General features: G+C 74.3%; 45 protein-coding genes, 1 pseudogene and 2 riboswitches (2 of these 48 cut by a window edge). Of the genes and pseudogenes, 22 read left to right on the plus strand and 24 right to left on the minus strand.

Annotated elements, in window-relative coordinates:
• The 5 genes in view from QSK20_RS10220 to QSK20_RS10240 are tightly spaced (each overlapping or abutting the next) and all read right to left on the minus strand, a layout consistent with a single transcriptional unit that may run on beyond the window.
• Positions 1-3,673, minus strand: partial view of a non-ribosomal peptide synthetase gene (locus QSK20_RS10220; protein ID WP_285788350.1) — the 5' portion only. The gene continues 116 nt to the left of window position 1, outside the view; only the first 3,673 of its 3,789 coding nucleotides appear in the window; its start codon is at positions 3,671-3,673; its stop codon lies off the left edge, out of view.
• Positions 3,670-4,767 (minus strand): HAD-IIIC family phosphatase, encoded by a 1,098-nt coding sequence (locus QSK20_RS10225; RefSeq protein WP_285788351.1) that lies wholly within the window; start codon positions 4,765-4,767, stop codon positions 3,670-3,672. Before QSK20_RS10225 ends, QSK20_RS10220 begins: the two co-directional genes overlap by 4 nt.
• Complete coding sequence (locus QSK20_RS10230; RefSeq protein ID WP_285788352.1) at positions 4,764-5,765, minus strand: hypothetical protein; 1,002 nt, start codon at positions 5,763-5,765, stop codon at positions 4,764-4,766. The genes QSK20_RS10225 and QSK20_RS10230 overlap by 4 nt, the downstream gene beginning before the upstream one ends.
• Positions 5,765-6,928, minus strand: a complete 1,164-nt coding sequence (locus tag QSK20_RS10235) for an acyl-CoA dehydrogenase family protein (RefSeq protein ID WP_285788353.1) — start codon at positions 6,926-6,928, stop codon at positions 5,765-5,767. Before QSK20_RS10235 ends, QSK20_RS10230 begins: the two co-directional genes overlap by 1 nt.
• The gene (locus tag QSK20_RS10240) at positions 6,925-7,212 is read right to left on the minus strand and encodes an acyl carrier protein (protein WP_186542617.1); all 288 of its coding nucleotides are present in this window, start codon (positions 7,210-7,212) and stop codon (positions 6,925-6,927) included. Before QSK20_RS10240 ends, QSK20_RS10235 begins: the two co-directional genes overlap by 4 nt.
• A gap of 529 nt (positions 7,213-7,741) precedes the next feature.
• On the opposite strand from QSK20_RS10240, the gene QSK20_RS10245 reads away from it, so the two are divergent.
• Genes QSK20_RS10245 through QSK20_RS10265 form a run of 5 tightly spaced genes read left to right on the plus strand, consistent with a single transcriptional unit; the run spans position 7,742 to position 11,958 of the window.
• A complete protein-coding gene (locus tag QSK20_RS10245) occupies positions 7,742-8,743 on the plus strand; it encodes an SAM-dependent methyltransferase (RefSeq protein WP_285788354.1) in 1,002 nt (333 codons plus the stop codon).
• A 1-nt stretch (position 8,744) separates the two neighbouring features.
• Positions 8,745-9,458, plus strand: a complete 714-nt coding sequence (locus tag QSK20_RS10250) for a 2-keto-4-pentenoate hydratase (RefSeq protein WP_285788355.1) — start codon at positions 8,745-8,747, stop codon at positions 9,456-9,458.
• Between the two features lie 16 nt (positions 9,459-9,474).
• Complete coding sequence (locus QSK20_RS10255) at positions 9,475-9,666, plus strand: tautomerase family protein (protein ID WP_352232286.1); 192 nt, start codon at positions 9,475-9,477, stop codon at positions 9,664-9,666.
• Positions 9,663-10,478: a thioesterase II family protein gene (locus QSK20_RS10260; protein WP_285788356.1), complete on the plus strand. Its 816-nt coding sequence runs from the start codon at positions 9,663-9,665 to the stop codon at positions 10,476-10,478. The genes QSK20_RS10255 and QSK20_RS10260 overlap by 4 nt, the downstream gene beginning before the upstream one ends.
• Before the next feature lie 40 nt (positions 10,479-10,518).
• Positions 10,519-11,958 carry an aldehyde dehydrogenase gene (locus tag QSK20_RS10265; protein ID WP_285788357.1) on the plus strand — a complete coding sequence of 480 codons (1,440 nt, stop codon included), beginning with the start codon at positions 10,519-10,521 and terminating at the stop codon, positions 11,956-11,958.
• Between the two features lie 199 nt (positions 11,959-12,157).
• On the opposite strand, the gene QSK20_RS10270 is transcribed toward QSK20_RS10265, so the two are convergent.
• The 6 genes from QSK20_RS10270 to QSK20_RS10295 form a co-directional block, all read right to left on the minus strand.
• Entirely contained in the window at positions 12,158-13,381 is a 1,224-nt protein-coding gene (locus tag QSK20_RS10270) for a hypothetical protein (protein WP_285788358.1), read from the minus strand.
• A gap of 82 nt (positions 13,382-13,463) precedes the next feature.
• The gene (locus tag QSK20_RS10275; RefSeq protein ID WP_285788359.1) at positions 13,464-14,135 is read right to left on the minus strand and encodes an ABC transporter ATP-binding protein; all 672 of its coding nucleotides are present in this window, start codon (positions 14,133-14,135) and stop codon (positions 13,464-13,466) included.
• On the minus strand, positions 14,132-15,151 hold the full coding sequence (locus QSK20_RS10280) for an ABC transporter ATP-binding protein (protein ID WP_285788360.1): 1,020 nt from the start codon (positions 15,149-15,151) through the stop codon (positions 14,132-14,134). Before QSK20_RS10280 ends, QSK20_RS10275 begins: the two co-directional genes overlap by 4 nt.
• Positions 15,148-16,041 carry an ABC transporter permease gene (locus tag QSK20_RS10285; protein ID WP_285788361.1) on the minus strand — a complete coding sequence of 298 codons (894 nt, stop codon included), beginning with the start codon at positions 16,039-16,041 and terminating at the stop codon, positions 15,148-15,150. The genes QSK20_RS10280 and QSK20_RS10285 overlap by 4 nt, the downstream gene beginning before the upstream one ends.
• Positions 16,034-17,059, minus strand: coding sequence for an ABC transporter permease (locus tag QSK20_RS10290; protein WP_285788362.1), 1,026 nt, complete (start codon positions 17,057-17,059; stop codon positions 16,034-16,036). The genes QSK20_RS10285 and QSK20_RS10290 overlap by 8 nt, the downstream gene beginning before the upstream one ends.
• Positions 17,056-18,639, minus strand: coding sequence for an ABC transporter substrate-binding protein (locus QSK20_RS10295; RefSeq protein WP_285788363.1), 1,584 nt, complete (start codon positions 18,637-18,639; stop codon positions 17,056-17,058). The genes QSK20_RS10290 and QSK20_RS10295 overlap by 4 nt, the downstream gene beginning before the upstream one ends.
• 221 nt (positions 18,640-18,860) lie before the next feature.
• A riboswitch (cobalamin riboswitch) is annotated at positions 18,861-19,030 on the plus strand.
• A gap of 30 nt (positions 19,031-19,060) precedes the next feature.
• On the opposite strand from QSK20_RS10295, the gene QSK20_RS10300 reads away from it, so the two are divergent.
• Genes QSK20_RS10300 through QSK20_RS10320 form a run of 5 tightly spaced genes read left to right on the plus strand, consistent with a single transcriptional unit; the run spans position 19,061 to position 22,449 of the window.
• Entirely contained in the window at positions 19,061-19,741 is a 681-nt protein-coding gene (locus QSK20_RS10300; protein ID WP_285788364.1) for an energy-coupling factor ABC transporter permease, read from the plus strand.
• Positions 19,738-20,055: an energy-coupling factor ABC transporter substrate-binding protein gene (locus QSK20_RS10305; RefSeq protein WP_285788365.1), complete on the plus strand. Its 318-nt coding sequence runs from the start codon at positions 19,738-19,740 to the stop codon at positions 20,053-20,055. Before QSK20_RS10300 ends, QSK20_RS10305 begins: the two co-directional genes overlap by 4 nt.
• A complete protein-coding gene (cbiQ, locus tag QSK20_RS10310) occupies positions 20,055-20,801 on the plus strand; it encodes a cobalt ECF transporter T component CbiQ (protein ID WP_285788366.1) in 747 nt (248 codons plus the stop codon). Before QSK20_RS10305 ends, cbiQ begins: the two co-directional genes overlap by 1 nt.
• Positions 20,802-20,818: 17 nt before the next feature.
• Positions 20,819-21,640 (plus strand): energy-coupling factor ABC transporter ATP-binding protein, encoded by an 822-nt coding sequence (locus QSK20_RS10315; RefSeq protein ID WP_285788409.1) that lies wholly within the window; start codon positions 20,819-20,821, stop codon positions 21,638-21,640.
• On the plus strand, positions 21,637-22,449 hold the full coding sequence (locus QSK20_RS10320; RefSeq protein WP_285788367.1) for a cobalt-precorrin-6A reductase: 813 nt from the start codon (positions 21,637-21,639) through the stop codon (positions 22,447-22,449). Before QSK20_RS10315 ends, QSK20_RS10320 begins: the two co-directional genes overlap by 4 nt.
• Positions 22,450-22,632: 183 nt before the next feature.
• On the opposite strand, the gene QSK20_RS10325 is transcribed toward QSK20_RS10320, so the two are convergent.
• Genes QSK20_RS10325 through QSK20_RS10335 form a run of 3 tightly spaced genes read right to left on the minus strand, consistent with a single transcriptional unit; the run spans position 22,633 to position 25,978 of the window.
• On the minus strand, positions 22,633-24,150 hold the full coding sequence (locus QSK20_RS10325; RefSeq protein WP_285788368.1) for a precorrin-2 C(20)-methyltransferase: 1,518 nt from the start codon (positions 24,148-24,150) through the stop codon (positions 22,633-22,635).
• 2 nt (positions 24,151-24,152) lie between these two features.
• On the minus strand, positions 24,153-24,782 hold the full coding sequence (locus tag QSK20_RS10330; RefSeq protein WP_285788369.1) for a precorrin-8X methylmutase: 630 nt from the start codon (positions 24,780-24,782) through the stop codon (positions 24,153-24,155).
• Positions 24,779-25,978 carry a ferredoxin-like domain-containing protein gene (locus QSK20_RS10335; RefSeq protein ID WP_285788370.1) on the minus strand — a complete coding sequence of 400 codons (1,200 nt, stop codon included), beginning with the start codon at positions 25,976-25,978 and terminating at the stop codon, positions 24,779-24,781. Before QSK20_RS10335 ends, QSK20_RS10330 begins: the two co-directional genes overlap by 4 nt.
• Positions 25,979-26,047: 69 nt before the next feature.
• A riboswitch (cobalamin riboswitch) is annotated at positions 26,048-26,125 on the plus strand.
• Between the two features lie 52 nt (positions 26,126-26,177).
• Between QSK20_RS10335 and cobN the strand changes: the two genes are divergently transcribed.
• Positions 26,178-29,828, plus strand: coding sequence for a cobaltochelatase subunit CobN (cobN, locus tag QSK20_RS10340; RefSeq protein WP_285788371.1), 3,651 nt, complete (start codon positions 26,178-26,180; stop codon positions 29,826-29,828).
• 76 nt (positions 29,829-29,904) lie between these two features.
• On the opposite strand, the gene QSK20_RS10345 is transcribed toward cobN, so the two are convergent.
• The 4 genes from QSK20_RS10345 to QSK20_RS10360 form a co-directional block, all read right to left on the minus strand.
• Positions 29,905-30,198: a hypothetical protein gene (locus tag QSK20_RS10345; RefSeq protein WP_285788372.1), complete on the minus strand. Its 294-nt coding sequence runs from the start codon at positions 30,196-30,198 to the stop codon at positions 29,905-29,907.
• 170 nt (positions 30,199-30,368) lie between these two features.
• Positions 30,369-30,665, minus strand: coding sequence for a hypothetical protein (locus tag QSK20_RS10350; protein WP_285788373.1), 297 nt, complete (start codon positions 30,663-30,665; stop codon positions 30,369-30,371).
• A gap of 91 nt (positions 30,666-30,756) precedes the next feature.
• Positions 30,757-31,986 (minus strand): ROK family transcriptional regulator, encoded by a 1,230-nt coding sequence (locus tag QSK20_RS10355; protein ID WP_285788374.1) that lies wholly within the window; start codon positions 31,984-31,986, stop codon positions 30,757-30,759.
• 193 nt (positions 31,987-32,179) lie between these two features.
• Positions 32,180-34,162: a lectin gene (locus QSK20_RS10360; RefSeq protein ID WP_285788375.1), complete on the minus strand. Its 1,983-nt coding sequence runs from the start codon at positions 34,160-34,162 to the stop codon at positions 32,180-32,182.
• A gap of 1,077 nt (positions 34,163-35,239) precedes the next feature.
• Between QSK20_RS10360 and QSK20_RS10365 the strand changes: the two genes are divergently transcribed.
• A complete protein-coding gene (locus QSK20_RS10365) occupies positions 35,240-36,469 on the plus strand; it encodes a DUF2786 domain-containing protein (RefSeq protein ID WP_285788376.1) in 1,230 nt (409 codons plus the stop codon).
• A gap of 24 nt (positions 36,470-36,493) precedes the next feature.
• Here QSK20_RS10365 and QSK20_RS10370 read toward each other — a convergent pair whose 3' ends face one another.
• The 3 genes from QSK20_RS10370 to QSK20_RS10380 all read right to left on the minus strand — a co-directional run bounded on the left by QSK20_RS10370 (position 36,494) and on the right by QSK20_RS10380 (position 39,677).
• The gene (locus QSK20_RS10370) at positions 36,494-38,083 is read right to left on the minus strand and encodes an MDR family MFS transporter (protein WP_285788377.1); all 1,590 of its coding nucleotides are present in this window, start codon (positions 38,081-38,083) and stop codon (positions 36,494-36,496) included.
• A 67-nt stretch (positions 38,084-38,150) separates the two neighbouring features.
• Positions 38,151-38,762, minus strand: coding sequence for an acyl-CoA-like ligand-binding transcription factor (locus QSK20_RS10375; protein WP_285788378.1), 612 nt, complete (start codon positions 38,760-38,762; stop codon positions 38,151-38,153).
• Between the two features lie 87 nt (positions 38,763-38,849).
• Positions 38,850-39,677 (minus strand): SAM-dependent methyltransferase, encoded by an 828-nt coding sequence (locus tag QSK20_RS10380; RefSeq protein WP_285788379.1) that lies wholly within the window; start codon positions 39,675-39,677, stop codon positions 38,850-38,852.
• 211 nt (positions 39,678-39,888) lie between these two features.
• Here QSK20_RS10380 and QSK20_RS10385 point away from each other — a divergent pair, with 211 nt between their 5' ends.
• The 4 genes from QSK20_RS10385 to QSK20_RS10400 are packed head-to-tail and all read left to right on the plus strand — an operon-like array spanning position 39,889 to position 47,294.
• Positions 39,889-42,771 (plus strand): DUF5691 domain-containing protein, encoded by a 2,883-nt coding sequence (locus QSK20_RS10385; RefSeq protein ID WP_285788380.1) that lies wholly within the window; start codon positions 39,889-39,891, stop codon positions 42,769-42,771.
• Positions 42,768-43,829, plus strand: a complete 1,062-nt coding sequence (locus QSK20_RS10390) for an ATP-binding protein (RefSeq protein WP_285788381.1) — start codon at positions 42,768-42,770, stop codon at positions 43,827-43,829. Before QSK20_RS10385 ends, QSK20_RS10390 begins: the two co-directional genes overlap by 4 nt.
• Positions 43,822-46,080, plus strand: coding sequence for a DUF5682 family protein (locus tag QSK20_RS10395; protein ID WP_285788382.1), 2,259 nt, complete (start codon positions 43,822-43,824; stop codon positions 46,078-46,080). The genes QSK20_RS10390 and QSK20_RS10395 overlap by 8 nt, the downstream gene beginning before the upstream one ends.
• Positions 46,077-47,294, plus strand: coding sequence for a VWA domain-containing protein (locus tag QSK20_RS10400; RefSeq protein WP_285788383.1), 1,218 nt, complete (start codon positions 46,077-46,079; stop codon positions 47,292-47,294). Before QSK20_RS10395 ends, QSK20_RS10400 begins: the two co-directional genes overlap by 4 nt.
• Before the next feature lie 354 nt (positions 47,295-47,648).
• On the opposite strand, the pseudogene QSK20_RS32100 reads toward QSK20_RS10400, so the two are convergent.
• Positions 47,649-48,281: pseudogene (locus QSK20_RS32100) on the minus strand (tryptophan 2,3-dioxygenase family protein); the annotation flags it as partial.
• A 1,486-nt stretch (positions 48,282-49,767) separates the two neighbouring features.
• A complete protein-coding gene (locus QSK20_RS10410; protein WP_285788384.1) occupies positions 49,768-50,181 on the minus strand; it encodes a type II toxin-antitoxin system Phd/YefM family antitoxin in 414 nt (137 codons plus the stop codon).
• Positions 50,182-50,299: 118 nt separating this feature from the next.
• On the opposite strand from QSK20_RS10410, the gene QSK20_RS10415 reads away from it, so the two are divergent.
• Entirely contained in the window at positions 50,300-51,874 is a 1,575-nt protein-coding gene (locus tag QSK20_RS10415) for an FMN-binding glutamate synthase family protein (RefSeq protein WP_285788385.1), read from the plus strand.
• Between the two features lie 63 nt (positions 51,875-51,937).
• On the opposite strand, the gene QSK20_RS10420 is transcribed toward QSK20_RS10415, so the two are convergent.
• The gene (locus QSK20_RS10420) at positions 51,938-53,368 is read right to left on the minus strand and encodes a M28 family peptidase (RefSeq protein ID WP_285788386.1); all 1,431 of its coding nucleotides are present in this window, start codon (positions 53,366-53,368) and stop codon (positions 51,938-51,940) included.
• Between the two features lie 168 nt (positions 53,369-53,536).
• Here QSK20_RS10420 and QSK20_RS10425 point away from each other — a divergent pair, with 168 nt between their 5' ends.
• The 5 genes from QSK20_RS10425 to recD2 form a co-directional block, all read left to right on the plus strand.
• Complete coding sequence (locus QSK20_RS10425; protein WP_285788387.1) at positions 53,537-54,364, plus strand: MEDS and STAS domain-containing protein; 828 nt, start codon at positions 53,537-53,539, stop codon at positions 54,362-54,364.
• Positions 54,361-55,323, plus strand: a complete 963-nt coding sequence (locus tag QSK20_RS10430; RefSeq protein ID WP_285788388.1) for an anti-sigma factor RsbA family regulatory protein — start codon at positions 54,361-54,363, stop codon at positions 55,321-55,323. Before QSK20_RS10425 ends, QSK20_RS10430 begins: the two co-directional genes overlap by 4 nt.
• A gap of 64 nt (positions 55,324-55,387) precedes the next feature.
• Positions 55,388-56,272 carry an ABC transporter substrate-binding protein gene (locus tag QSK20_RS10435; protein ID WP_285788389.1) on the plus strand — a complete coding sequence of 295 codons (885 nt, stop codon included), beginning with the start codon at positions 55,388-55,390 and terminating at the stop codon, positions 56,270-56,272.
• 82 nt (positions 56,273-56,354) lie between these two features.
• A complete protein-coding gene (locus tag QSK20_RS10440; RefSeq protein ID WP_285788390.1) occupies positions 56,355-56,777 on the plus strand; it encodes a hypothetical protein in 423 nt (140 codons plus the stop codon).
• Positions 56,778-56,844: 67 nt separating this feature from the next.
• Positions 56,845-57,671 carry the 5' portion of an SF1B family DNA helicase RecD2 gene (recD2, locus tag QSK20_RS10445; protein WP_285788391.1) on the plus strand. 1,405 nt of this gene lie beyond the right edge of the window, so only the first 827 of its 2,232 coding nucleotides appear in the window; it begins with the start codon at positions 56,845-56,847; its stop codon lies beyond the right edge, outside the window.

Raw genomic sequence — 57,671 nt, forward strand, 5'->3', positions numbered from 1 at the left:
CCGGGGCGGCGCCGGCCGGTTCCCCGGCGTCGACCAGGGCGGCGATCGTGGCGACCGTGGGGTCGAGCAGTACCTCCCGGACCGGCAGCTCGACGGCGAACCGGTCGCGGACCATGCCGACGAGCCGGGCCAGCAGCAGCGAGTGGCCGCCCAGCTCGAAGAAGTCGACGCGGGTGCCGACCTCGTCGACGCCGAGGAGATCGGCGCAGAGGGCGGCTACCTGTCGCTCGGTGGCGGTCGACGGGCGGTCGACGGGCCGGTCCCGGCCTACCGGCCGGGTGGGGACGCCCGCCAGCGCGGCAAAGTCGATCTTGCCGTTGGGGGTGAGCGGGGGGCGGTCCAGGACCGCGTACCGGACCGGGCAGACCGCCTGCGGCAGGGCACGGGCGGCGTGGGTCGCCACGGCCCGCAGGTCCGGGCTGGTCCCGGGCTCCCGGACCAGATAGGCGACGAGCCCCGCGCCCGGGCCGTCGGCGGCCACCGTGACCACCGCCCGACGCACCCCGGGGGCGGCGCCGAGCACCGCCTCGACCTCCTCCGGGTCCACCCGGATGCCACGCACCTTGACCTGTCGGTCGACCCGGCCGAGCAGCACCAGTTGACCGTCGGGCAGCATCCGTCCCCGGTCCCCCGTGCGGTACATCCGGCGGCCCGGCGCGGGGGCGTACGGGTCGGGCCGGAACCGGTCGGCGGTGTGGCCGGGCCGGCCCCGGTAGCCCTGGGCGACCCCCGCCCCGCCGATCCACACCTCGCCGGGCTGACCGAGCGGGACCGGCCGCAGCCGGTGGTCGAGCACGTAGACGGAGGTGTTGGGCATCGGCGGGCCGACCGGCCACCGGTACGCCGCCGCGCGTCCGGTCAGCTCGGGGCCGGTGGTCGGCAGCGCGCCGATGGTGGAGTCGACGGTCGCCTCGGTGACGCCGTAGGTGTTGACCACCTCGGTCCCGGGCGACAGCAGCCGCAGCAGCAGGTGGTGGTCGGCTGCGGTCCACGGCTCCACCCCGAGGGCGACCAGCCGCATGTCGGGCAGGGACGCGCCGAGGTCGAGCAGCGGACGCAGCACCGACGGGACGAACTCGGCGGTGGTGACCCGTTCCGCGCACAGCAGCTCGTGCAGGCGCACCGGATCGACGACGTCCTCGTCGGGGACGATCACGAGCCGGGCACCGGAGCAGAGCGCGCGGACCAGCTCCCCGCTGAACACGTCGAAGGCGGGGCCGGCGAGCTGGGCGACCGCCGTGTCGGGTCCGAGGCGGTAGCGGCGACGCCAGCCGAGGTGGGCGTTGACCAGTGCCCGGTGGCTGACCGCGGTGCCCTTCGGGGTGCCGGTCGACCCGGAGGTGAACAGCAGGTAGGCGGTGTTGTCCGGGCCGGTCCGGCCGGTCCGGGCCGGTGGCCGGTCCGGGCCGAGGCGCAGCAGCCGACGGCCGCCGTCCGACGTCCCGCCGGTGACGTCCTCGGGGCGCTCCACGCCGTCCCCGGCGGCGGCGTCTACGGCATCGGCGTCTTCGGCGTCGGCGGCAAGGCGGGCCGCCAGGTGGGCCCGGGTCAGCAGCAGCCGGGCGTCACCGTCGCGCAGCATGGTCCGCCACCGCCGCTGCGGGTGCCGGGGTTCGAGGAGCAGGTACGCTCCGCCGGCCTTCAGGACGGCCAGCAGGTCGACGACCAGGTCGGCGGAGCGCTCGGCGAGCACCCCCACGACGGTCTCCGGGCCGACCCCGGCGGCGCGCAGCCGCCCGGCCAGCTCCCCGGCCGCCCGGTCCAGCTCGGCGTAGGTCGTCCGGCGGCCCTTCTCGACCACCGCGACCGCGTCCGGGCGGGTCCGGGCGTGTGCCGCGACGAGTTCCTGCACGGTGCGCGACGGCACGGTCGACGCCGGCCCGTGGGCGACCGAGTCCCCGGCGCGGGAGGCGGCGAGGTCCCGGACCGGCCGGGCGGGGTCGGCCACCACCTGGGCGAGCAGGATGGTCAGGTCGTCGGCGAAACGCCGGGCCCAGGCCGCCGAGTACCGGTCGGCGCGGTACTCCAGGGCGGCCAGCAACGCCTCACCGTCGTCCTCCACGGTGAGGGTGAGGTCGAACTTGGCCTCCCGGCCGGGCGTCTCGAAGCGGTGCAGGCCCACCGCCCCGCCGTCGAGAGCCCGCACCTCGACGCCGGGCAGCGACAACTCGTCCGGAGGGAACGAGTGCAGGTCGAACATCACCTGGAACAGCGGGTTACGGTCGGGGTCGCGGACCGCGCCGGCGGACTCGATGACCGTGTTGAGCGGGGCGTCCTGGTGCTCCAGCGCGCCGAGCATCCGGCGGCGGCTCTGCGCGAGCAGGTCCCGGAACGTGGTGTCGGCCCCGAACCGGGCACGCAGCACGACGGTGTTGACGAACATCCCGATCAGCTGGTGGAACGCCGGGCGGGGCCGGTGGCTCAGCGGGGTGCCGAGCAGCAGGTCGTCCTGGCCGGTGCGGTGGTGCAGGACGGTCGCGTAGGCGGTGGCCAGGGCCACGAAGAGGGTGACCCCGGTGGTGCGGCACATCTTCCGCACCCCGGCGGCCAGGCCGGGTTCCACGGTGAACCGCAGGAGCGCTCCGGGGCCGTCCGGCCCGGGGTCACCCGGCAGGTCGCCGGGCACGTCGAGCACCGTCCGGGCGTCGGCGAGCTGGTCACGCCACCAGTCCAGGCGGATCCGGTGGTCCCGTCGCCAGGTGTCCTGCTGGAACTCGACGTAGTCCCGGTAGCCGGGCCCGGTGCCGGCGGGCGCGGGAGCGGACGCGCCGGTCGCCGTCCGGTAGCCGGTGCCGAGCGCCCGGAAGAGCAGGCCGAGCGACCAGCCGTCGAAGGCGATGTGGTGGGCGGCCAGCAGCAGGACGTGTTCGTCGGCGGCGGTGCGCAGCAGCCGGGCCCGCAGCAGCCGGCCGGCGGTGAGGTCGAACGGGGTGTCCCGTTCGTCGCGTACCGCCGCCTCGACCTCGGCGTCCGGGTCGCTGCCGGCGGACAGGTCGGTCACCGGCAGCGGAAAACGCCACGGGGCGACCGGCACCGCGCGGGGCACCCCGTCGGCGTCCAGCCGGTAGCTGGTCCGCAGGGGCTCGTGGCGCTCGACGAGAGTCTGGAACGCCGCGCGGAGGGCCTCGACGCGGAGGTGACCGCGCAGCCGGACCCCGCCGGAGAAGACGTACCGCGTGGAGTGCGGCTGGGACCAGGCCAGATACCACTGGGTCTGCTCGGCGTGCGACAGCGGACGGGTTGGCGGGGACGCCGACGACGACGGGGACGCGGCGGGTACGCCGTCGACCGGCGGTGCCGGGTCCGCTTCGGCGGACGGCACGTGGGCGGACGGCACGGGGGTCGACGGCACGTGGGCGGACGTCCCGGGGCCGTGCGGTCCCGGCGGGGCGGTGTCGTCGGTCGGACCGGCCGGGGCGGCGTCGCCGGACAGTTCGGCGGCGAGGGCGGCGACCAGGGTGTCGATCCGGTCGTGTTCGAGCAGCAGCCACGGTCGCACCGGGACGCCGAGGCCGGTCTCCAGTCGCGCCGCCACCCGCATCGCCCGCATGGAGTTGATGCCGAGGTCACGCAGCGAGCGATCGGCGGCGAGCTGGCCGGCGTCCGTCCGCAGCACCGCCGCCACCGCCGCGCGCACCCGGGCAGCCAGGTCGGTCGGGTCCGGGGCGCTCATCGGCGGCCCGCCGGTGGGGTCGCGTCGGCGGCCGGTGTCGACGCCGGGTCGTCACCGTCGACGATGCGGACGTGGGTCGGGGCCGGGGCGGGCGTGGCGGCCGGGTCGGCGGCGAGCAGCAGGACGCCGTCGCGCTCCCCCGCCGGGGCGAACCCGGCGAAGCGCAGGTTCACCAGCATGATCCGGTTGACGCTGGACGGGACGAACTCCGCGCACGGCCGACGCCCGGCCGCCCGGGCCCGGGCGACGACGTGGTGCAGCAGAGCGCTGCCGGCTCCCCGGGAGACCACCCGGCAGGACATCAGCAGCAGGGTGAGGACGTGGTCGTCGCCGGCCAGCTCGCTGACCGCCAACCCGATCGTACCGTACGAGCCGTACCGGTCGGTCAGCGCGGCCACCAGGATCTCGTGCCGGGGATCGGCGCACCGGGCCCGCAGCTGCTCCATCGAGTAGGTGCGCCCGGTGGTGTTGAGCTGGTGGGTGCGGACGGTCAGCTCCCGGGCCCGCTCCAGGTCCTCCTCGCGGGCCCGGCGCACGGTCATCACCAGGTCGAGCCCGGCGAGGAACTCGGCCCGGTGCGCGCCGGCGCGCTCCTCGTCGACGCGACGGCGCTGTTCGGCCTGGTACATGACCCGCCGTCGCAGCGACTCCCCGGTCAGTCGCTCCGGCACGAACTCCGGCCGCTCCGGCAGGTCGGCGGCTGCGCTGTCCGGGTAGCAGCGGACCATGGGCAGGGCGTCGGCCACCTCGTCGCGTTCGGACGGGTCGTTGTCGACGAAGGCGAACGAGTCCGGGTTCAGGTTGAGGGCGGCGGCGGTCCGGCTCACCGCGACGGACTTCGCGTCCCAGCCGACCTCGACGTGGACGAAGTAGTCCAGCAGTCCCAGCTCGCGCAGGTGCGCGACGGCACGGTCGTGGTCGCCGCGACTGGCGACGGCGTGCAGGATGCCCCGTCCGTCCAGCGTGCGCAGCGTGTCGACCACCTCCGTCCGGGCTCGGGGGGCGTCCCCTTCGAGCAGCACGCCGTCCCAGAGCGTGTCGTCGAGGTCCCAGACCACGCACTTGACTCCGACGGGCTCGGTCGCTCCGCTCACCGTGGTGCTCCTTCCTTCCGGTCGTCGGGCAGGTACTCGAACAGGGCGGAGCTCCAGGCGGCCACCGGGCTGCTGTTCATCACCAGCACCCGGTCCCCGGCGCACAGCTCCGGCGCCGCCCCGGCCAGGTTGAGCAGCACGTCGGCGGAGCCGAGGTGGCCGTACTCGCGCAGGTTGCGGACGCAGACCGGGAGCAGCTCGACGTCCAGTGCCTCCTGCCAGAAGGCGAACGCGCCGGTCGAGAGGTTCTGCATCACGTAGCGCACCTCGTCGGCCCGCAGCCCGTTGCGGGCCAGCAGCCCGGCGTTGAGGTCGGCCAGCCGGCGGCGGCTCTCCAGCGCCAGCCGGAACGAGTAGGTGTGCGGGTCGGCGCACTCCTCCTGCCAGCGGGACGCCGGGCGGTCGCGGTAGCGGATGCGGAACAGCTCGGCGTACTCGCCGTTGCTGGTCAGGACCTGGTCGACCAGCCGGAACCCACCACCCGGGTACGACGTGACCAGCGCGGCCAGGCCTCCGTCACCGAGCACGGTCATCGGTGGGCGGTACCGGGCCGGGGTGGCCGTCCGGGCGCCCATGGCGACCAGCCCGGTGCGCCAGCCGGGGTTGGCGGCGAAGAGTCCGGAGCAGACGGCCAGGGCGGCCGAGGAGGAGACGCAGCCCAGCTCGCCGACGCCGAGGGTGACGGCGTGGGTGGCGCCGACCAGCCGTTGCACCCGGGTGGCCTCGCTGGAGAGAAGGTGTTCGGGAGCGCGTCCCTGGACCAGCAGCAGCACGTCGACCTCGGCCGGGTCGGTGCCGGTCTCGGCGAGCGCGGCGGTGGCGGCGCCGGCGGCGAGCGCCACCTCGCCGAGGTCACCGGCGTCGCGGATCCGCTCGACCCCCAACCGGAGCACGGCGTTCCGCTGCGCGTCACCGGCGGTGGAGAGTTCGGGGAGTTCGGCGACGGGACACACGCGTTCGGGCAGGAACGTGGCGACCCGGCGGACGTGCAGCGGCATCACCCGGCCCCCCGTCCGGCCGTCGCGGTGGCCGCCCAGCGCCGGAACTCGGCGTCGCAGACGTGGTCCTGGCAGACCTCGTCGGAGCCCTCGATGATCTGCATGATCTTGGCGTCCCGGAAGAACCGCTCGGCGGGGTGGCCCGGTGCGCAACCGCGCGCGCCGAGCACCTGCACCGCGTCCCGGGTGACCCGCGCCGCCGCGCCGGCCGCGACGTACTTGGCCAGCATGGTCCGGTCCGGCCGGGGCCGGGTCTGCCGCCACCGCGCGGCGTCCTCGCAGACCAGCCGGGCGGAGGTGACCGCGGCGACCATGTCGGTGACCAGTCGCCGGACCAGTTGCCGGTCGGCGAGCACGCCGCTGCCGGTACGCCGGGAGACCGCGTGCCGGGCGCTGAGTTCCAGGCACGCCTCGGCCATGCCCACGCAGCCCCAGGCGACGCTGAACCGGCCGTGGTCCAGTGCGGCGGCCACCACGTGGGTCAGTCCGCTCCCGGCCCGGGCCAGCTGGTTGCCGGCCGGGACCACCACCCCGTCGAGCACGACGTCGGCCAGCATGGCGGCGCGCAGGCCGAGCTGCCCCCGGACCGGGTGGACGGTCAGGCCCGGGGTGTCCCGGGGCACGAGCACGGCGGTGGGACCGGCGTCGGAGACGCCCAGCACGAGGAAGACCCGCGCCAGCTCGCCGAAGGTCACCCAGAGCTTCCGACCGGTGATCCGCAGGCCGCCCGGGGTGTGGTCGATCCGGGTCCGGACGGCCGCCAGGTCGCTGCCCGAGGTGTCCTCGGTGGCAGCGAGCGCGGCGAGGACCGTGCCGTCGGCGAGCCGGGGCAGCCAGGTGTCGCGTTGGGACGCGTCGCCGCGCCGGGCGACCACGTCGGCCACCATGGACTGCACGGTGACGAGGCTGCGCAGCGAACTGCACACCGCGCCGATCCCGGCGCAGAGCCGGCCGAAGGTCATCGCGTCCAGTTCGGTGCCGCCGTGGGCGACCGGGACGGCGGCACCGAGCCAGCCGCTGCGGCGGACCGCGTCGAGGACGTCGGTGGGCAGCCGGCCGGCCCGGTCCCACTCCCCCGCCTCCGGTCCGTACCGCTGGCCGAACTCGGCCAGCCCCGGCACGGCTTCGGCACGGACGGGGGCGGTCCGGACACCGGCGGTCACGGACGGGACTCCGGGGCGTCGGCGCGGCTCCGCCGCTTGGCGTCGACCAGGTCGGTCATGCTGGCGATGCTGCGGAAGTTGGCCAGGTCCAGGTCCTCGATTTCGAGGACGATGGCGAAGGTGCGTTCGATGAACGTCACCAGTTCGAGGGCGAACAGGGAGTTCACGTAACCCAGGGTGAAGATGTCGTCCGTACGACCGAGGCTCCGGTCGCCGAATTCCGTTTCCAGGTAGTCACGGATGACCGGCTCCGGGTCGTGCTGACCGGCGACTTGCTCGTCCAATTCGAGTGACAAGGTAGTCCCCAAACACGCGAGGCGACAATTAAGGCTGACCCCCTCCATTGGTACACGCAGATTCGGCACGAAAACAGCATTGACTTTCACCTAACCCACTGGTACGATTCCGTAACACATTGATATTCACCTTTACTGAATGGTCTGTTGAACTTTCGTTAAGCCACCCCGCCACTCCCTGCCCCGGCGAGCCCGGACCATCGTCGCCCGGACAACCTATATCCCCTATTACCAGCACAAATCCCCCGCGGCGGCCGATCATGCAGCGGGGGTTTGTCGTGCCGGTCGCCGCCCGGCGCCCTCCCTCGAATTGCACTGCCTCCTCACTTCCGCGCACCGCGCCAGCCGCCCGGACAGCCAGCCGTGGACACCGGGCGGGTTTAATGGGATCCGACGCGGCGTTCAGTGGCACGAGATTGTCGACCAATTGATTACGGTGATAGCGTCGGACCTTGGTCGCAACAGCGACAGCCACACCGTGCCAACAGGCCGCAACCGATTTTTCCGGAGGCCGATAATGGTCCTGAGTAACCTGACACCCACGTCAACCTCGCACGACCGTCCCGCGTTCGACGTGTTCCAGGGTTTCGCGTTGTGCGCCGTCCTGTCGTCGTTGGAGACCACGGGCGCGTTGGACGTTCTCGTCCGCGACGGCGGCTGGGACGGCCTCGCCGCCGACGGCGAGGAACTGCTCGCCACCGAACTGCTGCGCTATCTCACCGAACGGGGCATGCTGCACCGCCGCGACGGCCGGTACGAGCTGACCCCGCTCGCCGAGGCGGTCCGCGCGGACATCGGCTACCTGGTCTGGCTCTGCGGAGGCTACGGCGTCCCGCTGCGATCCGTGGGGGACCTCCTCACCGGCGCGCTCCGCTACGGCGGCGACACCGGTCGGGACGGGCGCGGGGTCGCCGTCGGCTCGGCGCTCGTCGGCGCGCGGGACCTCGTCCCGCCGGCCCGGGAGCTGCTGGCCGGCGTCCGCGTCGACCACGTCGTCGACCTCGGTTGCGGCAACGCGCGGTTCCTGCTGTCGGTCTGCCGGGCGGCGGATGCCGGCGGACTCGGCCTCGACGTGAACGCCGACGCCTGCGCCGAGGCCCGGCGCGAGATCGACGCGGCCGGTGTCGGCGACCGGGTCACGGTCCGGTGCGCCGACGCCGGATCCCTCGACGGCGTCCCGGAGCTGGCCCACAGCGACCTGGTCATCGCGTTCTTCCTGCTGCACGAGATCCTCGCCGACGGCCGTCCGGCGCTGGTCGGGTACCTGCGGGACCTGGCCGGCCGGCTGCCCGACGGCGCACACCTGCTGGTCGCCGAGGTCTCGCCCGACCCGGCCCGACCTGCCGGCGGTCACCTGTTCAACCCCGAGTTCACGCTGGTGCACGCGATGATGCGGCAGCGGCTGATGGACGAGTCCGGTTGGCGGGAGACCTTCGCCGCCGGCGGTTTCGACCTGGTGCGCGCGGTCCACCCCCGGATGCCCGGCAGCCTGCTCATGCTGGCCCGGAAGGGCGCCTGAGGTGGCCACCGGGGACGTCGCCGCCCTGCGCGAGGCGGTCCGCGCCGCCCGCGCCGACCACCGGCCCACGGTCGGCAACCGGTTCGGTGCGGTGCCGCTGGCCGACGCCTACCGGATCCAGGCCGACCTGTTCGGCACACCCGTGGCGTGGAAGCTCGGCCTGCTCAGTCCCGCCAAGCAGCGGCAGATGGGGCTGACCGAACCCGTCTACGGACGGGTTCCCGCGTCCCGGCTGCGCACCGGCGGAATCCGGTTGGCCGAGTTCCTCCAACCCCGGGTCGAACCGGAGCTGGCGGCCGTGCTCGGCGCGGACATCCCGGCTGGAGCGTCGCCGGCACAGGCCGGGGACGCGGTCAGCCACCTGGTGCTGGCCCTCGACGTCCTGGACAGCGCCTGGCGGGACTACCGGTTCTGCGCCGCCGAGGTGGTCGCCGACAACTCCTCCGGCGGCGCGGCGGTCCTGGCCGACGACCCCGTCGACGACCGTACGGGGTCCCTGCGGCTCACCCTGGACGGCACCACGCTGGCCGAGGGCGACCTGGCCGAACTGGCCCCGCCCGCGCCGCAGCTCGCCTGGCTGGCCGGGCAGGTCGGTGGCCTGTCCGCCGGCAGCCGGGTGCTGCTCGGTTCACCCGCCGCCTCGGTGCCGGCCCGCGCCGGCTCGCTGGTGGTGCACGGCGGCGGCCGCACCCTCACCGTCGCGATCGAACCCTGACGACCGGAGGTCACCGATGCCGTTCATCCAGGTCACCATGGCCGCCGGCCGGACCGCGCAGCAGAAGCGGGACCTGCTCGCCGCCCTGGCCGACGCGGTCACCGCCAGCATCGGCACCCCCCGCGAGGCGGTGCGCGCGTGGATCGTCGAGGTCGACCCGGCCGAGGTCATCGCCGGCGGCGTCATCCTCGCCGACCGGACGCCATGACCGGGAACCGCTGGTGGCAGATCCCGCTGGCCCGGCCCGACGCGCCGGTCCGGCTGATCTGTCTGCCGCACGCCGGTGGCGGACCGGCCGGCTACGCGCACTGGGCCGGACGGCTCACCGGGATGGAGGTGACGCTGGTCCGGCCACCGGGCCGGGAGGCCCGCTACGCCGAGCCCCCGTACACGCGGATCGGGCCGCTCGTGACCGACCTCGCCACGGCGCTGCGCCCCCTGCTCGACGACCGGTACGTGCTCTACGGACACAGTCTCGGCGCGCTGGTCGGCTACGAACTGCTCCAGCACCTCCGCGCGTCGGGCGCGCGGCTGCCGGACCGCCTGGTCGTCTCCGGCGCCGAGGCGCCGGACGTCGGCCGCCGGGCCGGTCATCTCCTGCACCGCCTGCCCGACGACGCGCTGATCGACCGGGCCGCCGAACTCGGCGGCACCCCGCCGGCCCTGCTGGCCAACCGGGACCTCCTGCGGCTGCTGCTGCCCACCCTCCGCGCCGACCTGGAGGTCGCCGAGACCTACCGGTGGACCGCCCGGCCCGCCCTGCCGGTGCCGGTCCACGCCTTCCACGGCCGACGCGACCCGCTGGTGACGAGCGAGGCGGCGGCCCGGTGGCAGGCGCACACCGACTCGACGTTCGACCTCACCACGCTGCCCGGCGGGCACTTCCTCGACGCGGCGGAGGAGTCCACGCTGCTCGCGGCGATCGACCGGCCGGCGACGGCCGGCGACGGCCGGTCCGCTGCGCTCGGGGGCGGCGTCGGTTCGGGCGGCAGGATCCCCGGCCACCGGGCCGAAAGCTGAACACCGACCACCACCGCGTACACCGACGGAAGGAGACATCGTGGCAGCCGCGTTCGTCGCGCACGTCATCGACGGGGAGCTGGTCGAGTCCGTCCGGGGCGACCGCTTCGAGTCGGTGGACCCGTGGACCCGCGCGCCCTGGACCGAGGTCGCCCTCGGCGGCCACGCCGACGTCGACCGGGCCGTACGCGCGGCCCGGGTCGCGGCCGACCAGGGCCCCTGGCCCCGGATGGGGCACACCGAGCGTGGTCGGCTGCTGCACCGCCTGGCCGACCTGGTCGTCGCCAACGGCGACCTGCTCGCCCGCACCGACACCACCGACATGGGACGACCGGTCAGCCAGGCCCTCGCCCGGGACGTCCCCCGGGCGGCGGCGAACTTCCGGTTCTTCGCCGACCACGCCCGGCTCACCCCGGCCGAGGCGCTTCCCTCCGACCACGGCCACCACGCCTACACCCGCCACGAGCCGGCCGGTGTGGTCGCCGCGATCGCACCGTGGAACCTCCCGCTGATGCTCGCCTCCTGGAAGATCGCGCCGGCCCTGGCCTGGGGAAACACGGTGGTGCTCAAGCCCGCCGAGCAGAGCCCGGCGTCGGCGACGGTCCTCGCCCGGCTGGCCCTGGAGGCCGGGATACCGCCCGGGGTGCTCAACATCGTGCACGGCTACGGGCCCGACGGCGCCGGCCAGGCGCTCACCGAACATCCGGGCATCGACCGGATCACCTTCACCGGCGAGTCGGCCACCGGGCGGGCGGTCTCCACCGCCGCCGCCCGTGGCCTCGTCCCGGTCAGCCTCGAACTGGGCGGGAAGAACCCCGCGCTGGTCTTCGCGGACGCCGACCTGGACGTCGCGGTACGGACGGCCGCCGAGGGGGCCTTCGGCAACGCCGGCCAGATGTGCCTCTCGGGCAGTCGGATCTTCGTGGAACGCGCGGTGTACGGGGAGTTCGTCGAGCGGCTGCACGCCGCCGGCCGGGCGATGACCGCCGGCGATCCCGGCGACCCGGCCACCGAGATCGGACCGCTCGCCTCCGCCGAACACCACCGCAAGGTCAGCGACCACCTGACCCGGGCCCGGGCGGACGGGTGCCGGGTGTACGGCGGGGAGGACTCCGGCTGGCTCGTCCGGCCCGCCGTGCTCACCGACGTGCCCCGGGACGCCCCGGTGCAGAACCAGGAGGTCTTCGGGCCGGTGGCCACGGTCACGCCGTTCGACCACGAGGAGGAGGCCGTCGGTGTCGCCAACGACACGCCCTTCGGCCTCAGCGCCACGGTGTGCACCACCGACCTGTCCCGCGCCCACCGGGTCGCCGCGCGGCTGCGCGCCGGCACCGTCTGGGTCAACTGCTTCTTCGTCCGGGACCTGCGGGCCCCCTTCGGCGGCGTCGGCACCTCCGGCGTGGGGCGGGAGGGCGGGCTGTTCAGCCGGGACTTCTTCACCGAGCCCAAGGCCGTGGTGGTCGACGTCGCCGGCCGCTGACCTCGTCGGCGGCACCCGGCGGCGTTGCGCGCGGCGATCGAGGCCGACCTGGCCGCCGGGCCCGGCGGGACCGGGAGGAGCGCGGAGGCGGTGGCGCGCGACGGCGGACCCGGTCCGGCGGGACCGGACCGGGTCGCCGCCGGGGCGGGGATCAGGTCGGCCCTGACCTCCGCCCCGGCTGGTCCGGCGTCCGTGCGCGTCAGGCCAGGTCGTAGGCCAGGCCGGGCCAGAACCTCGGCAGCGCGCTGAACCAGGCCTTCCGCGGCGACGCGTTGCATCCCGACGTGCTGCGGCTGTGCAGGCCGAACGCGTACCGCTTGCCGGACGACGTGAGCCAGTAGACCCCGCCCCCGCTGTCGCCGGGGCACGGGTCGTAGCCCTCGTACCTGGTCAGGCCCCGTACGGCCGCGTCGCTGGTCTTGGTGACCACACCGCACGGGTTGCCGGACGTGGTGGGCGCCGCGTACCGGGCGGAGACGCAGACCACGTCGCCGACCCAGATGAACGACATGGTGTGCGCCCGGCCCTTGACCGGCACCCAGGACGAGCCGGAGATGGCGATCCGGCCGAGGGTGTCCGCCGCGTACCCGGCGTTGGTGACCTGGATGGCCCCGGCGTCGACCGGACCCGAGTTGATCGCGTTGACCGGGTGCATCGGGCCGATCGGCGTACCGGCGGTGGACCAGTTGGTCACCGTGCCACCGCCACAGTGGCCGGCGGTGAGCGCCCAGCGCACGCCGCCGCTGCGGGCGGTGAAGCCCAGCGAGCAGCCACCGCCGGAACGGCGGATCACCAGTCCGGCCCGCAGGCTGTCGTTGCAGTTGGCCCGCGACGTGCAGACGTCCTCCTCGACGGCGTCGGTGCTGGCCGGCTCGATGGTCACCCAGCTCGGCACCGCGCCCTTGGGGAGGCTGGCCTCCTCCTGCGCGGTCAGGGCGACGGTGACCGTGTTGCTGCTGACCTCGACGCCCACCCGTCCCTTGGCCAGGACGGCGAGCTGGTCGGTGCCGGCGCGTACCGTGTCGGCGAGCCGTTCCAACTCGTCGTAGCTGCGCTCGACCACCCGGGCCTGGACGGTGAGCCCGAGCGCCCGTCCCGCCTCGGCGGCACGGTCCGCGCCCTCCTGGGTGGTCAGGGCCACGTGGGTGATCCCGGACAGCGGGTCGAAGTGGCCCCCGCCGTACGTCTGGGACTCCTTGGCCAACTGCTCGTGCAGTTGCTTGCGGGTCTCCTGCTGGCTGGCCGCGACCTTGGCGGCGGCGTCCGAGATCGTCGGGTACACGGTCTTGTAGGCGAGGACCGCCGCCTGGGTCTCGTCGCGTCCCGTGTCGGCGGACGGATCCGCCGCGTACGCCGGCGCGACCACCATCGACGCGGCCACCACCGCGACGACGCTGGTCGCCAACAGCTGGATGCTCCTCATGGCGCTCCTTCCCTGGAAGGCTGACTACCGGTAAGGAGTCGGGAGCGCCGGGAAAAATACATCGACCCGCGCTTCCGGTCGGTCAGGCTCCGTCCGGGGCGGGCAGGTCGACCACGCGGGTGGCCCAGCGGTCCATCAGGGCCGGGTCGTGGGTGATGACCAGGACGCCCGTGCCGTGCTGACGCTGGTGGTCGGTGATGACGGCGGCCAGGTGGGCCTGGGTGGAGGCGTCGAGCATCGCGGTGGCCTCGTCGCAGAGCAGATAGCCCGGCCGGTGCACCAGGGCACGGGCGAGGCAGGCCCGTTGCAGCTGCCCGTCGCTGACCGCGTGCGGGCGTCGGGTGAGCAGGTCCGGCGTGAGCCCGACCAGGTCGGCCAGTTCGACCGCCCGGGCCCGGGCCTGCTCGGGCGGGGTGCCGGTGGCCCGCAGCGGCTCGGCGATGATGTCGGTGAGACTCAGCCGGGGGTCCGTCGCGGCGCGCGGGCTCTGGAACAGGACCGCGACCCGGGTACGCACGGCGGCGGGCAACCGGTGCCGGGCCCCGGCGACGGGTCGACCGTCGAGGGTGACGTGCCCGGCGTCGGGCGCGTGCAGCAGGGCGAGGACCCGGGCCAGGGTGGACTTGCCGCTGCCGGACGGACCGCGCAGTCCGACCGTCTCGCCGGGGGCGACGTGCAGGTCGACCCGGTCGAGGACGCGTTGGCGGCCGTAGGAGACGCCGACCTGACAGGCGGCGAGCCCGGTGGGGGTCATGCGGTGGCTCCGGCGGTCAGCGGGTGGTGGCAGGCGACCTGGCCGGAGCCGGACGCCGCGCCGACGGCGGGCGGGGTGGCGCAGACGTCGCTGGCCCGGCCGCAGCGCGGCGCGAACGCGCAGCCGGCGGGAAGGTCGGTGAGCATCGGCGGGTGGCCGGGCACGGGGCGGAAGGCGCGGTCGGGCAGGGCGTCGAGCAGGCCGGCGGTGTAGGGATGGGCGGGCGCGGCGAAGATCGCCTCGGTGGGCCGGTGCTCGACGATGCGGCTGGCGTACATGACCGCCACGGTGTCGGCGACCCGGCGGGCGGCGGCCAGGTCGTGGGTGATGAGCAGCACCGCCGCGCCGGTGTCGCAGCGGCGGCGCAGCAGGTCGAGGGTGTGGTCGACCAGGGGGCGGTCGAGGCCGGTGGTGGGTTCGTCGGCCAGCAGCAACGGCGGGTCGGGGGCGAGCGCGAGCGCGGTGGCCAGGCGTTGGGCCATGCCACCGGAGAGTTCGTGCGGGTAGCGGTCGAGGTCGGCGGGGAGCAGGCCGACGTCGGCGGCGACCCGTTCGGCGGCGGCCGGCGCGTCGCGCCGGGTGTGACCGTGCGCGCGCAGCGTCTCCGCCAGCAGGTGCCGCCCGGTGCGGACCGGGGTGAGCGCGGTGGCCGGGCTCTGCGGCACGAGGCCGACGGCCCGGCCGCGCACGGTCCGGGCGAGGCGGCGCTCGGTGCAGCCGACCAGGTCGACCGACTCCCCGCCGGGCGGACGCAGCAGGGCCCGCCCGGTGACCGTCGCGTTGCCGGGCAGCAGGCCCAGCAGGGCGTGGGCGAGCACGGACTTGCCACACCCGGACTCCCCCACCACGGCGAGCAGCTCGCCCGGCCGGACGGTCAGGCTCAGGTCGGTGACGGCGTGCACCACGGCGTCGCGGAGCCGGAACCGGACGGTCAGCCCGTCCACCTCCAGCAGGGCGGGACGGTCGGCGTGGACGCCGGTCGCGGCGGGGGCGGTGGTGTCGCGGGTGGCGGTCACAGCTGGAGCTCCGCTCGTACGCGGGGGTCGAGGCGGTCCCGCCAGCGGCCGGTGAGGACGGCCAGGGCCAGCGTGACGACGACCAGGAGCAGCCCGGGGACGAGGCTGGCCCACCAGGCGCCGGTGAGCAGGGACCGCTGCCCGTCGTTGATCATGTTGCCGAGGGAGGCCAGGTGCGGGGGCAGGCCGAGTCCGAGGAAGGACAGGGCGGTCTCGTGCCAGACGGCGTGCGGCACCATCAGCGTGGTCGCCAGCGCCAGGCGGGGCAGCACGTGCGGGAGCAGGTGCCGGGTGAGCACCCGGGCCCGACTGGCGCCGCCGGCGACGGCGGCGTCGATGAACGGCCGGTTCCGCAGGCTCAGCAACTCGGAGCGGACGATCCGGGCGGTGGAGAGCCAGTGCGTCAGCCCGATGGAGAGGATCACCGCGCCGAGGCTGGGCCGCAGCATCGCCACGATGAAGATGCCCAGCAGCAGGTGCGGCAGCGCGGCGATGGTGTCGACGACGCGCATCAGCACCCGGTCGACCCAGCCGCCCAGGCTGCCGGCGACCGCGCCGACGAGACCGCCGATGACGGCGGCGACCAGCGCGGCGACCGCGCCGACGAGCAGCGAGACGCGCAGCCCGTAGAGACTGCGGTGCAGCACGTCCCGGCCCAGGTCGTCGGTGCCGGCCGGGTGCGCGGGCGACGGGGCGAGCCGGGTGCGGGACAGGTCCACCGCGCTCTCGTCCAGCGGCCAGACGACGGGGGCGAGCAGGCAGGCGACGACCGCGACGGTCAGCACGGCGGCGGCGACGAGCACGCCGCCGCGTCCGGCACGTCCGGCGCTTCCGGCGCGTCCCGGTCGCCGGACTCCGCGGGCGCGGATCCGTGACGCAAGGTCAGTCATCGAGGCGCACCCGGGGGTCGGCGGCGGCGTAGGCGAGGTCGGTGGCCAGGTTCGCGGTCAGCACCACGACGGTGGTGGTCAGGGTGATCGCGGCCAGCAGGGGGAAGTCGCTGCCCAGGGCCGCCTGCACGGTGACCGCGCCCAGGCCGGGCAGGGAGAACACGGTCTCCACCAGGACGGCCCCGCCGACGATCTCCGGCAGGTGGGTGCCGACCAGGGTGAGGAACGGCAGCAGCGCGGTACGCAGCGCGTGGCCGAAGAGCACCGTCCGGCCGGACAGTCCCCGGGCCCGGGCCGCCAGCACGTGGTCGTCGCGGAGGCTGTCGGCGACCGCGTCCCGGATGAACAGCACGAACCACGGGGCCTGGGACAGGGCCAGCACCGTCACCGGCAGGACCAGGTGGTGGGCCACGTCGGCGGGGTCGGTGCCGGTGGCGGCGACGTCGGTGAGGCCACCGGCGGGCAGCCAGCCGAGGGTGAGCGCGAACACGGCGATGGCGGCCAGCCCGATCCAGAACACCGGCATCGACTGCACGGCGTACGCGGTGGCGCGCAGGGACCGGTCGAACCATCCGCCGCGCCGGTAGGCGGCGAGGGTGCCCAGCAGGAGGCTCGCCACCAGGACCAGGGCGAGGGCGAGGCCGACCAGCAGCAGGGTCCAGCCGGCGCGGGCCGCGAGCACCGAGGCGACCGGCTCGTGCCGGCTGGTCGACCAGCCGAGGTCGCCCTGGAGCAGGTTGCCCACCCAGCGGGCGTACTGCACCGGCAGCGGGTCGTCGACGCCCCAGTTGGCCCGGATCTGGGCGAGGTTCTCCTCGCTGGTGGTGAACGCGGCGGCCCCGGCGTACTGCTGCGCGGGGTCGATCGGCGAGGCCGCGCCGAGGGCGAACATGCCGACGCTGGTGGCCGAGAGGATCGGCACCGCGACCAGCAACCGGCGACGGACGACCTTACCGGCCCCGGCCAGCCGACGGGTACGCCGACCGGCCGGGACCTTCACCGGAACCGGCGGGGTCACGGGGTCTTCGTCCAGGTGTGGATGTTCCACCAGAGGCTGTTGGCCACGTCGTGCTCGTGCGGCTCGACCCGCGGCGCGACACCCTCGACGGCGTCGCGGACCACGTAGGTGTGCTGGAGGTAGGTCAGGAAGACCCAGGGCAGGTCGGTGGCGAGCTGCTTCTGGAACGTCGCGTACGCGGCCTTGCGGGCGGCCGGGTCGGCGTTGGCCCGGGCGTCCCGTAGCGCCTGGTCGACCACGGCGGAACGGTACGAGCCGGGGTTGAAGAAGCCCTGGCCGGCGAAGGTCGAGGTGAACAGCTTGAACGAGACGAAGTCCGGGTCGTACGGCGTGCCGAAGCCCATGACCAGCCCGTCGGTCTTCATCCGGGGGGTGATCGCGTCCCAGGTCAGCCCCTCGGGAGTGATCTTGATGCCGACCTTCCGGGCGTCGGCGGTGACCGCGAGGGCGAGTTCCTTGCGGAGGCTGTCGGTGGCCGGGTACATGAGGGAGAACGCGGCCGGGCGGCCGTCCTTGACCCGGACGCCGTCCGGACCCGGTTTCCAACCGGCCGCGTCCAGCGCGGCGGTGGCGGCGGCCGGGTCGGCGGCCGGCTTACCGACGATGGACGGCTCGGCGAACTCCGACGTCGGCGGGATCGGCCCGAACGCCGGCTCCCCCGCCCCGCCGAGGACGCCGGCCACCATCGCCGACCGGTCGACGGCCGCGTGCAACGCCTTCCGTACGGCCGGGTCTCCGGTGACCGGCCCGCCCATCGGCAGCATCACGCCCCGGTAGTCGGCGGTGGGGACCTTCTCCACCCGGTAGCCGGACCGCCCGTCGAACCCGGACGCCAGCCTCGGGGCCAGCTCGGCGACGTCGAACTCGCCGGCCCGCATCCGCTGGGCACGGACGTTGTCGTCGGGGACGAACGCCACCACCACGCCGGAGTTGGCCGGCCTGCCGCCCCAGTACCGCTCGTTGGCGGCGAGCACCAGGCGGTCGCCCGGGGTCCAGGAGGTCACCCGGTACGGGCCGGTGCCCACCGGCTTGCGGTTGAAGGCGGCCTTGTTGACGTCCTGCCCGGCCAGGGCCTTCGCCGGGACGATGCCCAGCGCGAGGCGCTGGAGGAACGGCGCGTAGGCGTACTCGAGGGTGAAGACCACGGTCGACGGGTCGGGCGCGGCGACGGCGGCGAGCATGTCCAGGTCGGAACGGAGCGTCGAGTCGACCTTCGGGTCCAGTACCGCCTGGTAGGTGAAGACCACGTCCTGCGCGGTCAGCGGGCTGCCGTCGTGGAAGACCACCCCGTCGCGGAGCTTCGCCGTGACCGTCCGCCCGTCGGCCGACACGGTCGGCAGCTCCCGGGCCAGGGCCGGCACGAGCTGGTTACGGTCGTCGCGGGCGACCAGGCCGTCGAAGATCAGCGAGCCGCCGTCGACGCCGTAGTTCAGCACCGGGTTGAGCGTGTCCGGCTCGCCCGCCGTCGCCACCACGAGCCGGTCGCCGCCGTCGCCGGCGGGGGTGTCCGTCGGGGCCGAGCAGGCGGACAGGGCGACCAGACCGGCGGCGAGCAGAGCCACCATCCGCGCAGACCGCACAGGGTCCCTCTTTCCTTGGGTCGACGACGTGGCGCGGCCGCGAGCCGACCGCGAAGCGATCCTTGCGTAGTTGCCAAGAGGTTGCAATAGCAGCCCGGAGGATGGTCATCACATCGCCGACCCTCTGGCTGACCTGCGCCTCGGGACCACCACCGGCCACCGACGACGTCGGCAGCCCGCCGCAGGTGGATCACCGCTCTTGCCCCGCCGGTCGCCGGTCGATAGCCTCTCGCCGTCAAGGTGCTCGGGAAGCCGGTGGAAGACCGGCGCGGCCCTCGCCACTGTGACCGGGGAGTGACCTCCGACTTGCGCCACTAGGCCGACGGCCTGGGAAGGCCGGAGGAAGCGTCGATCCGGGAGCCAGGAGACCGGCCTTGACGGTGTGATCTCGTCCACGAGGTGTTGGAGAGGAAGGTCTTCGATGCACATCGCCGAGGGGTACCTACCCCCGGTGCAGGCAGCGGCGTGGTTCGCGGTGTCCGCACCCTTCGTCGTCCACGGCAGCCGGGCGCTCGTCCGGCAGGTCCGTCAGGACCCTGAGTCCAAGTTGTTGCTGGGAGCTGCCGGCGCCTTCACCTTCGCGCTCTCGGCCCTGAAGATCCCGTCGGTGACCGGGTCCTGCTCCCACCCCACCGGCACCGGCCTCGGCGCGGTGCTGTTCCGACCACCGGTGATGAGCGTCCTCGGCGGCATCGTGCTGCTGTTCCAGGCGGTCCTGCTGGCCCACGGCGGGCTGAGCACGCTGGGCGCCAACATCTTCTCGATGGCGATCGTCGGCCCCTGGGTGGCCTACGGCGTCTACCTGCTGGCCCGCCGCCTCGGCGGCAGCCTGGACGTGGCGGTGTTCCTGGCCGCCGCGCTGGGCGGGCTGGCCACCTACTGCGTCACCAGCGTGCAGCTCGCCCTGGCGTTCCCCGACCCGGCGTCCGGTTTCCTCGGCGCGGTGGTCAAGTTCGGTGGCATCTTCGCCGTCACCCAGATCCCCCTGGCGATCAGCGAAGGGCTGCTGTCGGTGCTGGTGGTGCGACTGCTCACCCGGGTCAGCGGAGACGAGCTGCGGCGCCTCGGCGTGCTGCGCAAGCCCCAGGAGGTAGCGGCGTGAAGCGCTTCGGACGGGTCAACCTGCTCCTGCTGCTGGCGGTGGTCGCCCTGGCGGTGGCTCCGCTGGTGCTCGGGCTCGGCGGTTCGGCCGAGGAGCCGTTCACCGGGGCGGACGCCCAGGCCGAGGAGACGATCGTCGCCGACCACCCGGACTACGAACCGTGGTTCTCCTCCATCTACGAGCCGCCCTCCGGCGAGATCGAGTCGGGCCTGTTCGCCCTCCAGGCGGCGGTGGGCGCCGGGTTCCTCGGCTACTACTTCGGGGTCGCCCGCACCCGGCAGCGGATGCGCGACGCCGACGCCGCCAACGGCTAGTGTTCGCCCTCGACGTCGCCGCGCACACCGGTCCCTGGCGGGGACGGCACCCGGGCGAGAAGGCGCTGCTGGCGCTCGGCCTGCTGGTGTGCGCGGTGGCCCTGCCGACCTGGCCGGGCGCCGCGTTGGCGGGCGCCGCCGCCGCGCTGCTGCTGGTCGGCCCGGCCCGGGTGCCGGTGCCGCTGCTGCTGCGGGCGGCCCGGGTGCCGGCGCTGTTCATCGCCACCTCCGCGGTGCCGCTGCTGGTCTCCGTGCACTCCCCGACCCGGCTGGGCTGGAACCCGGCCGGGGTCGGGACGGCGGCCACCACGACCGGCCGCGCGGCGGCGGCCCTGCTGTGCCTGCTGCTGTTCAGCGCCACCACTCCCCTGTCCGACGTCCTGCCGAGGCTGGTCCGGCTCGGGGTCCCGGCGGCGGTGACCGAGGTCGCCGCGCTGACGTACCGGATGCTGTTCCTGCTGGTCGACAGCGTGCGCACGGTACGGGAGGCGCAGGCGGCGCGGTTGGGGTACCGGACCTGGCGCACGGCGTACCGGTCGCTGGCCGGGCAGGCGGGGGCGATCTTCGTCCGGGCCTTCACCCGGGCCCGCCGCCTGGAGGAGGGACTGGCGGTACGCGGCTACACCGGTTCACTGGCGGTGCAGGTGGAGGTCCGGCGGCTCTCCCCGGCCTTCGTGGGCGCGTCCGTCGCGCTGCTGGCGTCGATCGTGACCCTGACGGCCGTTTCCGGTGGGCTGTGGCGGTGACCGGACCGCTGCTGCGGATGTCCGGCGTGGACTTCGCCTACCAGCCCCGCCAACCCGTGCTCACCGGCGTCGACCTGACCGTCCTGCCCGGTCAGCGGCTGGCCGTGGTGGGACCCAACGGCGGCGGGAAGACCACCCTGTTCCGACTCGCGGTCGGCGCGCTCGCCCCGGACGCCGGGCGGATCGAGGTGGCCGGCACGCCGGTGCGACGCACCCGGTCGGGCCTGCTGGCGCTGCGGCAGCGGGTGCAGCTGGTGCTCCAGGACCCCGACGACCAGTTGTTCTCCGCCAGCGTCCGCCAGGACGTCTCGTTCGGGCCGGTGAACCTCGGCCTGGACCCCGCGCAGGTGCGGCAACGCTGCGACGAGGCGCTGGCCGCGTTGCAGGTCACCGCGCTGGCCGACCGTCCCACCCACCTGCTGTCGTACGGCCAACGCAAGCGGGTCGCCATCGCCGGGGCGGTGGCGCTCCGGCCGGAGCTGCTGATCCTCGACGAGCCGACCGCCGGACTCGATCCGGCGGGCGTGGAGGCGTTGCTGCGTACCCTCGACGACCTGCACGCCGCCGGCACCACCATCCTGGTCTCCACCCACGACGTCGACCTCGCGTTCCGGTGGGCGGACGAGGTGGTGGTCGTGGCCGACGGCGGGGTGCGCCGGGTGCCGACCACCGAGGCGCTGGCCGACCCGGAGCTGCTCGCGGCGGCGCGGCTGACGCCCGCCTGGGCGCCCCTGGTGCACCGGCTGATCGACCGGTTGCCCCACCTGTCCGGGGCCCGCCCCCGCTCCGCCGCCGACCTGGCGGCCCTGCTCGCGACCACCGAGGAAGATGCCGGATGACCCTCGACCATGATCCCGAACCGACAGCCCCCGACCGAGGTGCAGCGCGACGTGTCCCGAGGTGGCGGCTGCTCGTCCTCGGCGGTACGGCCGAGGCCCGCGCTCTCGCGGCGGCGGTCGTCGCCCGGCCGGACGTCGCGGTCGTCTCCTCGCTGGCCGGACGGGTGGCCGATCCCCGGCTGCCGGTCGGTGAGGTGCGCATCGGCGGTTTCGGCGGCCCGGCCGGCCTGGCCGCCTGGCTGGCCGAGCACCGGATCCACGCGGTGGTCGACGCCACCCACCCGTACGCGGCCCGGATGCGGGTCTCCGGCATCGAGGCGGCCGCCACGGCGGGCGTGCCCCACCTGCGGCTGGAGCGTCCCGGCTGGACGGCGCAGCCGGGCGACCGCTGGCACCGGGTGCCGGACCTGCCCGCCGCCGTCGCGGCACTGCCCTCGTTGGGGCGGCGGGTGCTGCTGACCACCGGCCGGCAGAGCCTGGCCGCGTTCGCTCCCCTGGCCGACCTGTGGTTCCTCGCCCGGGTGGTGGACGCCCCGGACGAGCCGGTGCCGGCGCACGTACGGCTGCTGCGCAGTCGTGGCCCCTACACGGTGGACGGGGAGACCGATCTGATCCGCGAGCACCGCATCGACGTGGTGGTCACCAAGGACAGCGGCGGCGCGCTCACCGAGGCGAAGCTGACCGCCGCCCGTCGGCTCGACCTGCCGGTGCTGATGATCGACCGACCCGCGCCGGCCACCCCGCCCGCGACGGTGACCACCGTCGACGACGCCGTGCGCTGGCTGGACCGGCACCTGCCGGTTGGGTGACCGAGGCTTCGTGGCTGGCTGAGGTGTGATCCGCTCGGCGTGTCGTACATCTGAGCCGCCGCAGCCCCGTGCGGTAACGGATGACGACGTGTGCTGCTTCTCGGCGACCACCTGCGCGGGCGGAAGCATGAAGCGCGGCCCGGGTGGACGCCGAGGGGCGTCCACCCGGGCCGGGTCGGCGCGTCAGGCCGGGTAGGTGCGGGGCGTCCAGACCACCACCGAGTCGTCCCCCCGGGTGCTGACCTGGGTGGTGGACGAGCCGATGATCAGCAGGCACTTCATGTCGACCGTCTCCGGGTCGAGGTCGCCCAGCGACACCACGGTGATCGCCTCGCCCGGACGGCCCACGTCCCGCGCGACGACCACCGGGGTCTTCGGGTCGCGGTGCCGCAGCAGGACGTCCTTGGCCGCGCCCACCTGCCAGCGGCGGCTCGCCGAGGCCGGGTTGTAGAGGGCGAGCACCAGGTCCGCCGCCGAGGCGGCGGCGAGGCGGGACTCGATCACCGGCCACGGCTTGAGCCGGTCGGAGAGCGACATCACCGCGAAGTCGTGGCCGAGCGGCGCGCCGATGCGGCTCGCGGCGGCCTGGGCGGCGGTGAGTCCGGGCAGCACCCGCACCGGCACCCCGGCGAACCGGGGCTGGCCGGTGGCCACCTCGTAGACCGCGCTGGCCATCGCAAAGACGCCCGGGTCGCCGGAGGAGACGACCACCACCCGGGCGCCGTCGAGCGCCAACTCCAGGGCGTGGGCGGCCCGTTCGGTCTCGACCTGGTTGCCGGAGGTGTGCCGCTGCTGCCCGGGGCGGACCGGCACCCGGTCGACGTACGGGCCGTAGCCGACGAGGTGTTCGGCCTCGCGCAGCGCCCGGGCCACCTCCGGGGTGAGCCAGCGGGGGCCGGCCGGGCCGAGGCCGATCACGGTGACCTCACCCCGACCGGTGGTCGGGGCCGGGGCGGGCAGATCGTCGCGGGCCGCCGCGCTGGTGGGGCTGGGCAGCATCGCCAGCGAGAAGTACGGCACCTCGTCGGCGGGGACGTCCGCCAGCGGGGCGTGCCGGCTCCGGGACGAGGTGGCGCGCTCGACGTACCAGGTCTCCGGCAGGCGGCCGGCGTCGTCGAGGGCGGCACGGACGTTGTCGAAGGTCCGGCCGAGCTTGAGCACGGCGGCGGCGTCGGTGTCGGCGAGACGGCGGGACAACTCCTCGGCGGGCAGGGTGCCGGGCAGGATGGTCAGCACCTCGTCCCGTTCCACCAGGGGCCGGCCGAGGACGGCCGACGCGGCGCTGACCGAGGTCACGCCGGGCACCACCTCGGCCGGGAACCGGTGGGCGAGGCGCTCGTGCAGGTACATGTAGGAGCCGTAGAACATCGGGTCACCGGCGCAGAGGACCACGACGGTCCGCCCGGCGGCGAGATGGACGGCGAGCCGCTCGGCGCTGTCGTCGTAGAACTGCCGGATGACGCCCTCGTAGCCGCCCGGGTCGTCGGTGTCCTCCGTGGTCACCGGGTAGACCAGCGGTTCCTCCACGTGGTGCTCGCGCAGCAGGCCCTCGGCGATCGACCGGGCGATGCTGCGGCCGTGCCGGGCGGAGTAGTAGGCGACCACGTCGGCCTCGGCGATCAGCCGGGCCGCCTTGACGGTCAGCAGCTCGGGGTCACCGGGGCCGACACCGACGCCGTAGAGCTTTCCGGTTGTGGACACGTCTACTCCACCTCGTTAGCGATGCCGTTGACAGCGGCGGCGGTGACCGCGCTGCCGCCCCGGCGACCGTGCACGACCAGGTACGGGATACCCGCCGGGTGCGCCGCGAGGGCCTGTTTGGACTCGACGGCGCCGATGAAGCCGACCGGCACCCCGATGATCGCGGCGGGCCGGGGCGCGCCCTCGTCGATCATCTCCAGCAGCCGGAACAGCGAGGTCGGGGCATTGCCGATGGCGACGACCGCGCCGTCGAGCCGGTCCCGCCACAGCTCCATGGCGGCGGCGCTGCGGGTGGTGCCGAGCCGCTTCGCCAGCTCTGGGACCGCCGGGTCCCGCAGGGTGCAGACCACGTCGTTGTCGACGGGCAGCCGGGCGCGGGTGACCCCGGCGGCGACCATGGCCGCGTCGCAGAGGATCGGCGCGCCGGCTGCCAGGGCGGCCCGGCCGGCGGAGACCACGTCCGGGTGGGCCGCCACGTCGTCGACGAGATCGACCATGCCGCAGGCGTGGATCATCCGGACGACGACCTGCGCGACGTCACCGGGCAGTCGGGACAGGTCGGCCTCGGCCCGGATGGTGGCGAAGGAGCGCCGGTAGATCTCGGCACCCTCGCGGACGTAGTCGTAGCTCACTGTGCTCCCCGTGCCTGTGCCAGTCGGACGCCGATCGGCCCGTGGTGTTCCCCTGCCGGGCCCGCGACACGGTATCCCGAGCCGGTGGCCACCGCCAGGGCCACCGGCCCCGCCGGTCGTCCACAGCACCGGTCGCAGCCGGCCCAGTGCAACGGCAACGCCTCCAGGGAACGGGGACCGGCGGCGGCGAGGGCGGCGGTGGCGTCGGCGCGGACGTCGGCCAGGGCCTTCTCGCAACCCGGACGGCCGGTGCAGGAGGTCACCCCGACCCACGGCGAGGCCGGGTCGACGACGAGCCCGGCGGCGGCCAGCGTGGACACCGCCGTGGGTTGGGCGGACCCGACGACCACGGTGCGCCACGGGGTGACCACCAGCGCGGTGTCGTCGGCGGCGACGGCGAGCGTGTCGGCCTGGTCGGCGGTGAGCCGGCCGAGCGGGGCGGCGACGACGGCGAAGCCGTCGGGGTGGACACCGACCGCAGGCGGCGCGCCGTGCGGTGGCGCCACCGGCGGGGCGTGCGGGCCGCCCAGCGCGGCGGTGATCGCGGCCGGCGCGTCCGGCAGGTCGGCGATCCGCCACAACCCGGTACGTCCGGCGCAGAGCCGGTGGAACACCCGGGCGGCGGCGACCAGCGCGGCGGGCACGTCGACGGTGACCCGCAGGCCGACGTCCCGGCCGTCGACCAGCAACGCGCCGGTGCCGGCCGTCCAGCAGAGGTCCGCGCCGAGACCGGTGACGTCGCCCCGGCCGTCGTCGAGGGCGATCAGGAACCGGCCGCTGAGCCCGGCGAGGTCGGCGGCGGCACAGAGCGCGGCGTCCACCGCGCCCACCAGCGGGCGTACGTCGGCGCGGCCGGCGGCGTCCAGGCCGCTCAGCGGCGAGGCGACGATGTTGCGGACCCGCTCGTGGGTGGCGCTGGGCAGCAGGCCCACCCCGGCCAACGCCGACGCGATCCGGTCGACGCCGTCCGGGTCGGTGATGCCGCGCACCTGCACGTTGCCCCGGGAGGTCAACTCCAGCGTGCCGTCGCCGTCACGGCGGGTCACCGTGGACAGACACCGCAGCTGGGCGGGGGTGATCCGGCCGCCCGGTATCCGGACGCGGACCAGTGCTCCGTCGGCGGCCTGGTGGGCGCGGAGCGCTCCCGGGCACCGGTCGTCGGCGGGACGACGGGACGGGGAGGAGACATCAGGCACCTCGTCATCGTAGAGTCGTGGCACTGGGCGCGGATCCGCGCCGAGATCAGCATCACGCGGTCGGCGCGGAGGAACCCGGTGCGAGTCCGGGGCGGTCCCGCCACTGTCACCGGATCGGCGTCACCGCCGGCCCGGGAGCCAGACACTTCGGCTGGCCGCGACCGACGACCACGGGCGCGGACCCGGGGAGGAGTCAGCCATGTCTGGCGTCTCGATCCTGCTCTTGTCCACCTCGGACACCGACCTGCTGAGCGCACGGGCCAGCGCGGTGGACTACCGGCTGGCCAACCCGGCCCGGCTCGGCGACGACCCGGCCGAGCTGACCGCGCTGCTCGACGGCGTCGACCTGGTGGTGGTCCGGATCCTCGGCGGTTACCGGATGTGGCAGCAGGGGCTGGACACCCTGCTCGCCGGGGACGTCCCGGTGGTGGCGCTCGGCGGTGAGGCGCTGCCCGACGCGGACCTGATGGCCCGTTCCACGGTGCCGCAGGGCATCGCCACCGAGGCGCACGCCTACCTCGCCCAGGGCGGACCGGACAATCTCCGCGAGCTGCACGCCTTCCTCGGCGACACGGTGCTGCTGACCGGGCAGGGCTTCGCGCCGCCGGCCGAGCAGCCCACCTGGGGGGTGCTGGCGCGGGACGCCCGCGAGGTCGACGGGCCGACCGTCGCGGTCCTCTACTACCGGGCGCACCAGCTCAGCGGCAACACCGCGTTCGTCGAGGGGCTCTGCGCGGCGATCGAGGACGCCGGTGGGGTGCCGCTGCCGGTGTACTGCGCGAGTCTGCGTACCGCCGACGCCGACCTGCTGAGCACTCTCGGCCGGGCAGACGCGCTGCTGGTCACGGTGCTCGCCGCCGGTGGCACCCGGCCGGCGGAGGTGTCCGCCGGTGGGGACGACGACGCCTGGGACGTGGGCGCGCTGGCCGCGCTGGACGTGCCGATCATCCAGGCGCTCGCGCTGACCAGCGACCGACAGACGTGGGCCGAGAGCGACGACGGGCTGAGCCCGCTGGACGCCGCCACGCAGGTCGCCGTGCCGGAGTTCGACGGTCGGCTGATCACCGTGCCCTTCTCGTTCAAGGAGACCGACGCCGACGGGCTGCCGCACTACGTGCCCGACCCGGAGCGGGCCCGGCGGGTGGCCGGCATCGCCGTACGGCACGCCCGGCTGCGCCACGTCCCGCCGGCGCAGCGGCGGATCGCGGTGGTGCTCTCGGCGTACCCGACCAAGCACGCCCGGGTCGGCAACGCGGTCGGCCTGGACACCCCGGCCAGCGCGGTCCGCCTGCTGCGGGAGCTGCGCGACCGTGGGTACGACGTCGGGCCGGTCGACGGCCCGGAGGCGCTGCCCGGCCTCGTCCCCGGTGGGGACGGCGACGACGCCGACGGCGACCGCTTCATCCACGCCCTGATCGCCGCCGGCGGGCAGGACCCGGAGTGGCTCACCGAGGAGAAGCTGGCCGGCAACCCGGTGCGGGTTCCGGCGGCCACCTACCGTCGCTGGTTCGACGCGCTGCCGGAGGACCTGCGGGAGGCGATGACCGAGCACTGGGGTCCGGCCCCGGGTGAGCTGTTCGTCGACCGGTCGGCCAACCCCGACGGCGACATCGTCCTGGCCGGTCTGCGCGCCGGGAACATGCTGCTGATGATCCAGCCGCCGCGCGGGTTCGGGGAGAACCCGGTGGCCATCTACCACGACCCGGACCTCCCGCCGACGCACCACTACCTGGCCGCCTACCGCTGGCTGGACGAGGAGTTCGGCGCGCACGCCGTGGTGCACCTGGGCAAGCACGGGTCGCTGGAGTGGCTGCCCGGCAAGAACATCGGCCTGTCCGCCTCGTGCGGTCCGGACGCCGTCCTCGGTGAGCTGCCGCTGATCTACCCGTTCCTGGTCAACGACCCGGGTGAGGGCGCGCAGGCCAAGCGCCGGGCGCACGCCACCATCGTCGACCACCTGGTCCCGCCGATGGCGCGGGCGGAGAGCTACGGCGACATCGCCCGGCTGGAGCAGCTGCTCGACGAGTACGCCAACATCTCCACCATGGACCCGGCGAAGCTGCCGGCGATCCGCCAGCAGATCTGGACGCTCATCCAGGCCGCCCGTCTCGACCACGACCTCGGGCTGGACCAGCGCCCGCACGACGCCGAGTTCGACGAGTTCCTGCTGCACGTCGACGGCTGGCTCTGCGAGATCAAGGACGCGCAGATCCGCGACGGCCTGCACGTGCTCGGAGCGGCGCCGACCGGCGAGGCGCGGGTCAACCTGATCCTGGCCATCCTGCGCGCCCGGCAGGTCTTCGGCGGGCAGGTCGGCGCGGTGCCGGGGCTGCGGACCGCGCTCGGGCTGGACGAGACGACCGCCGAGCAGACCACCGAGGTGGACCGGGTCGAGGCCCTCGCCCGGCGGCTCGCCGAGGGGATGGAGGAGCACGGCTGGGCCCCGGAGGCCGTGGCCGGAGTCTGCGCCGAGGTGCTCGGCGACGACGCGCCGCAGGCGGAGGCCGTCCGGACGGTACTGACCTTCGCCGCGACCGAGGTCGCGCCCCGCCTGGCCGGCACCACCGGCGAACTGGACGCGGTGCTGCACGCCCTCGACGGCGGGTACGTCCCGGCCGGGCCGAGCGGCTCCCCGCTGCGCGGACTGGTCAACGTGCTGCCGACCGGACGGAACTTCTACACCGTCGACCCGAAGGCGATCCCGAGCCGCCTGGCCTGGGAGACCGGGCAGGCGATGGCGACCTCGCTGGCCGAGCGGTACCGCAGCGACACCGGCGAGTGGCCGCGCTCGGTGGGGCTCTCCGTCTGGGGCACCTCGGCGATGCGTACCGCCGGCGACGACATCGCCGAGGTGCTGGCGCTGATCGGCGTGCAGCCGACCTGGGACGAGATGTCCCGCCGGGTCACCGGCTTCGAGGTCGTTCCCCTCGCCGACCTGGGCCGCCCGCGCATCGACGTGACGGTGCGGATCAGCGGGTTCTTCCGGGACGCCTTCCCGCACGTGGTGCTCCTGCTCGACGACGCGATCCGGGCGGTGGCGGCGCTCGACGAGCCGGACGAGGAGAACTACCTCGCCGCGCACGCCCGCGCCGACCTCGGTGAGCACGGTGACGAGCGGCGGGCCACCACCCGGATCTTCGGCTCCCAGCCGGGCGCGTACGGTGCCGGTCTGCTGCCGCTGATCGACAGCGGGAACTGGCGGGACGACGCCGACCTGGCCGAGGTGTACACCGTCTGGGGTGGCTTCGCCTACGGTCGTGGCCTGGAGGGCCGCCCGGCCCGGCAGGACATGGAGTCGGCGTACCGGCGGATCGCGGTGGCGGCGAAGAACACCGACACCCGCGAGCACGACATCGCCGACTCCGACGACTACTTCCAGTACCACGGCGGCATGATCGCCACGGTACGGGCGCTGACCGGGCAGGCGCCCCGGGCGTACATCGGCGACAGCACCACGCCCGACGCGGTGCGGACCCGGTCGCTGACCGAGGAGACCGCCCGGGTGTTCCGGGCCCGGGTGGTGAACCCGCGCTGGATGGCGGCGATGCGCCGGCACGGCTACAAGGGCGCGTTCGAGATGGCCGCGACCGTCGACTACCTCTTCGGCTACGACGCGACCGCCGGGGTGGTCACCGACTGGATGTACGAGCAGCTCGCCCAGAGCTACGTGCTGGACGAGGAGAACCAGCGCTTCCTGCGCCGGTCGAACCCGTGGGCGCTGCGCGGCATCGTCGAGCGGCTCACCGAGGCCGCCGACCGGGGCCTGTGGGGCAAGCCCGACCCGGAGCTGATGGACGCGCTGCGGCAGGCGTACCTGGAGGTCGAGGGCGACCTGGAGGACGGGAACTGAGCCGGTCGCCGTCCCGTCCGGACCACGCCGGGCGGGACGGCGACGGGAGCGCCACGGGTTACGTAAAGCGCGGAAGTCAGCAGGTGGTGTTGCGGGTTGGCACCCAGCCGTCGATGTCCGGGTACTCGGCACCGTGGCCGTAGATCCAGGAGTCGTCTCCGACCCAGCCCGAACCGTGATACCGGAACCCACGCCCGGCGGTCAGGGTCCGCAGCACCGAGCCGTGCGGCATGTCACGCAACCAGGTGTTCTCCTTGAGGAGGCAGATGGTGCCGGGCGCGTCACTCGCCGAGGCCGGTGCGGCCACGGCGGCCGAACCGGCGAGAACGACGGTCACGGCCGCCAGCACGTGCAGAAGCCGACGTTTCACTCGTGTTTCCTTCCACTGTGGGCAGATGCGGTTCCCATTGTGATCAGGTAACACCTCGGCCGACATGGGAAACCCTCACCAACCGGCCCTCGTCGCCTCTCGTCCCCCGCACACACGAACGGACAGGGGTGGCCGCAGACGCTGCGGCCACCCCTGTCCGGGACTGCGTTTCAGCAGGTGGTGTTGCGGGCCGGGACCCAGCCGTCGATCGACGGGTGCTCGGCGCCGTGACCGTAGATCCAGGTGTCGTCGTCGATGGCCCAGACCTCACCGTGCCAGCGGAACCCACGCCCCGCCGTCAGGGTGAGCAGCACCGAGCCGTGGGGCGCCGTGCGCAGCCAGGTGTTCTCCTTCAGGTTGCACACGAAGCCGAACCGGTCGCTCGCCGAGGCCGGCGTCGCCACGACGGCCGAGCCGGCGAGAACGACGGTCATGGCCGCCATCACGTGCACAAGTCGACGTATCACTTGCATCCTTCCGATGGTTCCCGTGTCGATCCTGATTATGGCCGCACCACGTACCGGGAGGTACCGGAAGCCCTCCCCAAACGATCCGGTCTCACCTGGTGACGAGAGGTGCGGGACGGGTGCCGCCGCTGTCCAGCAGGCGGGCGACCGGAAGCGTCGCGGCGCCGACGGCCACCGCGTCCGGACCCAGCCGGCACAGGTCGATCGTGGTCTGCGCGTACGGGTGAGACAGCGCGTGGGCCGCCGCCGCGGCGCGGATCTCCGGCAACAGGCGGCCACCCAGTGCCAGTCCCGCCCAGCCGCCGAGCACGATCCGCTCCGGGTTGAACAGGTTGATCAGATTGGCGATGCCGGCCCCCAGGTAGCCGGCGGTATCGTGGAGCACGCGCGCCGCGACCTCCGAGGTGTCGGCCGTCGCGAGCAGGGCCGCGATCTCCGACTCCTCGTCCAGACCCGACCAGCCGGGTCCACGCCCCGCCTGTCGCCACCGGTCCAGCACGCCTTCGGCGCCCACGTAGGCCTCCAGGCAGCCCCGGGCTCCGCACCGGCAGGGTCGGCCACCGTAGACGATCGTGGTGTGTCCCCACTCGCCGGCGCTGCTGCTGACCCCGCGATAGCTGACGCCGTTGGTCATGACGGCGGCCCCCACCCCGGACCCGACCAGGGCGACCACCGCGTGCCGGACGTCGCGGCCGGCACCGAACCACAGTTCGGCCCGGCCCAGCGTCTTGGCGCCGTTGTCGATGTGGATCGCGGCGTCGACACCGTCCCGCAGCATGGCCTCCAGCGGTACGGCCGTCCAGCCGAAGGTCTGGGCGTGCACGACCGCCTCGCGGCCCTGCTCGACCACCCCGGGCACGCCGACGCCGACGCCGTACAGGGAACGTCGGCTCACCCCGGCGGTCTGCACCACCTGGTCCAGTCCGGCCAGGATGTGCCGGACGACCAGGTCGGGCTCCCGGCCCCGCCGGTCGCGGGGGTCGAGGGGGAAGTCCGCCTTGGCCAGCGGTCCCATCGACAGGTCGAAGAGTTCGACCTGCACCCGGGTCTCGCCGACGTCCACCCCCACCAGGTGGCCGTACGTCGGCCGCACCCGCAGCAGGGTGCGCGGACGACCACCGTCGGAGTCGGCCGAGCCGGCCTCCTCGATCAGGCCCTCCGCGCCCATCTCGCCGACGAGGTTGCTGACGGTGCCCCCGCTGAGCCCCGTGTCCCGGACGAGTTCCTGCTGGCTCACCGGCCCGTCGAAGTAGATGCGGGACAGCAGCACCGCGCGGTTGCGCCGTCGGATGTCCCGCGAGGTCGCTCGCTTCGCCTCCACCTGTCGTGCTCCCTGCTCCGGCGACGCGGGGCCGCCCGGACACCGGTGGTGTGCCGGCACCTGTCCGGCGACGGTGGGCCGGGGAGCCGGCCGGGCAGTGCCGGCTCCCCGGCGTGCGGACCGGAGTTCCGCTCCGGCCCGCCCGGAGTGCCGCCGCCGAGGAAGCGCCGGCACTCCCGCTGGTGTCGTGCCGCTACGCGGGTACGGTCCACTTCTGGTTGGTGTCGCCCTGGCAGGTCCAGACCTGGAGGCGGGTACCGTCGGCGGCGTTGCGGTCGGTCACGTCGAGGCACTTGTTCGCGTACGCGTTGACCAGTTCACGGTTGGCGGTGTACGTCCACCGCTGGGAGGCGCCGCCGTGGCAGTCCCACAGGTGTGTCTGCGCGCCGTCGGCCGTGCTCGGCCCGGCCACGTCCAGGCACTTGCCGAGGGCGCGGAGGGTTCCGTCGGTCGCCCGGGTCCACCGCTGGGCGGCGGTGCCGTTGCACGCGTAGAGCTGCACCGCCGTGCCGTTCGCGGTGCCCGCGCCCGCCACGTCGACGCACTTGCCGGCCAGGCCGGTGATCTGGCCGGTGCCGCCGCCCGGGGGCGGCGTCGTCGGGCCGCCGGACTGGTCTCCCGACCAGGTGAACGTCGCCGAGGTGCGGGCCGGCAGGGTGTAGGTGAAGGACTGCCCGCCCCAGAGCACCCGGACCGACTGGCTGCCGGTGCCGCCGTTGTGGGCGATCAGGGCCTTCGAGCCGTCGGGGTTGACGTACGCGACGTTCTGCACGGCACCGTTGTCGGTGGAGTCGATGCGGTGGGCGCCGGGCTTCACGAACTTGGTCAGGTGGCCCATGGTGTAGTACTCGACCGTGTAGTCGACCTGGCCGGCCCGGCTGCCGCCCTCCTGGACGGTGACCAGTCCGGTGCAGGTGCCGCAGCCACCGTTGTGCGGGCCCATGTTCTGGTTGAGCGCCAGGCTCCACTTCACCTCCGCGCTCGACCAGTTGCGCGCGTGCTCGATGATGTCGCCCATGTCCTCGTTGTGCTGGTTGGTGACCCAGGTGCCGCCGGAGTGCTCGGTGTTGAACTGCGTCATCGACGGGTACTGCTGGCGCACCTGCGTGCCCACCGACGGGCTGCCGAAGTAGTCGTGCCAGGCGATGCCGGCCGACAGCGGGTCGTTACGCAGGGCGGTGTCGGCCACGATCTGGGAGCCGAAGCTGGCGTAGTCGCCGTAGTTCCAGTCGAAGTGCATCACCTTGGTGGTGATGCCGGCGGCCCGGAACGCCGGGTACAGGTGGTTCCTGGTGAACTCCACCAGCCCCGACGGGTTCCACGACATGCCGGGGTAGTTCATCGCCGGCGGGTTGGCCGCCTGGCAACAGTTCGGCTCGTTCTGCACCGAGAGGTAGTCCACCGGGACACCGGCCGCCTGGTACGACTGGACGTACCTGACCAGGTACTGGGCGTACAGCGGGTAGTACTCCCACTTCAACCAGCCCATCTGGTCCATCCGGCCGTTGTCCTTCATCCACCCGGGCGCGCTCCACGGCACGCCCTTGACCCGCAACTGCGGGTTGAGCTGCTTGGCCTGCTGGGTCAGCAACCGCACGTTCGTGTCGTACCCGTTGGCGCCGAAGTCGCTCAGGTCGCAGCACGTGTCGTCGAGGGACACGTGGCCGGGCCGGGACAGGTCCGAGGCCCCGATCGGGTTGCGGACGAACGACAGGCCGATGCCGTCCACCGGGTGGAACAGCTTCCGCATGACCGCGTCCCGGGTGGCGGCGCTGATCGGTCCGCCCCGGAACAGGTACGCCGTCGTGTCGGTGATCGACGCACCCGCCCCGACGAACTGCTGGTGACGGACGTTCTCGTCGACCGCGATGGTGTGGGTGGCCGGGGCGCTGCTCGCCGCGAAGTTCACCGAGGGCTGCTGCTGGAGACCACGGGTCACGGTCCGGCCGCCGGAGTCCGACGTGGTGGTCAGGTGGACGGTGACGGACTCTCCGGCGGCCAGGGCCGACGGCGCGGTGGTGATGCTGACCAGGGCCGCAACCACCGCGACCGTCAGGCCGCCGGCCGTCAGGGCGGTGCGCCGGACGCGTGACCGGCGACCGCCGGGGACGCCGGCGGGTCGGCCCGCCGGGTCGGGGCCGGACCGTGCCGGGGGTGGGCTGGCTGCTCGGGGCATGGCGTCTCCCTCGCTCGTGGGGTGGTCACGCCTGCCGGCGGCGCACAGGGCGCCGGCCGCCGACGCGCGGCGTGCAGACCCCGGTCGCGCCCGGAGGGCCACCGTCCTCGGCTGGGTCCGGGCACGCGGGGACGGCTGCGTGCCTGCCGATGTTCCGGTCCGCTGTCGGACGCTGCCCGGACGCCACGACCTCGGTACCAGGAAGGAAACACCTTACAGAGACGTGTGTCAATGAATGGCGGGTACTTTCTTCAACTCTTAATGCAATCCGTGACCGAAGTGGCGAGACCGAACCGCCGGCCGTGGTGTCCCCGCGCCGTTCGCGGACAGGGAGCCGTCCGCGGAACCGAGCCGTTCGCGGACAGGGAGCCGTCCGCGGAACCGAGCCGTTCGCGGACAGGGAGCCGTCCGCGGAACCGAGCCGTTCGCGGACAGGGAGCCGTCCGCGGAACCGAGCCGTTCGCGGACAGGGAGCCGTCCGCGGAACCGAGCCGTTCGGGCACCGGAGCCGTTCGGGCACCGGAGCCGGGCGCTGCGGCGGCAGGACCGGCCAGACCCCGGCCACGGAGGCTGTGGAGCTGCCCGCACAGACGGGGCGGGCAGCACGTCCGAACAGCATCGAGCGTCCGAACCGCATCGGGTCTCCGGGCAGCATCGAGCGTCCGGACAGGGTCGCGCCTCCGGGCAGCGTCGGGCGCCCGGCCAGCACCGAAGCGGCGGCGCTGCCCTCGGCGGGCCACCACAACGGCTGCCGGCCTCCCGTCCGTCGGCGCGGAGGCACCGCGCGGTCCGGATACCGTCCCGGTCCGGGCGCACCGCCGGGGCAGCTCCAAAGGATGCCAGCCGGAGGTCCGCCTCCCCGGCACCACGCCCGACGACCGCCACCGCCGCCGGCCCGCCGGCCCGCCGAGCCGCCGAGCCGCCGAGCCGACGAGCCGACGAGCCGACGAGCGTCAGAGGTTCGCCCCGACCCGCGCACCGGAGGTGCCGACGGTCGGCGGTAGCGTGTCCGAGGGCGGGCGAGGACGACCGCACCCGATCGAGAACGTGGCCGGGACCGGTCAGAGGGAGCCTGCGGTGCCGGACGTTGACGCGCTGATCAGCGACGCGCTCGCGGCGGCACGCGGCACCGACGTACGACTCGCGGAGCGGCAGCTCGACCGGCTGGTGGTGGGCGACCCGGCCGTGGTGGACGTGGCCCTCGTCGCCCGGTTGACGAGCTCGGTGGGCCGGCTGTGGCCGCGCGGCTGGCAGCCGGTGGACGTGGCCCGCATCGTGGCCCGACGCGTGGGCGCCCGGCCGGCCCGTCTCCTGGCCGACGTGCTCGCCGCCGACCGGCGCGGCCACGCCGCCGTGCCCGCGTGGTGGGACGCGCAGCTCGCCGCCCTGGACGCCCGGGTGTGGTGGGACGACGATGCCCGCCACCTGGCCGACTGGACCGGTCGGGAACGGCTGGACCGGGTGACCGCGCTGCGGGAGGTGGTCGAGGTGCTGGCGGTGCTCGACGCGCTGCCGCCGGTGGCGGTGCTCCGGCCCCCGCCCGGCGCGGCTGGCGCCACGGCCCCGCCGGGGCCCAGCGGGTCCCGGATGCTCGACCGGGTCCGCGCCCTGCTGGCCAAGGCCGAGTCGACGGGCTACCCGGCCGAGGCGGAGGCGCTGACCGCGAAGGCCCAGGAGCTGATGGCCCGGCACAGCATCGACCGGGTGCTGCTCGACACCGGTCCGGCCGACCAGCCGGGCGGCGTCCGGCTCGGCACGGATCCGCCGTACGCGGGGGCGAAGGCGCTGCTGGTGCAGGAGGTCGCGACGGCGAACCGGTGTGCGGCGGTCTGGTCCGACGACCTCGGCTTCAGCACGGTGCTGGGCTTCCCGGCCGACCTCGACGCGGTGGAGGTGCTCTACACCTCGCTGCTGGTGCAGGCGACCTCGGCGATGCTGCGCGGCCGGGCCGAGCGGCGGGCGACGAGCAGCCGGCGCACCCGCGAGTACGACGACTCCTTCCTGCACGCCTACGCGCTGCGCATCGGGGAACGGCTGCGGGCCGCCACCGAGCGCACCAGCCGGGAGGCGGCGCGGGCCGAGGGCGGCGACCGCCTGCTGCCGGTGCTGGCCAGCCGCTCCGACGCGGTCCGGCAACGGGCGGAGACACTCTTCCCCGGCGTCACCGAGGGCCGGCTTACCATCCGGGACGCCGAGGGCTGGTCCTCCGGCACCGCCGCCGCCGACCGGGCGGTGTTGGAGGCCGCCGCCCGGCCGCCCCGGCGGCTGCGCGACGGCCGGGGCCCCGGAGCGCGGCCGGGCCGCTGACCACGCTCCGGGGCGGGTTGCCGGTCAGTGCATCGGGGCGATGCCCGCCGCTTCCTCCTTGGCGCGGCGCTCGTCGCCGCTGAGGTTGTGCAGCGGCTTCTCCTTGATGAACAACACGGCGACCAGCGCGAGCAGCGCGATCGGCGCGCCGATCAGGAACAGCTCGGCGGTGGCGGTGCCGTAGACCTCCTGCACGATCTGACGGACCGGGCCCGGGAGCGCGGACATGTCCGGCACCTCGTGCGTGGATCCGCTGGCGCCACCGGCGGCGAGCGGGCCGAGCTTCTCGGTCATCAGCGTGGTGATCCGGTTGGCCAGGACGGCGCCGAGGGCACTCACCCCGATCGCCCCACCCATGCTGCGGAAGAAGGTCAGCGCGGAGGTGGCGGCACCCAGTTCGTGCGCGGGTACGTCGTTCTGGGCGGCCAGCACCAGGTTCTGCATGAGCATGCCGACGCCGACGCCGAGCACCGCCATGTAGACCGACAGCAACAGGATGTTGGTGTGCGCGTCGATGGTGCCGAGCAGCAGCATGCCGAGGGTCATCGTGACGCCGCCGCCGACCAGGAAGCCCTTCCACCGGCCGTACTTCGTGATGAGCTGCCCGGCCACCGTCGACGACACCAGCAGACCGAAGATCATCGGCAGGCTCATCAGACCGGCGACCGTGGGCGACTTGCCCAGCGAGATCTGGAAGTACTGCGACAGGAAGACCGTGCCGCCGAACATCGCGACACCGACCAGAACGCTCGCCAGGGTCGTCAGCGAGACGGTCCGGTTGCGGAAGAGGTCCAGCGGGATGATCGGCTCGGACGCGCGGGACTCCACGAAGACCGCCGCCGCGAGCAACGCGAGCCCGCCGACGACCATCAGCGCGCTCCAGCCGGAGGCCCAGGCGAACTTCTGCCCGGCGAGCGAGGACCAGACCAGCAGGGTGGAGACGCCGGTGGTGATCAGGAACGCGCCGGCCCAGTCGATCCGGACCTCACGCCGGACGACCGGCAGGTGCAGCGTCCGCTGGAGCAGGACGATCGACAGGATGCTGAACGGCACACCGATCAGGAAGCACCAGCGCCAACCGAGCCAGGAGGTGTCCACCAGCACGCCACCGATCAGCGGACCGGCGATGGTGCCCACGCCGAAGACCGCGCCGAAGATGCCGGCGTAGCGACCCATCTCCCGGGGCGGGATCATCGCGGCCATCACGATGGTGGCCAGCGCGGTCATACCGCCGGCGCCGATGCCCTGGATGACGCGGCTGACCAGCAGGATCTCCACGTTCGGGGTGAGGCCGGCGACCAGCGAGCCCGCCACGAACAGCCCCAGCGAGAGCTGGATCAGCAGCTTACGGCTGTACAGGTCGGCCATCTTGCCCCACAGCGGCACGGTGGCCGTCATGGCGAGCAGTTCGGTGGTGACGATCCAGGTGTAGACCGTCTGGCTGCCGTGCAGATCCGCGATGATCCTGGGCAGCGCGTTGGCCACGACCGTGGAGGCGAGGATCGACACGAAAAGGCCGACCATCAGACCGGAGAGGGCCTGGAGCACCTCGCGACGGGACATACGCCCGGCGACGGCGTCGGCGACACCGGCTGGCGGGGCGGAAGCCTTCATGGAGTATTCCTCACTCTGGTTGTGGGAGAGTCTCCCCGGGTCGGACAACGCCGGGGGCGGCGATGGGTCACGGGCGGTGCGGGGGTTCCGGAAGGCCGCCGGCGAGCGCGGCGAACGCCTCGTCGACGAGGGCGGTGAGAGGACGGGCGCCGTCGCCGCGGGCCCACTGGCCCAGGCAGGTCCGCAGGGCGGCGCCGCTGACGGCGGCGACGAGCGCCGGGTAGTCGTGGTCCTCGGGGAGGCCGAGCCGGGCGGCGACCGCCGCGGTGATCGTGCGCTCGTTCCGCACCCCGATGGTGACCAGGCGGGCCAGCAGGGCCGGGTTCTGCTCGACGACCCGCATGCGCAGGCACCACAGGTCCCGGTCGGCCTGGACGTCCTCGACCAGTTCGGCGAAGGCGGTCCGCAGGGTCGCCACCGCCGGAACCTCGGCGGGGACGGCGGCCAGCCGCGCCACGAGCCGCTCCTCGTCGACCACGGCGTCGCCGATGACCGCCTCGTGCTTGCAGGTGAAGTAGTTGAAGAAGGTGCGCGGCGAGACGCCGGCCGCCTCGCTGATCTCGTCCACGGTGACGTGGTCGAGCCCGTGCTCGGCGACCATGCGCAGCGCGGTCATGCTCAACGTCGCGCGGGTCTGCCGTTTCCGGCGGTCGCGACGCCCCTCCCCCGTGGTGGTCACGGCCAAGACGTTACGAGCAAACTTGCAGAGACTGCAACGTAGTTTCGTGTGACCGGCGTCCCACCGACGGCCCGGGGAGCGGACCGGTCAGGGCTTGCGGGCCACCCCGGCCCAGTAGTAAACCGCCTCGGGGTCGGCCGGCGCCGCCCCGTCGGGCCGCCACGCCGGCACCGGCACGATGCCCGGCTCCACCAGTTCCCACCCGTCGAAGAACCGCGCGACCTCGGCCCGGGTGCGCGGCACCAGGGTCATCCCGTTGCCGGTCGCGGCGGCCACCGCCGCGTCGACCGCCTCCGGGTTGAAGTCCGGCGTGGGGTGGGTGATCACCAGGTAGCTGCCCGACGGCAGCGCGTCGGTGAGCGCACGGACCCGGTCGAGCGGGTCGTCGGCGTCGCCCAGCAGCATCAGGATCGCGATCAGGGTGAGCGCCACCGGCCGGGTCAGGTCGAGCGTGTCACCCCGGGTGACCCCGTCGAGGATGCGCTCCGGGTGGCGCAGGTCGGCGTGGATGTACTCGCTGCGCCCCTCCGGGCTGCTGATCATCAGGGCCCGGGCGTGCGCCAGCACGATCGGGTCGTTGTCGACGTACACCACACGGGTCTCCGGGGCGACGGCCTGGGCGACCTCGTGCAGGTTGGGGCGGGTGGGGATGCCGGTGCCGACGTCGAGGAACTGCCGGATGCCGGCGTGGGTGACCAGGTAGCGGGCCATCCGGTGGACGAAGCGGCGGTTCTCGGCGGCCATCATCCGCAGGGTCGGGATCGCCTCCAGCATCGCCGCGCCGGTGGCCCGGTCGACGGCGAAGTTGTCCTTGCCGCCGAGCCACCAGTCGTAGATCCGGGCGGAGTGCGGCACCGAGGTGTCCACTCCGGACGGCGCGGATCCGGTCCGCGTTTCGGCGTCACTGCGCGACACGGTCGCCTCCCCTGGTCTCGGGTCTGACCTAAGGAGACTAGAGGATGCGTCCCGGGCCGCTCGGCCCCGACCGGGCCTCGGCACCGCCGTCGACGGACCGGTCGGACCGGCCCTCACCTGCGGGTCACGGACCGGTGGCCGTACGCGACGGACCCCGCTGCCGACGGGTGCCGGCGGGGTCCGTGTCGTACGGGTCTCCTACAGTGCGCCGGTGCCTGTTGAACGTTGGTCCACCGCGCAGGTCCTCGCCGTCGCGCCCGACCCCGCCGCCGCCCGCGCCGCCCGCAGTGTCGGCGGCGCCGCCAAGTGGTCGGCGTCCGGCCTGACCGACGAGGTGCTCTGGGGGCTGTGCAAGGGCAGCGGGAAGAACCCGTACCAGGTCTGCGTCGACCTGTCCGGGCCGGCGTACCGCTGCTCCTGCCCGAGCCGCAAGTTCCCCTGCAAACACGCCCTGGGTCTGCTGCTGCTCTGGGCCGAGTCCGGAGCCGGCGACGCCGAGGCGCCGGACTGGGTCGTCGAGTGGCAGGACGGGCGGGCGAAGCGCGCCGCCCGCGCGAACGAACCGCGAACCACCACCCCGGCGGACCCGGCCGCCGCCGCCAAGCGGGTCGAGCAGCGGGCCGACCGGGTGACCGCCGGTCTGGACGAGCTGCGGCGATGGCTCGACGACCAGGTGAACCAGGGGCTCGCCGGGGCGGAACAGGCCGGGGCGGATCCGTTCGAGGCGGTCGCCGCGCGGCTGGTCGACGCGCAGGCCCCGACGTTGGCCGGCACGCTGCGCCGGGTGGGCCGTACGGCCGGCATCGGCGCGCACTGGGCCGACCGCCTCCTCGGCGAACTCGGCCTGATCCGCCTGCTGGTGACCGCCCACGACCGGCTCGACGCGCTCCCGGACGACCTGGCGGCCACCGTCCGGTCCCGGGTCGGTTACCCGGTCGCCACCGACGACGTGCTGGCCACGCCGCCGGTGCGGGACCGCTGGCAGGTCCTCGGGCAGGTCGACTCCGCCGACGACAAGATCACCACCCGTCGGATCTGGCTGCGCGGCACGGACAGCGCGCGGTTCGCGCTGGTGCTGGCGTTCGCCGCGCCCGGCCAGACCTTCCCCGCCGACCTGGTGCCGGGCACCGAGGTCGACGCGGACCTGTGCTTCTACCCGGGCTCCCCGCCGTTGCGGGCGCTGGTCGCCACCCGGCACGGCGCCCCGGTGCCGCTGGCCGCCCCGACCGGTGCCGTCGACGTCCGCACCGCCCTCGCCGCGTACTCGGCCGGGCTCGCCGCCGACCCCTGGCGGGAGTCGGTGCCGGTGCTGCTCGCCGGGGTCGTCCCCACCCGGGAGGGCCGTCTGGTCGACGAGGCCGGCGAGGCGTTGCCCCTGGCCCCCGGGCACGACCAGCCGTGGTGGCTGCTCGCCGGAGCCGGTGGCCAGCCCGTCGACCTCGCCGCCGAACTCGGCCCGGCCGGACTGCGGCCGCTGGCCGCCTGGTCGCAGGGGTGCTTCCTGCCCGCCACGGCGGGCTCGCCGGTCGGCCCGGACGGGCACACCGCCGAACTCCCCACCGAACTGCTCTCCGCCGCGCTGGTCGGCACGGCCCGCCGGCCGTGGGACGGCGCGGTGGCGGTGGCCGGACGGCCACTCGGCGCGGGCGGGGAGGGCCCGGCCGGCGTGCTGGAGGCCGCCGCGGTGGCCCTGACCTACCGGCGGGCCGGCACGACCCCGTCGGCCGGACGCGGCCGGGTGCCCGCCGCGCCCGCCGAGTCGACGCCGCCCCTGCCCGCCGCCTCCGCCGTGCGGCTACGCACGCTGCTCACCGACGGCGGCGCGCCCGGCGGCAGCCAGATCCAGCAGGAACTGCTCGCCGAGTGGCTGCGCCTGGCCGACCGGCACGGCGGGCTGGTGCCGACCGACACACTGCCGGCCCTGCTGGACGTCGGGCGACGGCACCGGGCGCTGCGCCCCGTGCTGAGTCGGCTCGGTGGCCGCCGGGGCCGGTGGCTGGCCGGTCTCCGCTCGGAGTGGGGCTACCTGTTCGACGAGGCCCTCGACCTGACCGCCCCGGCCGGGCAGGGCGGCGGGGACGACTGGGAGACCGGCGCCACCGGTGAGCGGCTGGCGTACCTGACCCGGCTGCGCGCCCGTGACCCGCAGGCCGGCCGCGAGCTGCTGGCGGCCGGTTTCGCCGCCGAGAGCGCCCCCGACCGGGCCCGCTTCGTCGAGGCGCTCGAGGTCGGTCTCTCCCCCGCCGACGACACCTTCCTCGAGGGCGTGCTGGACGACCGACGCAAGGAGGTCCGGCAGGCCGCCATCGCGTTGCTGCGCCAGCTGCCCGAGTCCGGGCTACGCCGCCGGATGACCGAACGGGCCATCACCAGCGTGGGCCTGGACGCGTCCGGCACGACGTTGACGGTCGACCCGCCGCGCGGGTGTGACCCGGCGATGCGGCGGGACGGGGTCGACCCGCAGCCGCCCCGGGGGACGGGCGCGGCGGCGTGGCTGCTGGAGGAGGTGCTCGCCGGCACGCCCCTGGCCACCTGGACCTCCGCGTTCGCCCGGACGCCGGCCGAGGTGGTGGCGCTGGCCGCCGCCGACGACTGGGGCCCGGCGCTGCGCCGGGGCTGGGCCCGGGCCGCCGTCGAGGAACGGGCCGGCGACTGGGCCGACGCCCTGGTCGCCGGCGCCCGCCCCACCGGTCGGCAGAGCCGGAACGCGCTGCCGGAGACGCTGCTGTGGCAGCTCTACGAGGTGCTGCCCGCCGACCGGCTCGGCACCATGGTCGCCGACGCCCTGCGCACCGACCCGGGCCGGGCCAACCGCCTGCTGGGCATGCTCTCCCAGGACTGGTCCCCCGAGCTCTCCGGCGCGGTGGCCGACGCCATCGGGGTCTGGGCCCGCACTGAGGGCCGGAACAGCTGGTATCTGGCCGAGGTCTGCCGGATCGCCGGCACCTCCGCCACGCCCGGCCTGTCCGAACGGTTCCACCGCCTCACCGACGAGCTCGCCGGCGAGGGCGTCGACCCGAGCCGGGTCCGCGCCGTCGGGCAACTGGCCGCCGTCCTCGCCTTCCGTACCGAGATGCACAAGGAGTTCGCATGACCGCGCTGCGTCCGCACGCCGAGCAGCAGTACGCCGACGAGCTGGCCGAGCTGGCCGCCACCGACGACCGGCCCCGCCCGCCGGGCTGGCGGCTCTCGCCGCAGGCGGTGGTGACCTACCTGCTCGGCGACGGCGCCAAGATCACCCCGAAGTACGTCGGGCCGCGCCGGCTGATGGAGATCGCGGTGGCGACGCTGGCCACCGACCGGGCGCTGCTGCTGCTCGGCGTGCCCGGCACCGCGAAGACCTGGGTCTCCGAGCACCTGGCGGCGGCGATCAGCGGCGACTCCACGCTGCTGGTGCAGGGCACCGCGGGCACCGCCGAGGAGGCCATCCGGTACGGCTGGAACTACGCCCGGCTGCTCTCCGAGGGCCCGTCGCCGGCCGCCCTGGTGCCCAGCCCGGTGATGCGGGCGATGGAGACCGGCGCGATCGCCCGGGTCGAGGAGCTGACCCGGGTCCCGTCCGACGTGCAGGACACCCTCATCACCATCCTGTCCGAGAAGACCCTGCCGGTGCCGGAACTGACCAGCGAGGTGCAGGCCCAGCGCGGCTTCAACATCATCGCCACCGCCAACGACCGGGACCGGGGCGTCAACGAGCTCTCCAGCGCGCTGCGCCGCCGGTTCAACACGGTGGTGCTGCCGGTGCCCGCCTCCGCCGAGGAGGAGGTCGACATCGTCACCCGGCGGGTGGCGCAGCTCGGCCGCTCGCTCGACCTGCCGGAGGTGCCGGCCGCCGTCGAGGAGATCCGCCGGGTCGTGACGATCTTCCGGGAGCTGCGGACCGGCCTCACCGAGGACGGCCGTACCAAGCTGAAGTCCCCCACCGGCACCCTCTCCACCGCCGAGGCGATCTCGGTGCTCACCAACGGGATGGCCCTGGCCGCGCACTTCGGCGACGGCGTGCTGCGGCCGGGCGACGTCGCGGCCGGCATCGTCGGCGCGGTGATCAAGGACCCGGTCTCCGACGCGGTGGTGTGGCGGGAGTACCTGGAGACCGTGGTCCGCGAGCGTGCGGACTGGCGTCCCTTCTACCGCGCCGCCCGCGATGCCTGAGCAGCTCTACGGCATCCGCCACCACGGTCCGGGGTCGGCCCGGGCGGTGGTGGCGGCCCTGGCCGAGCAACGCCCCGACATCCTGCTGGTGGAGGGTCCACCGGAGGCGGACGAGCTGCTGCGCTGGATGGCCGACGAGCGGCTGGAGCCGCCGGTCGCCCTGCTCGGGTACGCCACCGACGACCCGCGCCGGGCCGGGTTCTGGCCGTTCGCGGTCTTCTCGCCGGAGTGGCAGGCGATCCGGTGGGCGGTCGCGCACGACGTTCCGGTGCGCTTCTTCGACCTGCCGTACGCCTACCGTCTCGCCGAGTCGGACGACGACCCGTCGCCGGAGAACGGGGACCGCCCGGACGCGGGAAGCGGGGACCGTCCCGAGGCGGCGGCCGGACCGGAGGCCGGGGCGGGCACCGACGACCCGCTGCCCCGCCGTCCGGTCGACCCGATCGGGGAACTCGCCGCCGCGGCCGGGTACGACGACCCGGAACGCTGGTGGGAGGACGTGGTCGAGCACCGGGGCGCGCCGGCGTTCCCGGCGATCGCCGAGGCGATGGCCGCGATCCGCGACGGCGTGCCGGACGACCCCGACGACCTGCTCCGCGAGGCGCACATGCGCACCGTGCTGCGGCAGGTGCGGCGCAGCCACGACAACATCGCCGTGGTCTGCGGCGCCTGGCACGTGCCCGCGCTGACCCGGAAGGTGCCGGCCAGCGCCGACACCGCCCTGCTCAAGGGACGCCGGAAGACGAAGGTCACCTTCACCTGGGTGCCCTGGACGTACGGGCGGCTGGCGTCCTGGCAGGGCTACGCGGCGGGGGTCCGCTCCCCCGGCTGGTACCACCACCTGTTCACCTCCGAGAACGAGGTGGTCGCCCGGTGGCTGGTCGCCGCCGCCGGGGTGCTCCGCGACGAGGGGGTGCCCGCCTCCTCCGCGCACGTCATCGAGGCGGCCCGGCTGGCCGAGACGCTGGCCACGCTGCGCGGACGACCACTGGCCGGGCTCACCGAACTGACCGACGCCAGCGCGGCGGTGCTCTGCGAGGGCGACCCGCTGCGGCTGGAGCTGATCGGCCGGCGGCTGGTGGTGGGTGAGCGGCTCGGCGGCGTACCGGACGACATGCCGGCGGTGCCGCTGGCCCGTGACCTGGCCACCCAGCAGCGCAGCCTGCGGCTCAAGCCGGAGGCGCTGGAACGCCCGCTGGACCTGGACCTGCGCCGCGACAACGACCTGGCCCGGAGCCGGCTGCTGCACCGCCTGCGGGTGCTCGGCGTGCCGTGGGGCGAGTCGGACCGGCGACGGCGGGGCACCGGCACGTTCCGGGAGCAGTGGCGGCTGCGCTGGCAGCCGGAGTTCGCGGTACGGCTGGTCGAGGCGAGCGCGCACGGCACCACCGTGGTGTCCGCCGCCACCGCCGCGGTGGCCGCCACCGCCCGGGCCGCCGACAACCTCGCCGAGGTCACCGCGCTGGTCGAGGTCTGCCTGCTCGCCGACCTTCCCGACGCCTACCCCCCGGTCCTGCGGGCGTTGGACACCCGGGCCGCCCTGGACACCGACGTGGCGCACCTGATGGCGGCCATCCCGCCGCTGGTCCGCACGCTGCGCTACGGCGACGTCCGGCGCAGCGAACTCGGCGGGCTGGCCGAGGTGACCACCGGGCTGCTCGCCCGGGTCCGCGCCGGCCTGCCCGCCGCGGTCGTCGGCCTGGCCGACCAGGCGGCCCGGGACCTGCGCGGGCACCTGGACGAGGTGCACGCCGCGGTCAACCTCCTCGACGAGGACGCGCGGGAGCCGTGGCTGGACACGCTCGCCTCACTCGCCGACCGGGACGACCTGCACGGCCTGCTCGCCGGCCGGCTGGTCCGGCTGCTGCACGACGCGGGCCGGCTGGAACGCGCCGAGGTGCGCCGACGGATGGGCCTGCCGTTGACCGCCGGGGTCTCCCCGGCCGACGGGGCCGCCTGGGTGGAGGGGTTCCTCGGTGGCGGCGGGCTCCTGCTGGTGCACGACGACGCGTTGCTGTCCCTGGTGGACGAGTGGCTGGCCGGTGTTCCCGCCGACTCGTTCACCGAGGTCCTGCCGCTGCTGCGCCGGACCTTCGGCAGCTTCGCCGCCGGGGAACGCCGGGCCATCGGCGACCGCGTGGCCCACCGTGGCCGGCCGGCGCACCGGGCCCCGGCGGCCGACCTCGACCACGACCGGGCGACGGCGGTCCTGCCCACGCTCGGCATCCTGCTCGGACGGGAGATCTCATGACCGCCTCCACCGACGCCCTCCCGGAGGGTGGCGCGACGTCCCTCCGGGCCGGCGGGGACGCGGACCGGGAGCGGCTACGCCGCTGGCGGATGGTGCTCGGCGGGCCCGCCGAGGACGCCTGCGGCCGTCTCTCCGGCGGTGACGCCGCGATGGACGGGGCGCTGGCCGCCCTCTACGACGGCGACGGCGACGGCACCGGCGGCTCGTCCCGCCGCTCGGCCGGGCTCGGCGGCTCCGCCCCCCGGGTGGCCCGCTGGCTCGGCGACATCCGCCAGTACTTCCCGTCGACCGTGGTGCAGGTGATGCAGGCCGACGCGATCGAGCGGCTCAACCTCACCCGGCTGCTGCTCGAACCGGAGATGCTCGCCGCGGTCGAGCCGGACGTGCACCTGGTCGGCACGCTGCTCTCCCTGAACCGGGTCATGCCGGACCAGACCAAGGAGGCGGCCCGGCAGGTGGTCCGGCGGGTGGTCGAGGAGTTGGAGCAGCGGATCGCGCAGCAGACCAGGGCGGCGGTGACCGGGGCGCTGAACCGGGCCACCCGGATCAACCGCCCCCGGCACGCCGACATCGACTGGGACCGCACCATCCGGGCGAACCTCAAGCACTACCAGCAGGAGCACCGCACGGTGATCCCCGAGCGGTTGGTGGGTTACGGGCGGCGCACCACGGCGGTGCAGCGGGACGTGGTGCTCTGCGTCGACCAGTCCGGCTCGATGGCGGCCTCGGTGGTCTACTCCGGGGTGTTCGCCGCGGTGCTCGCCTCGATGCGGTCGCTGCGGACCTCACTGGTGGTCTTCGACACCGCCGTCGTGGACCTCACCGACCAGCTCAGCGACCCGGTGGAGGTGCTGTTCGGCACGCAACTGGGGGGCGGCACCGACATCAACCGGGCGATCGGCTACAGCCAGCAGCTGATCACCCGTCCCCGGGACAGCATCTTCGTCCTGATCAGCGACCTCTACGAGGGTGGGGTACGGGAGCAGATGCTGCGCCGGGTGGCGGAGATGACCGCCGCCGGGGTCCAGGTGGTCGTCCTGCTGGCGCTCTCCGACGAGGGTGCCCCGGCCTACGACCGGACGAACGCCGCCGCGCTGGCCGCCCTCGGGGTGCCGGCCTTCGCCTGCACGCCGGACGCCTTTCCCGACCTGATGGCCGCCGCCATCGAACGCCGTGACCTGGTGGCCTTCGCCGAGCGGTTCGCCGACCGGTGACCGGGACGGCGGGACGGCCGGTGCGGTGACCGCCGCGTCGACCGGCCCGCCGTCCACCGTACGGAAGACCGGCACCGCCCGGACCGCGGCGAGGTAGGGCGTCCCCTCGGTGTAGCCGGTGCCCGACCGTTCGCCGAGCATCCGCATCGCCAGCCGGTGGTGCGTACGCCGCCAGGTGAGCAGTGCCCCGGCGAAGGCCCGCATCCCGTCGGCGACCTGTGCGCGTCCGGCCGGGTCGAGCAGGCCCCGCTGCACCGCGCCGCGGTACGCCTGGTCGATGGTCGGCTGCCCGGCCAGGACGCGCTGCCGGATCTCCGGCGTGGAGCGGTAGGCCGCGCTGTCCAGCCGTTCCTGGTCGGGCGTGCGACAGAGCGACTCGACCAGTTTGTAGCTGTGCGACTGGATGGCGCTGGCACCCTCGGTGTACGCCCGGAACGTCCGGAACGACTCGGGCTGCATGGTGGCCAGCAGGGAGAACAGCGGCGCCGAGCCGGTCAGCGCCTCGGTGGCCGTGGCAAGGTGCGCGGCGGCGGGCCCGGCGGCGCCGCGGACCAGCGCGTCCCGCGCGGCCCGCAGCAGCACGACGAGCAGGGCGAAGGTGGTCTCGTACGACTGGAGCACCCGGATGAACAGGTACTCGTCGTGGACCACGTACACCGGCAACATGGACAGTCGCAGGTCCCGCCGCTCGGCGGTGGTGGCCTCCACCCCGGCGCAGAACTCGGTGGCGGCGGCCAAGGGGTCGTTCGCGGTGATGGTGGTGAGCGGACTGAGGCGGGTCAGGGCGGGCTGGGCGGCCCGGACCGTCAGCCGCAGCCGCTTGGTCAGCCGTTCGCGGTCGGGGCGCTGCCCGGGCAGCAGGTCGGTGCGGCCCGCCTCGACGTCCAGCTCGAAGCGGAGCAGGTCCGCCAACAGGTGCAGGTACCGCCGGTCGCGGTGGCGTCGGGCCCGGTCCGGGGTGACCTCGCCGGTCCCCTCGATCGCCATCGACAGGACGGGGAGGGCCAGGTAGGAGTGGTAGTCGTACCGTCCGTCCCACTTGTCGAGCGCGCAGTCGAGGAAGCGGCGTAACCGGGTCGCGGCGGGGCGCGGGTCGGGGGGCAGCGCCGCCCGGGCGCGGTCGAGGCAGAGCAGGACGTCCCGGTCGACGAAGTGTTTACCGACCCGCAGATATTCGGTGGTAACCGTCGGATAGGGGAATTCGGCCGGATCGGCCCCGGCGGACAACCAGCATTCCACGTCGCGCACGAACGTCACCTCAGCAGTCGACAGGGATAGTCGGACGGCGGGACCGGAACCCCGACCGGGCGTCTAACGACACGCGGTACCGGCCGCCGTCGCTGGCCGGGTCAGTTTCGACGGGCCGAACAGGCGGCTGTCAACGAATCGGCGGAGACACGATCACCGACCGGAGAAGCGGTCACCGATCAATAGGGCGGGAATGCCTCCCCACCCGTCGGGGATCCCGGCCCGGGTGGCCCGGCCGGGCGGCCGCATTCCTTGCCGGTCAGGAGATCCGGGCACGGCCGGGCACGACTGTGACGGGCGTCGCCGGGCAGCACGGGGACCGAGTGTTTCCTCTTCACAGATCCTACTTTCTGTGACAGGGGACACGTCCCGACCGGGTCGGGGACCGGGCATCCGCAAACCGGAAAAAATCGCGGCACGGAACCCCGGACACCAACGACGAGACAACTTACCGAGCAATAGATCGCCGCGCAAGAACGTCAATCGATTTGTCGATCATTAAGTCCGATATGAATACTTCACCCATGGTCGCCCGGCGATTCGTCCCAATGCACGTCGGGACGATGGGCGAGAAGGCGGCTTCTCCCCGCGCGTCAGCCCTCCCACCCGGGTCGCCGTGTCCGACACCACACCCGGAGACGGGCCGGGCCGTGGCTCGCGGCGGGATGCCGGCACCGAACCCGGCGGCCCAGCGGAGGCGCAGCCGACCGGCTCGCCGGGTGAGTCGCTGTCGATCCGTCCGGCGGACCGGTCTCGCTGGCGAAGCGGTGTGGAGCTGCCCCGTCCACGCGCCAGGCACCCACGCTCTGCCCGTCCATGCACCGCGCGTCCACGCTCCACGCGCCCATGCAGCCACGGGCCCACGCCACCCGTCCATGCACCGCACCTCCATGCGCGCACGCGTCCACGCTCCACGCATCGATGCGCCTGCGGGACCACCCAGGGCGCTGCCGCCGGGCGATAGCGCAGACGGGGCAGCTCCACAGGGCTCGGGACGGCCCCACCGGTCCCACCGGGCCGGACACCTGGCCGGGCCGACCGGCCACGCCCCGGGGACGGACCGGCCACGCCCCGGGCCGACCGGCCACGCCCCGGGTCGGTCAGCACACTCCGCCCGGGGCAGGCTTCGCACGCGCGTCGCGGCAGCCGGCCCGGCCGGCACGACGCCCCGCCGTCCACCCCGGACAGGGTGTACCGCCGGCCGTGTCCCGGGTGGAACGGCTGGTCAGTCGCGGAGGAGGTCGGCGTGCGCGGCGCGCAACCGGGCGAGCGCCGGGTCGCCGCCCGGGGCGGCCCGGCGCTCGAGTTCGGCCCAGGCCTCGGCGAGCGCGTCGGTGACGGCCCGCAGCTCGGCCGCGTGCCGACGGGCACTCTGCCGGTGCGTCTCGTCGAGGCGACGAGCCCAGCCGGCGGTGACCGCGGCGACCCGGTCGGCGTCGGCCCGGGCCTGGGCGGCGTTCCGGGCGGCGGACGCCGGCACGATCGCGGCGATGGGTCGGGGGTCACCGTCGCGGGTGACCAGGGTGACCGTGTCGGTCAGTTCGGCCATCGCGACCAGCTGGGTCAGCCGGGTACGGACCTCGCGCAGCGGCAGTGAGCGGGGCCGGTCGTGGCCATGTGCCAGAGCGGGAACAGCCATGGGGACATGCTGCAACCGGGGTATGACATTTAACGCGGTGACTTCCTCCGGCACCGGGACGACGGTACGGAATCAGCCTGCCGTTTGAGCGTGACCGATCGCGGAAAGACTGACCGGCATGACCTGGGCACGTCGAGCCGTACCCGCCGCTGCCGCAGCGGTGGCGGCCCTCGCCGCACACGACCTCCTCCAACGCCGCCACGCCCTGCTGCGCAACTTCCCGGTGCTGGGCCGTGCCCGGTACCTGCTCGAATCGATCGGGCCGGAACTGCGCCAGTACATCGTGGCGGGCAACAACGAGGAACGGCCCTTCACCCGCGACCAGCGTCGCTGGGTGTACGCGTCGGCGAAGATGCAGAACAACTACTTCGGTTTCGGCACCGACAACGACATCGAGTACACCCCCGGATATCCGATCATCAAGCACCGGACCTTCGGCCGGGCCGTGCCACCGTCGTCCCCGGCAGCCGGACACGACGTGTGGTTGCCGTGCGCGAAGGTGCTCGGCGCGGCCCGGGGACGGCCGAAGGCGTTCCGGCCCGATTCGGTGGTGAACATTTCCGGGATGAGCTTCGGCTCGCTCTCCGGCAACGCCGTCGAGGCGCTGAACCGGGGGGCGGCGCTGGCCGGCTGCCTCCAGAACGCCGGCGAGGGTGGGCTGTCGCCGTACCACCGCCGGGGCGGGGAGTTGGTCTTCCAGATCGGCACCGCCTACTTCGGCTGCCGGGACGAGCACGGGCGGTTCAGCCTGGACCGCCTCCGGGACGTGGTGGCGGGCGCACCGGTGCGGGCGCTGGAGATCAAGCTCAGCCAGGGCGCGAAGCCGAGCCTCGGCGGGCTGCTGCCGGGTGCGAAGGTGTCGGCGGAGATCGCCGAGACCCGGGGGATCCTCCAGGGTCGGGACTGCGTCAGCCCCTCCCGGCACGCCGAGTTCTCCGACTGCGACAGCCTGCTCGACTGGGTCGAGTTGCTCGCCGCCGAGACCGGCCTGCCGGTGGGGATCAAGTCCGCCGTCGGAGACCTCACCTTCTGGTCGGAGTTGGCCGACCTGATGCGGGACACCGGACGGGGCGTCGACTTCGTCACCGTCGACGGCGGGGAGGCCGGGACCGGGGCCGCGCCCCTGATCTTCACCGACTCGGTGTCGCTCCCGTTCCAGCAGGGCTTCGCCCGGGTCTACCGGACGTTCGCCGAGCGCGGCCTGCACGAGCAGGTCGTCTTCGCCGGGGCCGGGAAGCTGGGACTGCCGGACAACGCCATCGTGGCCTTCGCGCTCGGCTGCGACATGGTCAACGTCGGGCGGGAGGCGATGCTGGCGATCGGCTGCATCCAGGCCCAGAAGTGCCACACCGACACCTGCCCGACCGGTGTCGCCACCCAGAACCGCTGGCTGGCGCGGGGCCTGGATCCCGCGCTCAAGTCCGTCCGGGCGGCGAACTACGTCCGGACGCTGCGCCGGGACCTGATGAAGGTGGCCGAGGCGTGCGGGGTCGAGCATCCGGGGCTGATCGCCACCGACGCGGTGGAGATGCTCGACGGCCGCACCGCCTCCACCCCGCTGGCCGAGGTCCACGGCTACCGGCCGGAGTGGGGGCTTCCGTCGGCGGCCGACCGCGCCGAGATCGTCCGGTTGATGACGGCGGAGGTGCCGCAGGGCGGCAGCGCCCCGCCGTCGGCGACCGCGCAGCGCTGACCGGCACGCCAGGGGCACGCGCGGGGAGGTGGTCTCCCGTCGTGACGGCGGGAGACCACCCGCTCAACTGGCCAGCAACGTCACGTCGTCGACGACGAAACTGGTCTGGAGGTTGGCGTCCTCGGTGCCGGTGAAGGTGAGCGTCACCGTCTGCCCGGCGTACGCGGCGAGGTCGAAGGTGCGGGCGACGTAGCCGGCGGCGGCGTTCAGGTTGGAGTACGTGGCCAGGGTGGCCCCGCCGACCTGCACGGTGAGCCGGTCGTAGACCCGGGTGCCGGTGGTCTCGGCGGTGTCGACGTGCAGGTGGAAGGTGAGGGTGTAGTTCGTGCAGCCGACGGGCAGGGTGACCGACTGGGACAGCGTCTCGGTCCGGGTGGTGCCGTCCCCGTTCAGCCATGCCTTGTACGCCCCGGTCCGCGCCGGTTGCGGGGTCGCGTTGGTGATCACGCCGGTGGAGCCGGTCCACGGCGTGGTGCCGTTCTCGAACGAGCCGTTGCCGACCGTCTCCCCGCCGGCGCAGGGGCCGGGCGTGCCGCCGCCGACCGCGAGCTGCCAGATCGCGTACGCGATCCCGTCGGCGTTGCGGTTCAGCACCGTCGCGCTGACGTTGCTGGTGGTGTCGCAGGAACGGTGGTAGCAGGGGTCGTACGACGCGCCGGACGTGCCGCCCCACTTGGCGGCCTGGGCGCTGGTCTTGCGGGCGCTCGCTCCGGCGGCGTAGCCGGAGGTGGGGATGCCGGCCTGCTGGAACGGGTAGTCGTCGGAGCGGCCCTGCCCCTCGCGGTTCTCCTCCGGCTGGAGCCCGAGCGAGTCCCAGTACGCCTTCAGCGGCGCGGCCGTGGTGGAGGTGATCCGGTTGATGAAGTAGCCGGCGTTGGTGGAGCCGACCATGTCGAAGTTGTAGTAGCCCTTGATGTACCCGCGCTGGGTGGCGCTGAGCGAGTTGACGTAGAACTCCGAGCCGTTGAGGCCCTGCTCCTCGTCGGTCCACCAGGCGAACCGGACCCGCTTGGTCATGGTCGGTCGCTGCTGCGCCAGGACCAGTGCGTTCTCCAGCAGGACCGCCGAGCCGGAGGCGTTGTCGTTGATGCCGGGACCGGCCGACACCCCGTCGAGGTGGGCGCCGAACATGACCACCTGGTCGGTGGGGCCGGCCGGCCACTCGGCGATCAGGTTGTTGGAGCGGTACACACAGCTCGTGCAGACCTGCTCGGTGACGGTGTAGCCGGCCGCCTGGAGCTTGCCCTTGACGTAGGCGACCGAGGCGGTGTAGCCGGCGGACCCGGCCCGGCGGTGGCCGCCGTTCTGCTGGGCGATGGTCTGGAACTGGGTCAGGTGGGCCTGGACGTTGGCCACCGCGATGTCCGGGGCGGCGAGGGGAGCCGGGGCGACCGTCCGCGTCGGCCCGGACGCGGAGGCCGACGGCGTGGTGGGCACCGTCAGCGCGGTCGCGACGGCGAGCGCCACGGCCGCGGTCAGCGTTCTGCCTCTCATGGAGCCTCCTGGGTGGGAATGTGCCCAGACAATGACATCTGTCGATTAGTGGGTCAATCGGCGGTCCGGCCGGGCCCGGTCCCGGTCCGGCGGAGATGCTTCCGGCAGCATCCGCCCGACGGGATGACCCACCGGAACGGCCTAGACTGTCGCCATGGGGTGTCCGGGGTGAACGACGGATCGCGGCAGGCCGCGCACCGCCACGTGTGCTGGCGGTACGACGACCGGGCAGCCCTGCACGACCGGGTCCGGGCCTTCCTCCTGGCGGGCCTCGCCCTCGGAGAGCGGATCTGGTACGTCACGGCGGAGCCGGACCCGGTCGCCGACCGGTTGCGGGAGGAGCCCCTGATCCGGGACGCCCTCCGGCGGGGAGCCGCCCGGATCATCCCGTTGGGCTCGGCCTACGACCACGACCACGTCGTCGACCCCGCCGACCAGGTGCGCGCCTACACCGAGGCGACGGAGGCCGCCCTGGCGGCCGGTCACACCGGGCTGCGGGTGGCCGCCGACGTCACCGCGCTGGTGCGCACCCCGGCGCAGCGGGACGCCTTCGCCCGGTACGAACACCGCATCGACCAGTACATGCGCGTCCGACCGATGTCGGCGATGTGTGCCTACGACCGGCGGCTCCTGGGCGACGGGGCCGTCGCGGAGCTGGCCTGCCTGCACCCGGGCTCCAATGCCGACGACGTGCTCTTCCGGCTCTACGCCGACACACCGGGCGACGGGCGCGCGGCGCTCGCCGGCGAACTGGACGCCTCGAACCACGAGCTGTTCCGCGCCGCGCTGGACCGCGCCGACCCGCGCCCGGCCGACGGCCGGTTGGTGGTGGAGGCGATCGACCTGCGCTTCATCGACCACCGCAACCTGATCCACCTGCGGGACCACGCCCGCGCCCGGGGCGCGGTGGCCGTCCTGCGTGCCTCCCGCTCCGCGGCCACCCGGGTCGCCGAACTGCTCGACCTTCCCGGACTGCACGTGGAGGTGGTCCGGTGAGGACGGGTGCCGCCGCCGGTCACGTCGGCTACTTCCACGAGGCCGTCTGCTACGACTCCGACGAGGGCCTGCTCGCCGTGGTGCTCCCCTTCCTGCTCGGCGGGATCGAGGCGGGCGAGCCGACCCTGGTCGCCCTGGAGGAGGCCCACGCGGCGCTGGTCCGGTCGGCGCTGCCGGCCGACTCGGGAGTGCGGTTCCTCGACGGCGGCGACGTCTACGCCCGTCCGGCGTCGGCGATCCGCGCGTACCGGCAGATGCTGGCCGACCACGTCGCCGCCGGGGCCGGGCAGATCCGGATCGTCGGCGAGGTGCCCGCCGCCGGCCTCGGCTGCACCTGGGACTGGTGGGCCCGGTACGAGTCGGCGATCAACCACGCCTACGACGACTTCCCGCTGTGGAGCATGTGCGCCTACGACCGCCGGGTCGCGCCCGCGCGGGTGCTGTCCGACGTGCTACGGACCCACCCCCGGGTCGCGCTGCCCGACGGCCGGCACCTGACGAGCGAGACGTACACCGATCCGCTGGTCTACCTCACCGAGCCCCGACCGCTGCGGCCCGACCCGATCCAGTACGCCCCGCCGCAGATGGAGCTGACCGGCCCGACGCCGGCGCGGGCCCGCGCGGCGGTGTACGACGCCGACCGTGGCCACCTGCCGACCGACGACGTCGAAAGCCTGGTCGTGGCGGTGAGCGAGACGGTGACCAACGCGCTGCGCCATGGACGGGAGCCGGTGACACTGCGGCTCTGGAGCGGGCCGGACCGCATCGTGGTCAGCGTCCACGACGGCGGCGAGGGTCCGAAGGACCCGTACGCCGGTCTGCTGCCCACGGGCGACGGCGCGACCGGTGGCCTCGGCCTCTGGATCACCCACCAGTCCTGCAACCACGTGGCGATGCACCGGAGTCCGGACGGGTTCACGATCCGCCTGACCGGCGGGAACGCGCACCTCCCCGGTTGAGGCGCACCACCGGAGGACATGACGGGTCTGGAGGCGGCGGCCGGCACCCGGCATGATGACGGTCATGCGCCTGGTCTCCCTGCTCCCGTCGGCCACCGACATCGTCTACGCGCTCGGCCTCGGCGACGACCTGGTCGGGGTGACCTTCGAGTGCGACGTCCCCCCGGCCGACCGGGCCGACAAGCTCGTGGTGGTGGGCGGCCGGGACACCCGGGGGATGAGCCCGGGCGAGATCGACGCGTACGTCCGGTCGCAGCGGGCCGCCGGGGCGGACCTGTACACCCTGCACGCCGACGCGCTGGCCGGGCTGGACCCGGAACTCCTCCTCACCCAGGATCTGTGCCGGGTCTGCGCGCTCCCGGCGGGGCAGCTCACCGAGGCGCTGGAGCATCTGGGCTGCCGCGCCGACGTGCTGTCGCTGGACCCGTACACCCTGGACGAGGTGCTCGGCACGATCCTCGCGGTGGGGCGACGCGCGGGCGTACCCGAACGGGCGGAAGCCCTGGTGGCCGCGCTGCGCGACCGGCTCGCGGCGGTCGCGGCGGCGGTCGCCGGACAGCACCGGCCCCGGGTCGCGGTGGTGGAGTGGGCCGACCCGCCCTTCGCCGCCGGGCACTGGATTCCGGACCTGGTCTCCGCCGCCGGGGGCACGCCGGTGGCCGCCCACCCGGGCGCCCGCTCGGCGCCGACGACCTGGTCGGCGCTGACCGACGCCGCGCCGGAGGTCGTGCTGGTCACGCCGTGCGGCTTCGACCTGGCCGGCGCGACCGGACAGGCGGAGCAGGTCGCCGCCCGGTTCCCCGGCACGGCGGTGTGGGCCGTGGACGCCGACGCCCTCGTGGTGCGCCCCGGGCCCCGGCTGGTGGACGGCGTCGAGGCGATCGCCGCGATCCTGCACCCGGACGCCGTGCCGCCCGCCCCCGCCGGCGCGACCGCCCGGGTGGCGTGAGCTTCCGCACCCACCCGGACGGCCGGCGACGCTGAGCCCGCGTACTCACGCGCCACCGGTCGGCGTCGGGTGAACTGGCCGGATGGAACCCTCGCCCCCGACCCGCCGACGGGCCGGCGCCGTGGCACTGCTGACCGTGCTCTGGTTGCTCGCGGCGCTGGTGCTGCTGGGTTGGACCTTCGCCATCGGCCTGCAGGGCTGGGCCGACCAGCACGGCAGCGGCGGCGCGGACCCGGCGGCGGCCGGCCGACGAGGCAGCCGGGTGCTGCTGGCGCTCTACCTGACGGCCGCCGGTGGTCCGGTCGTGATCGCCGTCGTCGCGTTCGCCGGGCGGTTGGTGCGTACGGGCGCGGTCTACCTGGCCCTGGCGCTCCTCCTCGGCGCGTTCGGGATGCCGTTCGGGGCGGCCGCCGCCCGGGACCTGGTCCCGCCGCCGCCGGTTCCCTCCGGGCCCGGTGGCTGCCAGGAACACAGTGGCGGCGACACGCGCTGCCCGGGCGGCTGATCCCGGCCGGGCACCACGCGCTCCCACACCGCCGCGGTGTCGGACGGGTCTGCCATCATCGTCTGCGATGACCGCCGTACCGCCCACCCCGGCCGCCGCACCCGTGCGGGGCGCGACGCTGGAGGCGGTGCTGGAGCGGATCACCTACGTCAACGAGGAGACCGGCTACACGATCGCCCGGGTCGCCACCGACCGCTCCGGCACCGACCTGCTCACCGTGATCGGAGCCCTGCCCGGCGTGCAACCCGGGGAGCGGCTGCGGATGGTCGGCCGCTGGGGTTCGCACCCGAAGTACGGCCGCCAGTTCGAGGTGCACAGCTGCACCAGCGTGCTGCCCGCCACGGTGCAGGGCATCGAGCGGTACCTCGGCTCGGGCCTGATCAAGGGGATCGGGCCGAAGATGGCCGCCCGGATCGTCGCCGCGTTCGGCGCGCAGACCCTGGACGTCATCGAGAACGAGCCGGGCCGGCTGATCGAGGTGCACGGCCTCGGCCGCAAGCGCACCGCGGCGATCGGCACCGCCTGGCAGGAACAGAAGGCCATCAAGGAGGTGATGGTCTTCCTCCAGGGCGTCGGCGTCTCCACCTCGCACGCCGTGCGGATCTACAAGGAGTACGCCGACAACGCGATCTCGGTGGTGCGCAACGAGCCGTACCGGCTGGCCGCCGACGTGTGGGGCATCGGCTTCAAGACCGCCGACAGCATCGCCCAGGCGGTGGGCATCCCGCACGACAGCCCGCAGCGGGTGCAGGCCGGCATCCGGTACACCCTCTCCGAGGCCGCCGACAACGGGCACTGCTACCTCCCGGAGCCGAACCTGCTCGCCGACGCCGCCGGGATCCTGGGCGTGCCGGCGCCCCTGGTCGGTGAGGCTCTGACCGCGCTCGCGGCCGA

The organism is Micromonospora sp. NBRC 101691 (genome assembly GCF_030269285.1).
GTDB classification, from domain to species: Bacteria; Actinomycetota; Actinomycetes; order Mycobacteriales; family Micromonosporaceae; genus Micromonospora; species Micromonospora echinospora.

What these genes read in the sequence shown, in the direction of transcription:
- QSK20_RS10245 (WP_285788354.1), top strand. Translation starts at nt 7,742, where the DNA reads ATGGTCCTGAGTAACCTGACACCCACGTCAACCTCGCACGACCGTCCC.
- QSK20_RS10300 (WP_285788364.1), top strand. Translation starts at nt 19,061, where the DNA reads ATGCACATCGCCGAGGGGTACCTACCCCCGGTGCAGGCAGCGGCGTGG.
- QSK20_RS10260 (WP_285788356.1), top strand. Translation starts at nt 9,663, where the DNA reads ATGACCGGGAACCGCTGGTGGCAGATCCCGCTGGCCCGGCCCGACGCG.
- QSK20_RS10270 (WP_285788358.1), bottom strand. Translation starts at nt 13,381, where the DNA reads ATGAGGAGCATCCAGCTGTTGGCGACCAGCGTCGTCGCGGTGGTGGCC.
- QSK20_RS10435 (WP_285788389.1), top strand. Translation starts at nt 55,388, where the DNA reads ATGCGCCTGGTCTCCCTGCTCCCGTCGGCCACCGACATCGTCTACGCG.
- QSK20_RS10315 (WP_285788409.1), top strand. Translation starts at nt 20,819, where the DNA reads ATGTCCGGCGTGGACTTCGCCTACCAGCCCCGCCAACCCGTGCTCACC.
- QSK20_RS10400 (WP_285788383.1), top strand. Translation starts at nt 46,077, where the DNA reads ATGACCGCCTCCACCGACGCCCTCCCGGAGGGTGGCGCGACGTCCCTC.
- QSK20_RS10370 (WP_285788377.1), bottom strand. Translation starts at nt 38,083, where the DNA reads ATGAAGGCTTCCGCCCCGCCAGCCGGTGTCGCCGACGCCGTCGCCGGG.
- QSK20_RS10275 (WP_285788359.1), bottom strand. Translation starts at nt 14,135, where the DNA reads ATGACCCCCACCGGGCTCGCCGCCTGTCAGGTCGGCGTCTCCTACGGC.
- QSK20_RS10320 (WP_285788367.1), top strand. Translation starts at nt 21,637, where the DNA reads ATGACCCTCGACCATGATCCCGAACCGACAGCCCCCGACCGAGGTGCA.
- QSK20_RS10440 (WP_285788390.1), top strand. Translation starts at nt 56,355, where the DNA reads ATGGAACCCTCGCCCCCGACCCGCCGACGGGCCGGCGCCGTGGCACTG.
- QSK20_RS10410 (WP_285788384.1), bottom strand. Translation starts at nt 50,181, where the DNA reads ATGGCTGTTCCCGCTCTGGCACATGGCCACGACCGGCCCCGCTCACTG.
- QSK20_RS10230 (WP_285788352.1), bottom strand. Translation starts at nt 5,765, where the DNA reads ATGCCGCTGCACGTCCGCCGGGTCGCCACGTTCCTGCCCGAACGCGTG.
- QSK20_RS10255 (WP_352232286.1), top strand. Translation starts at nt 9,475, where the DNA reads ATGCCGTTCATCCAGGTCACCATGGCCGCCGGCCGGACCGCGCAGCAG.
- cobN (WP_285788371.1), top strand. Translation starts at nt 26,178, where the DNA reads ATGTCTGGCGTCTCGATCCTGCTCTTGTCCACCTCGGACACCGACCTG.
- QSK20_RS10360 (WP_285788375.1), bottom strand. Translation starts at nt 34,162, where the DNA reads ATGCCCCGAGCAGCCAGCCCACCCCCGGCACGGTCCGGCCCCGACCCG.
- QSK20_RS10285 (WP_285788361.1), bottom strand. Translation starts at nt 16,041, where the DNA reads ATGACTGACCTTGCGTCACGGATCCGCGCCCGCGGAGTCCGGCGACCG.
- QSK20_RS10390 (WP_285788381.1), top strand. Translation starts at nt 42,768, where the DNA reads ATGACCGCGCTGCGTCCGCACGCCGAGCAGCAGTACGCCGACGAGCTG.
- QSK20_RS10420 (WP_285788386.1), bottom strand. Translation starts at nt 53,368, where the DNA reads ATGAGAGGCAGAACGCTGACCGCGGCCGTGGCGCTCGCCGTCGCGACC.
- QSK20_RS10415 (WP_285788385.1), top strand. Translation starts at nt 50,300, where the DNA reads ATGACCTGGGCACGTCGAGCCGTACCCGCCGCTGCCGCAGCGGTGGCG.
- QSK20_RS10395 (WP_285788382.1), top strand. Translation starts at nt 43,822, where the DNA reads ATGCCTGAGCAGCTCTACGGCATCCGCCACCACGGTCCGGGGTCGGCC.